Source organism: Acinetobacter sp. SM34, assembly GCF_022012365.1.
In the GTDB taxonomy this organism is placed as follows: Bacteria; Pseudomonadota; Gammaproteobacteria; order Pseudomonadales; family Moraxellaceae; genus Acinetobacter.
The window spans coordinates 1-57,151 of the sequence record NZ_JAKLTP010000004.1; the positions used below are offsets into that span (position 1 = coordinate 1).

Consider the following 57,151-nt stretch of genomic DNA (forward strand, 5'->3'; position numbering starts at 1 on the left):
CTTATTACGTTCGAACTTAGCCTTAGCCATGTTTATATTCCTCGTTTACGTCGAACACAATTCTGAGCAAAACTCAGCATCGACTTATCGCTTTAAAAAACCAAACACCCAATACTTGAAAAGCAGACTAATAAGCCTGCTTTTTAAAATCTTTGCAACAATGTTGCCAAACTGTATTTGGAGCTCTTATCGAGATTTGAACTCGAGACCTCTCCCTTACCAAGGGAGTGCTCTACCACTGAGCTATAAGAGCAAATTTTTGTACTTCAAAATGGAGCGGGAGACGAGGGTCGAACTCGCGACATGTAGCTTGGAAGGCTACCGCTCTACCAACTGAGCTACTCCCGCACGATGTTGGTACAATCCACTATTTGAAGTCTTAAAATTGGTGGTGAGGGAAGGATTCGAACCTTCGAAACTTTCGTAGCGGAGTTACAGTCCGCCCCCTTTGACCGCTCGGGAACCTCACCATTTTTTACACTTACATCAGTGTTTGTTCTTTACTTCGTACTCTAAGATGGTGCCGGCACACGGATTCGAACTGTGGACCTACTGATTACAAGTCAGTTGCTCTACCAACTGAGCTATGCCGGCGTTTCTTAGTGTTTCGTACGTTTCGTATCGGAACGGTGTGCAGTTTAGCAAAACTTAGAATCCGTGCAAGTGTTTTTTTCAAAAAAACCGTCAAAAACTCATAAAATCAACCCGTTTGATGATAATTCAACCGCTTTAATCACTGCGCGAGCTTTTATCTGGGTTTCATTCCATTCAGATTCAGGATTTGAGTCATAAACCAGCCCTGCTCCAGCCTGAACATAGACCTTATTTTCACGAATAACACAGGTTCGAATGGCAATAGACATGTCCATTTCACCATGCCAGCCTAAATAACCGACAGCCCCACCAAAAATTCCGCGTTTGACTGGCTCAACTTCGTCAATAATTTCCATGGCACGAATTTTTGGTGCGCCTGAAAGCGTACCAGCCGGGAAAGTGGCTTTAAATACATCCAGTGCATCGACATCATCACGTACTTCACCCTGCACATTTGAGACAATGTGCATGACATGTGAATAACGTTCGATCACCATTTTATCGGTGACCTGCACTTTCCCGATTTTTGACACACGCCCGACATCGTTACGCCCCAAGTCAATCAGCATCAGATGTTCAGCAATCTCTTTTTCATCTGAAAGCAAATCTTGTTCAAGTGCCAAATCTTCTTCTTTGGTTTTACCGCGCGGACGTGTACCCGCCAAAGGACGCACGGTCGCAATCCCATTTTCCAGACGCGATAAAATTTCAGGTGAAGATCCTACAATATGGAAAGGTTTGTGATTATCCAGCGTTTGCCCTTGCACCAGAAACAAATAAGGCGATGGATTGAGATGACGCAGTGCGCGGTAAACCTGTAAAGGCTCGCCATCGAAGTCCGATACCATACGATGTCCCGGAACAACCTGCATGACATCACCGGCTTTAATGTATTCCTTCACCTTGGCAATGGATTCGATAAACTTGTCGTGCCCGGTTAAAGACTCAAAATGTGGTGCTGTATGTTTTTTTGCCTGCAGGCTAATTGGAGTTGCCAGTGTTTCCTCCAATTTGTCTAACTGTGCTTGAGCCTTGGCATAGGCTTCAGGATCATTAACATCTGCATGTACAATCAGGAACAAGGTATCTTTTAAGTTATCAAACACAATCACGGTTTTAGACAGCATCATCCAGATATCAGGCAAACCTACCGGATCGGCCTCAGGCACATTTTTTAGGCGCGGTTCAATATAACGTACGGAGTCATAACCAAAGTAGCCAACCAGACCACCAGTAAAGCTCGGTAAATCAGGTAAATCTTTTTGTGTCGGCACCTGAAACTGAGCCTGAAAATCACGAATATATTGAAAAGGGTCACTGCAGCTTTGGCTTTCTATTGAGCCATCCGCCTGCTGAATGGTTAAAACACCGCGATTGCATGAAAATACCGTGGACTCACCCAAACCGATAATGGAATAACGTGCCCAGTTTTCTCCACCTTCGACCGATTCAAATAAATAAGCTTGGCTGTGGTCTTTCAGACGCGCAAATACCGACAGGGGTGTTTCGGTATCGGCCAAACGCTGGCGATAAACTGGAATCAGGTTGTAACCGTCAGATTTTAACTGCTCGAATTGAGTTTGAGTTGTCATGAGTATGCTCTATATGTTTTCGATATGGCTGGTTTAGGTTTGTTTTGCTGTAGTCTGACTTAGTTTCGCCATCGAAAAACCATACAATCTCTCATTCCGCTATCCTTAATTTTCAATTATTGCGCAAGTAATTCCGTTAAATCATCAACCACTTGCTGTGGCTGACAATCATGAATATCTTCACCATGATTATAGCCATAGCTAACCACAATACAATCAACTCCTGCACGTCTTGCCGCTTCCACATCATTACTGGAATCACCAATCATGAGCGTTTCGGCTGTAGTGACATCGTATTCATTCACACAAAACAGCAATTGCCGTGGATGTGGCTTACGCTCTTGAAAACGGTCTCCGCCAATCACATCGACAAAATAGTGACTTAAGCCCAGCGTTTCGACAATCGCACGTGCCGGTTGTTCAGGCTTATTGGTAACACAGATCATTTTTTTATTGTTTTTCAGCCCCCACTCCAAAAACTCGATAATGCCTTTAAAGGGCTGGGTGTCTATACAAGGATCTGCATTATAAATGCTTAAAAAGGTATCGAGTAATTGTTGATGCTGGGCTGGATCAACCTGTCCGGTTAAATATTTCAGGGTACTTTGACAAAATACCGAGGTTCCCTTGCCAATCCAGGTGCGAACCTGCTCTTCCGTCACTGCAGGTAACTGCAAGGCATTCAGGCTCATATTCATAGCCCGGTACAAATCTGACGCTGAGTCAACCAAGGTACCATCCAAGTCAAATAAAATCAGTTCACGGCTTTCCAGTTTTGCTACCGACATCTTTTCCCTCTCACGATTTACCTTAACCCACACCCAAATAACTCAAATAACCCACATAATTAAGGCATGCGATTGCATGCCTTAATTGTAAGTCGCGCACAGGCTTATTTAAAGAATAACCAAGCAATGATTGCAAGAATAATCAGTACAATAATGGAGATTAAACCCAGCGATGCATTCTTCTGCTCTTCTTTGGCTTGCTCAACACGTGAAACCGGTGTTTCAATCGCTATTGGTGTTTGCTTCTCGGGAATTGCACTCAAGTCCACACCTTCAGGAATTGGCGCTGGTTTTGGCACTGCAACGCCTTGCGGCATACCATCGCGGCTCACCTGAACATTGGCATCACGTTCATTCAGTTCAGGCATGCCCTGATCATTCATCTGTTCGGCTGCAGTCTTTGCTGCTGGTTCAACTGGTGTTGCTGCCGCAGTTTCAGAAGCTGCAACTGCCTCTGAAGGCTGCTCGCTGGTCGGAACAATTTCCGTTTCAGCCAATGCTGGCTCAATCTCTTTAGCCGGTGCAAGTACAGAGAACTTCAAGCCTGCAAACTGAATGATATCCCCTTCTTTTAACAAGGCTTCATGTTCAATGCGCACATCATTGACGAAGGTGCCATTCGATGAATTCAAATCTTGCAGCCATAAGGCCTGGTCTTTGAGCAAAAAAGCTGCATGTTTGCGTGAAATTTCCCCAGCTCGCAATACGATGTCTGCGCTCTGATGGCGACCGACCAACATATCACGGTCGATGCTAATTTCCTGTCCCGTTAATTCACCGGTAATTGCTTGTATTTTCCAAGTCATGAAATGCACTTCTCTTTGTGATTTTAAATCATCATATCACGGCAAATATTCAATTCTTTACCCACTCTGTTAAGAACCGGAACGAATCTTGGTCGTGGTGACCGTATTTCTGGTTTTTTCTACTACTGATTGCGGCACAGCTATCGCCTGTTTTTGCACAACTGGCTCAATTGCCACTGGAGTAGTAAACGTAGCGGTATTCGGTTGTGCCTGGGTTGCCGAAGGTACAGTTTGATAATTCGGCACTTTCGGCACTGACGGTGTAACCGGAATTCGCTGCTGATAAATATCTTCTACATTTTCAGGTAATTTTGCAAAAGTACCATCTTGATCCATAGCCAATTGCAAGCTATATAACTGGCTATAGCGCTGCTGCGACAAACGGCGCACATCCTGACTATCACCTACAATTGTCGGGTGGATAAACACCAGCAAATTGCGTTTTTCATTGGATTTGGCATCGGCGCGGAATAAACGTCCCAGACCTGGTATTGCCCCCAAACCCGGTACCGACTGACGGCTATGAATCGAGTTATCGGAAATTAAGCCGCCCAATACAATGGTTTGTCCATGCTCTGCCAGAATCGAAGTTTTGATGGCACGTTTACTGGTAATTAAATCTTGAGCTTCACCTTTGGGTTGCACCGCAGAAACTTCCTGCTCCACTTCAAGACGAACCGAACCACCCTCGCCAATATGCGGCACCACCTTTAAAGTGACGCCGACATCCTTACGTTCTACCGTGGTATAAGGGTTGGCAACACCGGCTGCACCCGTGGATACTGAACCTGTCACAAAGGGGACATTTTGCCCCACGACAATATAAGCCTGCTCATTATCCATGGTTACGATGGAAGGCGTAGAAAGCAAGTTGGACTTGGTTTTGCTCTTTAAGGCCTGAATCAATGCACCATAAAGTTTGCGTGAACCGTTATCGCCTTCTTTATAATCCCCAAGCAACAATGAAGTGCCTGTGCCCAATTTGGCCGCAGCACCTGCTGCCCCACCCGCCACATATCCGGCAGCAAGCGAAGCGAGACTGGCCCCCGCATTGCTAAAGTTGATTAAACCAATACCGCTGTTCAGATCACCCAATGCCCATTGCACGCCCAATTGGTCGGCATCATTGCCTTCCAATTCAATGATGGCAGCTTCAATCAGTACCTGCTGACGACGGATATCCAGCTGCTGAATGGCCGATTCAATTTCACGCATCAGTTGCGGATCAGCTTTGACCACCAATGAATTTTGACTGTCATCGGCAATAATACTGACACCATTGGCATTAAAACTGGTAATGCCTTTAGTATTATTATTCGAGCTTCCACCCAAATTAATGCTTGGGGTGGAAATACTGGAAGAACTATTGCTTGAAGAAGTACTGCTTGAATTGTTATTACTTAAATTGCTCATCATATTATTATTGTTTGATGAGGAAGCTGATGAGCTTGATACTGATTGACCAGATACCAATCCCTGTAAAATTTCTGCAAGATTTTTGGCACTGGCATATTTCAAGCGAAAGACTTTTAAGCCGCCCAACCGATCTGCTGCCGGCACATCCAGCATTTCAATCATCTGACGGATGCGCTTGCGGGTTGCGGTATCTCCTTTAAGCACAATCCGGTTGGTCCGGGTATCGGCAATAATACGAATACGCGAGCCTTTTAAATCTCGTGCTGCACCGGTAGAGCTCATGGACTCCAATAAACCGATCATTTCTTCAGCCTGACTGGATTGCAGGGTCACGGCTTCAATATCATTTTGCCCAGTACCATCCAGGTTACGGATAATGGTTTCCAGCTGAGCAATATTACTGGCACGGTCTGACACAATCAGCGCATTGGTTCCAGCCACAGCCGACAAATGCGCAAACTGCGGCATCAATGGACGGATTGCAGGAATCAGGTCATTCGGGTTGGTATTTTCCAGCCAGATCACTCGGGTCACGATCTGATCACCAGTCGCGCGGTGCTTGGCATCATAAGGAATACCGGAACTTTTCACGTTACTGTCAGGCACCAATTTTATGGTATTACCAGAAGGAATGGCCACCACACCATTAACGTTCAACACCCCGAGAAATAAATCGTAAACTTCGGCTTTATTTAAAGGCTTATTTGAAATGACCGTGACATTGCCGCGCACCCGTGGATCAACAGCAAAATTTTTCCCTGTAATATCGGCCACTTCATTAATAAATGCAGTTAAATCAGCATCACGTAAGTTGATTTTCCATGTTTGCGCATGAGTAGAAGTACTCACCATAGCAATAAGAGGTGCCGCTGCGAATAAGGCCCAAACTGGACGATGATGATTAAATAAAGCCATAAAGTTCCGTGCTTCCTAATCCTGTAAGGTGACGATGCATCACTTAAAAATTTTGTTGTATGGTCATCACTTGATCACCACGCTTTATTTCTATTTTGACCTGACCTTCACGTCGAGCCTGTTCCAGCAACTGGGCATCACTTTGCCCCTGCCCAACAGCCTGTCCATTTAAAGACATGATCCGGTCACCAGGCTGTAGTCCCAGCTTACTGCGCAATGCTGCTGGCGTTCTGGTGGTTACTTCATAGCCCCCGCTAGCCGCATTGACCCCCATATCTTTTAAATACTGGTCACGGTCTTCCTGTATTTTCTGTACTGCTTGCCCTAAAGCATTTTGTTCCTGACTGGGCATGCTCGGCGTAGCCTGATTATTTGTCGTAGGCAAGCTGGTTGCTGCAGGCTGAACAATGCTTTGATCCAGACCATTTTCAATGCCTTTAAATTGTAGTTCTCGGGTCGTACCATTGCTTTGACGCAACACTACTCGATCCCAATGCACTTCAGCCAACTGATAAGAGGTGGGTGCAATACTTTCACCAACCCGATAGCGATCAGCCTGATCATTAACTTTAATCACTGCCGACGAAAATTGATTTGGATGACCAACCACTACACCTTGCAAAATCAGGTTAACATTGTCTTCTGCCGCAGCTGTCTTGCCAGCTTCATGAAACAGCGCAAATGAAGTAATGTTTGGCACCTGCGGCTGCTGTGAACCCAGCTCAACCCGCTCCAGCTGCATCACCTGAGGCGGTGCTACCAGCAACCAGAAAATGTTCGCCAACTTCCAGCATAAATACAAAATCAGCAGGATCAATAATAAGGGGGCAATCCGGTCTGCCTGTTTCCAATTTAATTGTTGAATTTTTTCCATCCACTGATTCATTAGAAGCCACCTTTAAACAAAGGTTGGCGCGAACTGATCACATAGGTGTCCAAACCAGCTTTACCATCATAAGAAGCAACATTCAGTAGCAGACGCTGAGTCAATTGCACATCAAGCATCAAGTTTTGATCCAGCTCCAATGCCATCAGCTTTTGATCACGCTGATCCCGAATATCAAAGACCAGCTTATTATTTTCATCCGCTAATCTTCCTTTCAATGAAGGGATATTCATCCGATCCTGGCGTTGGGCATAGGTATAAAGCAGCTCGCCACCGACCCATTGCAACTGACCTTCGGCCTGAGCAAAGCCCTGTTCTTTTTTAAAATTGAAATTTATATCCTGCAATTGAAGGGCATTGGCTGGCCACTGCCATTCCACCAGATGTTTCAGGGTTTCCGGTGCAACCTGACCATTTAAATCATGAATAATTATTTTTTTGCCAAAACCATAACCGACAATACCATCTAGCTGGGTATGTCCACTATGTAACTCTATATTTGCCCCTAAACGCAGCAAAAAAAGGTCTAGGGGGCGTGTTTTCCAACTTAACGACCCGGTTAAATTTCCCTTATGCCAATCTGCTTGCCCCTGCCAGATGTTACCGCTGACATTGTGTAAAACCTGGTTGTTTTTATAAAATTTTGAAATAATCCAAGCCGCTGGAATCTGGAGTAATATGAAAATAAAAAAAACGCTGATGGAAAAAATCCACCACGTGATGTATTTGGGTTTGTTTATCATCCCACCACGACCCACATATCAATTATTCTGCCCTAAACGCCAATATTATATTTCTACTCCCATTATGCACACTTTTTTCTCAACGCCAATTCAAAGATATAAAAAACCAGGTCTAAAGACCTGGTTTTTTATATTGCATCTAATTAGATGAGCATCTCATACCTCTTTAAATCAGATGAGAAAATCTTCCAATTTTGCACCACTTTCAAGTTCTGCAACTAACCAGCGAGGTTGTTTGCCACGACCTGTCCAGGTATCAGCTGCATTCTTTTTGCTGCGGTAACGTGGTTCTACAGATTTGCGTGTACTTTTCTTACGTTTAGTTGCGCCAAACTCTAAAATTTGTTCAATCGTTAAACCTACGTTATCGGCAATATCTAAAATTTGCTGATAAGCATCTTCAACCGCTTGATCTTTTTTAGAAGCAATTAATGCTTCAGCTTCAACTTGTAAACGCTTTAACTCTTCAACAGATAAATTACTAATGTCCGGCATCATATTAACTCCACAATAAGTTTATATTTTTTTATTTAAAACCCGCTCATAATATTTTTATTATTTAAAACATTCAATACAATTTTTTAAATAAACAACAATCTTTAAAACAGATTTCACATTTCTTTCAATTTATAGAGCATCCACTTTAAATATTTTTTAAATTAAATGATTCACACTTAATTCAGTTTCTGTCATTTTATGACGAATAATTTCAGGTATTTCCGTTTTAAGCATAGTCTCCTTATTTACACAGACAATAACTGCCTCTGCGACGGCGATATTTTGTTGTTGTGACTCGCTCCATAATAGATAACTCATTCTAAATGCACTATTACGAATTTCTTCTACGCGAACACCAATTTTAAGCCGGTCCGGATAAAATAACGGACTGATATATTTGCACTGATTGGATGCAACCACTGTATAAACATCATGTTCAAAAATATTCAGGGCATCCATGTAGAATATGCGGGCACTCTCAATATAACGGTAATACATAACATTATTCACATGCCCAAAGGCATCCATATCGCCCCAAGCAACAGACTGATCATAAATGACCGGATAATCGGACAGGGTCAGCATATTTTTACCTTTATATCTTTATTTCAACAAAATTTGCATTATTTTCAAATATTAAATTTAACTGTTTAATCAAATCATCCTGACCTTTTAAAGTAGACTTAATTCTTAAATAATTCATCATTACATTATCTGGGTATAATTCAAGTAATTGATCAGCTTCAGCCGTTCTTGCAGTTGCGCTATATACATGCCATTTTGCAAAGGTAAATACAGGCAAAGAAGGATATTTATTTTCCCAATAGTCAATCCGCTGCTCAACCATTAAATAATCAGGATTTTGCTTTAATAATTGCTGCTGGAACCATAAATAAAAAACGTCCTGATTAAATTGCTCATCCAGTAAATGCAACACCAATGCTTCATGCTGCTGGCTCATTTCCGGCATCCGTGATAACAGCTTTAACCATAACACCTTGATCTCATAATCACGGCTATAAATTTGGTCTTGCAAGTCTAAATAACGCTGTTGCAAATTTTGCAAACTTTCGACATTAGCCTGATCAAAATGAAGCAATAGCTGCTGTAGCCATTCCTGTTTTTTTTCTGTCCCTAAATGTCCATATTTAGTCGAGCGTAAATACATCCAGGGAAACTGAATGGCAAACTTTTCCCATAAACTGGTTAATCTTAAATCATAGGCACTTTTCACATCGTTTAACCAGGGTGAAAGCTCATGCTGATTTAAGAATTCAAGATGGGTTAATGCCTGCTCGGCATCATTTTGTGACAGGTAAATTTCTATGCGCTGGATTTCCGCCAGTTCAAATGCCATGGCATTGCTTTGATTTAAGATTGCCAAGGCTTGTGGATATTGCTGCTGGATCCAATATAGTCGCGAACCGATAATACCTTTTAATAAACCCGATTGAGAAAATACGTTTTGAATAAACTGGTGTTGGTCTTGTGCGGCTTCTAATAACCAGATGACTGCCAACTGTTCATAAGGATGCAGGTTTTTAAAATTAAATACAGTTTCTAGCTTGCGTTGTTCGCGGATTAAATAGCGTTTAATCAGTAACCACAATAGCTGAATAAATAGACTTAGACTGGCCAGAATAATAAAAATCATCCAGATATTGGTCTGAATTTGCCATTCGCGCCAATATAAATAAACATAACCCGCACCATAGCCATAACTTAAAACACTTAAGCCGGCAATAATAATTAAGCTGATAAAAGCATAGGCCAGTAAAATCTGCTTCATTAATTCATTACCCCAATAATGCGCGCGTATTTAAACCAGGCGTAGGCTTAATGCTAAATCCTTTGATCTTCTGGATATTTTGAATCAGCTGTCGCGTTTTCTCATCTGGAATCTGATTCAGTAATTGAATAATTTCTGTCAGTGATTTTTGATATTCCAAATATTGCCCCTGTTTTAAGGCCTGTTGCGCAATGAGCAGTCGGAGCTGTGCTTCTTTTAAAATGAGTGGACGCTGCATTAATGCTTTAGCAGGTTGTTTTGCGGGTTCAATCACCAGCCAGCGTTGCCAGAAATATTTATCCGATGCCTGGCTCGCACTTAATTGTGGCGCTTTTAATTCCTGAGCCAAAGCAGCATCAAGCTGCTGGATTAATTCATCCACTTTGACTTGCTGAGCCATCCGCTCACTGACAAACTGCTGAATAACCTGATGATCTTTGGCAATCACCTGATGCAAACTTTGCTTCAATGGCACAGCGAGAGCATAGTGTTCAATATTTTGATCTAAATCGGTTAATTTATCTAAAGCCGCCGTAAACTGTTGTTGCTTCAACATAAATTCAATCAATTCTAATTGCTGTTTAATCGCAACAATAGGATCAATACTTGCAGCTTGAATGGTTTTTAAATCCTGTGCTGCCTGTGAGCCAACCGCCGCAGATCCATCAGTCAACGTTACTTTGCGCTGTAAAGCGACAAATTGGTCATTTAAATTTGCATTGTTCTGTTCAATTCGATGCAGACTCGCGCTTAATTCCGTTTGTTGTGCAGTAAGATTAAAGATGTCATAACTTAATTTGGCAATCCAGAGCAGACTTAAAATAAATAATAGAATGAGTGTTTTCTTCATGTGTTCCCTTGCACAACAACAAGCTTCTGCAAAATTGAATCTGTTTTTAAATCAGGTAGTCGTGTGATATTAAAACATGTTGCCTGATTTTTTTTATAATTCGAAACAACTTGATACAAGCGCTCACCTAAAACCAGATAATGCCCTTTTGCAATCAGCTGTTTTTGATCTTGCATGAGCTGAATCCAGTTCAACCAACTCGCTTCGCTACTGACCACCATAGCATACTGTGCTTGTTTTTCTAATAAAGATAATACATTAGCTAAATCTTGCTGAGTAAATACCGGACAACGGCGCTGATATAAAACAAAATTTAGAATTCGCATGCCTTGCTGTTTTAACTGATCCATCATAAACATCCGTCCCCCTTCGCCACGCCAAAAAGCCAGACACTGACCTGAATTGAGGGTTTGTAAAACAGGAAGCTGTAACATTCCTTCCGATGTTTCAACTTTGGGGACTTCGGCAGAAATACCATATTGCGCCAAAGCCTGAGCGGTACGATCCCCGACCGCAATCCACTGAACATGTTTAAGCTGATCCAGCGTTATACAGGATTGTTTTAAATAATCCATGCCGATTTGCACGGCAGTGGGACTGACCGCCACAATTACCTGAGCCGCAGGCAATTGCCGGTAAAGTTCAGATAAGTCCGCTGACCAGGGTCGAGGCAGCAATTGCAATAAAGGTAAATCTAACACGTCAATTTGAGCTATGCGTAAGGCATGACTCAAATTTTCTGCACGGTCCTGCGGACGTGTATTGATAAACAGCATATTAATAGAGCGCTTTCAATAAGTCGCCAGCGCCTTGTTCAACTAATTTTTGCGCTAACGTTTCACCCAGTTCTACAGCCTGTTCAGGTGTTCCGCTCAGTTCAGCTTTTAATAAAGTCGCACCATCTACACTACCAACACGACCTTCAATGTGTAATTGACCTTCAATTAAAGTCGCATGCCCTGCAATCGGCACTTGGCAGCCCCCTTCCAGATAGGCATTGAATGCACGTTCTGCACGTACACAGACATCGGTTTCCTGGTGTAACAGCGGTAAAATAAGATCCAGTACCGCCTGATCTGCCGCACGGCATTCCAAACCCAATGCGCCTTGCCCTACTGCTGGCAAACTTACTGCAGCTGGCAAGGTATGGCGAATCCGCTCCGCCAAACCTAAACGTTTCAAACCTGCACTTGCCAGAATAATGGCATCATAGAGGCCTGCATCCAGTTTGGATAAACGCGTACCGACATTGCCACGCAAGTCAATAATCTCTAAATCAGGACGGGCTTTTAAAATTTGACTTTTACGACGCAGGCTAGATGTACCCACTTTGGCACCTTGGGGTAAGGCATCAAAACTTGCATAGTGATTTGAGACAAAAGCATCTAGTGGATCTTCTCGCTCACAGATGACTGCAAGCTCCAGCCCTTCAGGCAAAGCCATTGGCACATCTTTCATTGAATGGACCGCCAGATCTGCCCGGCCATCCAGCAAGGCAGCTTCCAACTCTTTAACAAATAGTCCTTTTCCACCAATTTTGGCCAAAGGCGTATCCAAGATTTTGTCACCCTGGGTGACGAAGGTCACTAACTCAACTTTAAGATCAGCATGCAATGCCTCTAAACGGGCACGAATATGTTCCGCCTGCCATAAAGCAAGCGGGCTTTGTCGAGTTGCAATCTTCAAAATCTTCATAAATTCAAGAAACAGTTAATAAGTGCGATAGTGTAAACTTAACGCGCTGACTAGAAAATGCAAGTAAATTTGCGCTGTTGTTGTCACCTAAAATTATGCCGACCAGATTTACATTTTTTGGATGCGTTCTCTTAAATTGGGCAGATGACGTCGGCTTACCGCCAGGCGCTCTTCCAGTTCACGGCAACGCACTTGATACTGCCCCGAACTGATCACTTCAAGACCATCCAAAAAATGTACTGAAACCAAGGCATTGCGATGAATTCGAACAAACTGGTCGCCAAATTCATTTTCCAGATCTTTTAAAGTTTCATCAATCAGTACACTGCCATTTTTATGCCGTACCGTGACATATTTTTGATCTGCTAAAAAATAATAAATATTTTCTACAGGAACCAGTTCTACCCCACGGTAGGTTTTTGCCACAATTTGGTGGCGTTTTATATTGAGTTCGTCCATATCTTCTTTTTGTTTTAAAGTGCTCATTTGTGCTTGAGTCAGTTTTGTTAAATGATCTAATACCTGTTGCAATTCCTGCTGCATCACCGGTTTTAGTAAATAGCCTTCTGCATGTGACTTAAATGCGTCCAAAGCATGTTCATCATAAGCCGTACAAAAAACAATGGCGGGCATAGGATCGAGCTGGCGCAAATGTTCGGCGCAGCTCAAGCCATCCATTTCAGGCATTTGAATATCTAAAAGTACTACATCTGGCTCATAGAATTGAGTCATTTCAATTGCTTGCCGCCCATAATTTGCAGTGGCAACCACTTGGTGTCCCAGTTGCGTAACTAAACGTGACAATCGCTCTACAGCGAGAGGTTCATCATCGCAAATCAGGATGTCCATTTCTCCTCCTTCACAGTCAACATCATTTTTTTTATAGGTTAACTATGATCTTTTATTTATATCGATATTGCACAACTGTGGTAAATATTCCCTTCCCCGCGTATGTCTGAAAAGTTGCCGAGCGACCATAATAAGCCTCAAGCCGCTGCTTCACATTTTCGACTGCAATACCATGTCCCTGTCGTAAATTTATTTTATCCTGTGTATAAGGGTTAGTAATGACTATATTGACTTGATTTTGCAATATTTCAATCAATATGCTTATCGTACTCTTTGTTAGAAATTTTTCAACTCCATGAAAAATACTATTTTCCACTAAAGGTTGTAAAGTTAATAAAGGAATTTGTATCTGAGAAAACAGAACTTCATCGTCATATTTCCATTCTACGTGTAAGCGATCACCTAAACGAATCTGCTCAATCGCCAGATAACGCTGGCACAATTCAATTTCATCTTTTAATCGGACCAGTTTAAGTTCTTTAAAACTCGCACGAAATAGTTGGGATAAATTCAGTAACATTTGTTCTGCTTTATCCGGATCAATACTAATCAAACTAATCACGGTATTAAGACTATTAAATAAAAAATGTGGATGAATCCGGGCTTGCATGGCCTGAATACGCGCATTCAATTCACTGTTTTGCTGCCGTGCCCACTGTTCGCGCATATACAAATAACGAAAACAAAAGCTTCCTATCAGTACGCCATAACTTAAATGTAAGCCTACCCCATCGAATAAAACCTGTAGCGTTAGATGCTGGAATTGAAAATTTTGCCCAAAGGAAATAAAACCGTTCAGCACCAGCGTGGTCAGTAGCACAATCATCTGTAGTAATACAAAACCCACAATCAAGCTTTGCCCAAAACTGAAGTGCTGAATTTTTTTATGCAAGCGCTCGAACAAGGCAACAAAAGCCAGCAACACCCAATCAATGAACAACATATATTGCAGCAGACGATCGACATTCAAGGCCGACCAGGATTGTGCTTCTGCCAGAGCCAGGATGACCGCCAAAATATTACTGGCAATAAATAATTCAATTAGATGTTGCCAATGCCCTATTTTCGTAAAAAAATAGGCGGAATTATTTTTCCCATCATTGGTATACGTCGAAGTTGGATCGACTTGTTTTTCGGCAAGTGATTCTGAATTTGCTATACTCTCATTCAAATTACTGCTTTTTATTTTATTGAGCCGATATGACCACATCTTCTAATTCCTCAAATCCGTCACAAGCCCAAACTTCGGGTATGTGGGGCGGTCGTTTCTCTGAAGCTACTGACGCATTTGTTGCTGAATTTACAGCATCTGTTCAATTTGACCAACGCTTTTATAAACAAGATATTGCAGGTTCTATTGCGCATGCAACCATGCTTGCCAAAGTTGGGGTTTTAACAGAACAAGAACGCGATGACATCATTAACGGCCTAAACACCATTAAAGCTGAAATCGAAGCAGGTGATTTCGAATGGCGCATTGACCTAGAAGATGTGCACATGAATATCGAGTCGCGTTTGACCAGTCGTATTGGCATCACCGGTAAAAAACTGCATACCGGCCGTAGCCGTAACGACCAGGTGGCGACAGACATCCGTCTATACGTGCGTGATGAAATTGATGCCATTCTTCAATTATTAGAAAAACTGCAAAAAGGTATTTTGGGCTTAGCGGCTAAAAACACCAACACCATTATGCCAGGTTTTACCCATCTTCAAACGGCTCAGCCTGTGACTTTTGGTCACCATTTAATGGCCTGGTTTGAAATGCTGGTACGCGACTCTGAGCGTTTAATTGACTGCCGTAAACGTGTAAACCGTTTACCACTTGGTTCTGCTGCACTTGCGGGTACAACTTACCCAATCGAACGTGCTTACACGGCTGAACTTTTAGGTTTTGAAGCAGTATGTGAAAACTCGCTGGATGCTGTATCTGACCGTGACTTCGGCATTGAATTCAATGCTGCTGCATCTTTAATTATGATGCACCTGTCTCGTATGTCTGAAGAAATGATTCTGTGGACATCTGCACAGTTCAAATTTGTGAACATTCCAGACCGTTTCTGTACCGGCTCTTCAATCATGCCACAAAAGAAAAACCCGGATGTTCCTGAACTGATTCGTGGTAAAACTGGCCGTGTCTATGGGGATTTGATGAGCCTATTAACCTTAATGAAAGGTCAACCATTGGCTTATAACAAAGACAACCAGGAAGACAAAGAGCCTTTGTTTGATGCCATTGATACCGTTCGTGGTTCACTCATGGCCTTTGCTGACATGATTCCTGCATTGGTTCCAAACATTGAAATTATGCGTGAAGCTGCGCTTCGTGGTTTCTCAACTGCAACTGACCTTGCCGATTACCTGGTAAAAAATGGCGTTGCTTTCCGTGATGCACATGAAATTGTCGGTAAAGCGGTAGCGCTTGGTGTTCAAGAAGGCAAAGACCTATCTGAATTAACATTAGAACAACTGCAACAGTTCTCTGACTTGATTCAAGCTGATGTATTTGAAAAAGCATTAACACTTGAAGCATCGGTCAATGCACGTAACCACATTGGTGGTACTGCACCTGCTCAAGTAGAAGCTGCAATTGCACGTGCCTATACACGCTTAGAAAAACTTTACGCTTAAGGAATACTGATATGTCTCGACAAGTTTTTTGCCGTAAGTATCAAACAGAAATGGAAGGTTTAGACTTTGCACCGTTCCCGGGTGCAAAGGGTCAGGAATTGTTTGATACCGTATCTAAACAAGCCTGGCAGGAATGGCTTAAACACCAGACCACCTTGATCAATGAAAAACGTTTGAACGTGTTTGAACCAGATGCGAAAAAATTTCTTGAAGAACAACGTGAAAAATTCTTCAGCAATGATGAGAGCTTAGAAAAGGCTGAAGGTCTAAAGCCTGAGTAATTTTTAAAGCGTTGCTTTGAAAATTACGCAAGGCAAGAGCTTTGCTCGCGTAGGCTTTAATCTAAAAAGAATCCCCTTTATTGGGGATTTCTTTTTTTTGCTGCCTTATTTTTCTGCAAGACAAGCGAAGCGCGTAGTTTCGAATATCATAAAGGGGGCTGAGAAGACTCCTTTTTATTTTGAAGAGCACTGCTCCGCCACGCTGCAAGACGAGAAGCTATGCTGCGCGTAGGCAAGCATCGCAAAGAGACTCTTTTTAATACATAAATCCACCCCAACCTTCCTTTAAAAAAGCAGGGAGCTACTCCGTTAAATCAATGCTGATGATATTCTTCTAAGGTAGCTTGATAGTTAAAAAACATCTTTTCTAGGCTTTTTTATCTTTCCTAAAAAATCCGAATAAGACATTAATTCTCTATTTTATTTTTAATTTTAAAAATTCCACTTATCTCATAAATCTTTTTAACATTTAGAAATAACTGTAATTCAAAACTACATTTTTAAATAAATGTATACATTACAACACAATAAACCACATGATTTAGCCGCTTTCCTCTCCTATACTTGGTCTCAAGTAGATGGTTTCCATCTTATTACAACTATAAATATCCCCGATTTCAATCCTAGGTTTCCCCCAAAATCTAGGATTTTTTTTGTCTGCCTTTGTTGATTGTTTTTCCTAAAAAGTAGCATCGAAATAAAAAAACGCCCATCAAGGACGTTTTTTGAATTTTTTAAAGCTGAACTCAAGGCTGTTTTAAATAAGGCCAGGCAGCTTTTAAATAGATAAACATTGACCATAAGGTCAAAATCACCGCAGTGTAAAGTAATGCATAAGCCAACATTTCAAACGGTTGCCAATTCAGTAAAAACACCGAAATCGCAATCATCTGGAAAGCTGTTTTATATTTACCCACGGTGGATACAGCAACACTGGTACGTGCCCCCAGCTCGGCCATCCACTCACGTAAAGCAGATACCGTAATTTCACGTGAAATAATCACAATCGCTGCAAAAGCCATAGATATGCTCGGTTGCCATTGCACCAGAACAATCAGGGCAGCCGCAACCATGAGCTTATCGGCCACAGGATCTAAAAACCGGCCAAATGCAGATGTTTGGTTGAGTGAGCGCGCCAAATAGCCATCGAACCAGTCAGTTACTGCAGCAATGACAAAAATGGCCGTTAAAATAATGTGACGAGTCATATTTGTATCATGACCTGCATCACCAACTGCAGGTGGCCAATATGCCACCAGCAAGAAAACGGGTATTAAAGCGATACGCGCCAAAGTCAAGATATTCGGAATATTCAGGATGCGACCTGTAGTCATAGACACCGCCAATTTTTCCCCTGTATGTACAATGAAAAACCACACATATTTTGAGGATTGATTCATCGTTAATTAGAGTCACTTTATACGAATTGCCCTAAAGTGTCACTAGGCAAACACGGTAACTGTCTGTCTGGAAATCGCAATCAGCCTATTTTCTGCATCCCAAAGATGGGCATATTCAGTGGAATAACCATCTGCGGCATAATCGGTAAATACTTTATATTTAAACCAATCTTGCACATGACTATTCAAAGGGTGAATATAAGTCACGTGCCAAGTCAGTGAGCTGGCCGGTGCGAATGTTTTAAACATCGGCAGGACACCCGGAGGCCACATATCAAAGGCCACCATCAAGTCGGCAATCGTCATTTCCCGATTGTCATGCAACTCCGGATTAAACCGCATCCAGCCACTAAAATCAGGTTTCTGACTTGCACTGCATGGATACTGCCCATCCACCCAGACCAGATCCATCTGCGCAAAACATTCCGGCGCTAGAGGATGATGTACCGCAATGCTTAATTGTTCGGGTGCTGGAAACTTTGGTGCAACGCGTTCCTGTTGTACCAAAATAGCCGACTGGCGCTGGGTACCAAAACTGGCTATCAAAATGCTTTGCACCACATCATCCTGCCAGAGTCGCACTTCAACCGTGGTCACGGACTTGCCTTGACGCAAGATTTCAGCGCTTAAGCGAACCGGTGCCATTTGCACCGGACCGACAAAGGTCACGCTGGTGCTTAACAGCTGTTTTTCTGCATCTGCAACAGCGAACACGGCTTTTTGCATCATCATCCCGGCCACCAGTCCTCCATAAATGGTGCGCCCCTGTAACCAACCTTCTGGAATATTGACCCATTCATCCTGTTCAATTGCGGTAAATAATTGGCGCAGTGACATCCTTCGTCCTTTGGAGTTTTTTATTGGCTCTATCTTTCACTTATTTTTAAGTGTTGTGAATGATCAATGACTCAAGCGTCAGTGAGCACTTTGGCCAATTTACCTGCATTTATTCATGCAGCACCTTATAAATGGTTCTGGCCATCACGTCTCCAAGACCGGGCACCAGTTTCAAATCATTTTCCGAGGCTTTCAGTACACCCTGAATGCCGCCAAAATGAGTCAACAGATCACGGCGGCGTTTGGGTCCCAATCCGGGAATCACTTCCAGTACCGATGAGCCGCGTTTCTTGTCGCGTTTGGCCCGATGTTTGGTAATGGCAAAACGATGGGCTTCATCACGCACCTGCTGAATTAGATGCAGCGCTTTATGGTCTTCAGGTAACTGGATTTTGCTGCCATCGGTAAAATGTAAGGTTTCCAGACCGGGTTTACGCCCCTCACCTTTGGATACCCCGACCATAAAGGCATCCAGTCCCAGATCCTGCATCACTTGCATCGCCATATGCAATTGTCCTTTACCGCCATCAATCAGCAATAAATCGGGCAACATGGCTTTTTTATAGCGACGGGTCAGTGCTTGGCGCATAGCCGCATAGTCATCCCCGCCGGTAATATCATCAATGGAAAACTGGCGATAATCACGTTTCCGTGCACCGCCCGAATCAAATACCACACAGGAAGCGATAGTCGCTTCACCCATGGTATGTGAGATATCAAAGCATTCAATCCGGTCAATCGGACGACCCACCACCTGTTCCAGCTGATGAAAGCGTTCATTCAGTTCAAAATGATTGGCCAGCTGTCCTTTAATGGCATGCTGCACATTCATATTGGCCAGTTCCAGCCATTCGGCCCGGGTTTCCCGAACATTGTGCTTAATCTGTACTTTCTTGGCGAATTCCTGTTGCAGTGCCTGTTCCAGCTCTTTGCGATCCGGAATTTCAACATTCACAATCAGCTCGGCAGGCACTTCATCGGCCACCTGAAAATAAAAGTTCGCCATGAAGTCAGACAGCATTTGTCCCAGATCATCACCCAGCATATCCGGGAAATAACTTTTACCACCGAGCATTTTGCCATTACGTACATGCATGATTTGCACGCAAGTCACCCCGGCATGATAGGCAATGGCCAGAATATCGGCCTCGCCCTTGAGTTTATAAATCGCCTGTTGCGACTGCACATCGCGCAGCAGCGCCATACGGTCACGATAAAATACCGCTTTTTCAAATTCCAGCGCTTCTGCTGCCGCTTCCATTTTGGCAATCAGTTCTTGATTCAGCTCTTTGGTATCGCCCTGTAAAAAGCGAATCGAGTTATTGACATCTTCCTGATAATCTTCAGGCGAAATCAGCCCCACACAAGGCGCGGTACAGCGTTTAATTTGGTACTGCAAACAGGGACGTTTGCGCTGGGCAAAATAGCTGTTTTCACACTGCCGCACATTAAACAGTTTTTGCAGGACCACCAAAGTATCGCGGGCATTATAGGCACTGGGATAAGGCCCAAAAAACTTACCCACCTGATGCTTGCCTTTGCCACGGCCCGCAGCAATACGCGGATAAGGCTTGTCACTGGAAACAAAAATATAGACATAGGATTTGTCGTCGCACAGCATGATGTTGTACGGCGGACGATGCAGCTTGATCAGGTTCTGTTCAAGTAATAAGGCTTCGGTTTCCGAACGCACCACCAGCGTTTCAATATCATAAATACGCGCCACCAAAGCCTGAGTTTTAGGATGTTCAATGGTTTTCACGAAGTAGCTGGACACACGGTTTTTCAGATTTTTGGCCTTGCCGACATACAGCAATTCGCCATCCTGGCCCAACATACGATACACGCCCGGTAAAGTGGTCATATGGGCCAGAATCTTTTCAATATGTTCTCGTGCGTTTTCGTTCACATTCAGCCTGATTTAAATTGCATAAACTTTGCTACATGATGTGATGGTTTTCATGCCATTTTCAAGCGAATCGCCTGTTTTTATCGCGATCATACAAAGTTCCAGCAATCACCTGATTGCTAAAAGCTATAAGTAAATTGCGCTTATTTTGCTATGCTCAAGCCATCTGAACAATTTGGATCAAACTGAATGACGACTCCCAATCACGCGATGCATATCGTCAAACCCGACACTGCAACGCATAGCACATCTGAAAAAGATAAACTGATTGGCAAGCCGCGTTTTCATTTTGAACCACTTGAAGTCATGCAGCTGTTGAAACAGCGCATTATTGGTCAGGATGCCGCCCTCGATGAAATTGAAAAAATGCTGCACGTGGTCAAAGCCGATTTTTCCAGTCCCGAGCGCCCATTGTCCGTGACCTTAATGCTTGGTCCCACCGGTGTGGGCAAGACCGAAACGGTACGCCTGATTGCCGAAGCAATTTACGGCCGTCCTGATGCCTTTTGCCGCATCGATATGAACACTCTGGCACAAGAACACTATGCGGCAGCCATTACTGGTGCACCTCCGGGCTATGTCGGCTCCAAAGAAGGTCATAGCCTGTTTGATGAAACCGCCATTGCAGGCAGTCATACCCGCCCGGGGATTGTACTGTTTGATGAGCTGGAGAAAGCCTCCACCGAAGTCATTCGCGGTTTAATGAATGTACTCGATACCGGAAAACTGACTTTAACATCCGGCACCAAAACCATCGACTTTCGTAACTGCATGATCTTTATGACCAGTAATATTGGTGCACAAGCTGCGCAGCAATACTTGGATAAACTGAATTTTCTGCCCAAGAAAATGCAGGATCTCTGTCTGAAAAAAGTGCCGACCAAAACCATCATTAAAAAAGTCATGTTTAGAAAATTCGATCCCGAGTTTTTAAACCGGATTGATCGCACTCTGCATTATCAAGCCGTTCAGGATGATGCCCTGCCAAAACTGGTGGACATTGAACTGGAAAAGCTAAATCAACGATTACAGCATCAAAAACGTGCAGTGATTTTAACCGATTCAGCCAAAGCACACTTCTACCAAGGTCATGATATCCGTTTTGGCGCACGCCATTTAGCCCGCAGGATGCGAACTGAACTGGAACCGATTCTGGCCATTTATTTTTTAAATTATCCGGAAAAAGCTCAGCTCACGGTGAATTTTGCTGATGGTCAATTGATGATTCAAGCTGAATAAGCTTCTAAATAGCCTTCTACATACCCTGCTAAACTCTCTATGCAGTCAAACATTCGGCAGCGTATTTGACTGCAAACTGCGTTCACTTTTATTTCAATAAAATGCTCATCAGCGCTGCCATTTGCAATCTTTTGCTTAAAACTTTGCTGCAAGCATGACTTGAATGAGCGCTAAATTTAGCCCAATTGACCTTTTTGACCAAAACAAAGCCATAAAAAACTTGAAATCCGGTACTTATCCCAGATATAAATAGTCACGAAATTATTAAAAAATCCTAATTTAAACAAAAAGTTCATCACATTTTTACCCAGCACAGTAAAAATAAAGCTGCCCACTACAAGGGTTTGTTGAAAAAAAATTGATGACCCTTGCGTCACGGCTTGATACAACTTGTTATGTTCTTTTTGGATATAGTTATCGTAAGATTGGCGAAGCATAAATGTACGCTGAAATTGCGTACACGCTTCACAACATCAACTTAGAAGTCCTCCAAAATAAAGGAGATCAGGCATGATCCACGCTGGCAATGCCATTACCGTCCAAATGCTTTCGGACGGAATTGCAGAATTCCGCTTTGACTTACAAGGTGAGTCGGTCAACAAATTTAACCGTGCAACAATTGAAGATTTTAAAGCTGCAATTGAAGCGGTTAAAGCAAATAGCGAAGTAAAAGGTTTAATCGTTACCTCAGCTAAATCAACATTTATCGTTGGCGCTGACATCACTGAATTCGGTGAAAACTTCGCACAAGGCGAAAAAGCGATTGTGGATTGGGCATTGCCTGTTCACGACATCTTCAACGCATTTGAAGATTTAGAGATTCCTAAAGTTGCTGCAATCAATGGTATGGCATTGGGCGGCGGCTTTGAAATGTGCCTGGTCTGTGACTACCGTGTAATGTCAGAAGCGGCTCAAGTCGGTCTTCCTGAAATCAAACTCGGTATCTTCCCGGGCTTCGGTGGTACGGTTCGTTTAAGCCGTGTAATCGGTATCGACAATGCGGTTGAATGGATGGCAATGGCTAATCCTAAAAAACCTGCTGCTGCACTGAAAGATGGTGCTGTTGATGCTGTGGTTGCTGCGGACAAATTACAAGATGCTGCGATTGACCTGGTTAAACAAGCCATTGCTGGCCGTTTGGACTGGAAAGCAAAACGTCAGGAAAAATTAGACCCTGTTAAGTTGAACATGCTTGAGCAAATGATGGCATTCAACTCAGCAAAAGGTGCTGTTCTTGCAAAAGCAAACCCTGCGCAATACCCTGCGCCTAAACTTCTGCTTGATTCATTACAGGCAGGTGCAAGCCTTCCACGTAACGAAGCATTGAAATTTGAAGCTGAAGGTTTTGCAAAAGCTGCGGTAACACCGCAAGCAGGTGCGTTGATCGGTTTATTCATCAACGACCAAATCGTGAAGAAAACCTCTAAGCGCTATGAAAAAGGTGCGCATCCTGTAAACCAGGCAGCTGTACTTGGTGCAGGTATCATGGGTGGTGGTATTGCTTACCAGGCGGCAAGCAAAGGCACACCAATCATCATGAAAGACATTGGTAATCCGCAACTTGCTTTGGGTATGAAAGAAGCAAACGGCTTACTGACCAAACAAGTTGAACGTAAGAAAATGACCCCTGCAAAAATGGGTGAAACTCTTGCGCGCATCCGCCCGACTTTAAGCTATGACGAGTTTAAAGAAGTGGACATCGTAATTGAAGCAGTAACGGAAAACCCTAAAGTGAAGGGTATCGTACTTGCTGAAACCGAGAAGAACGTTCGCGAAAACACGATCATTGCATCAAATACCTCTACGATTTCAATCACACGTTTAGCTGAAAACCTGCAACGTCCTGAAAACTTCGTGGGTATGCACTTCTTTAACCCAGTGCACATGATGCCATTGGTAGAAGTGATCCGTGGTGAGAAAACCTCTGCTGAAGCGATTGCAACAACTGTAGTTCTTGCTCAGAAAATGGGTAAAACACCAATCGTTGTCAACGACTGCCCGGGCTTCCTGGTAAACCGCGTATTGTTCCCTTACTTTGGTGCATTTGACCTATTGCTTAAAGATGGTGCTGACTTCCAGCAAATCGATAAAGTGATGGAACGCTTCGGCTGGCCTATGGGTCCTGCTTACCTGATGGACGTTGTCGGTATCGACACTGGCGTTCACGGTGCAGAAGTGATGGCTGAAGGCTTCCCTGACCGTATGAAACCGGACTTCAAAGGTTCGATTCAAACCATGTACGAAGCAAAACGTCTGGGTCAAAAGAACGACGTTGGTTTCTACAAGTATGAACTTGACCGTAAAGGCAAAAAAGCCAAAGTGGTTGATCCAACTGCGTATGAGCTTGTTGCATCTGTTGCAACTGCGGAAAAACGTGAATTTGATGCTCAGGAAATCATTGATCGTATGATGCTGGCTTTCTGTAACGAAACTGTTCGTTGCCTGGAAGACAAGATCGTAGCAACTGCTTCTGAAGCAGATATGGCGATGATTATGGGTGTTGGTTTCCCTCCATTCCGTGGCGGCCCTGCACGTTACATCGACCAAACAGGTGTTGCTGAATACGTTGCGCTTTGCGACAAATATGCACACTTAGGTAAGGCTTATGAAGCGCCACAAATGTTGCGTGACATGGCTGCTAACAACAAAAAATTCTACGGTTAAGGAGCAACGTGAATGGCTACTTTAAATCCGCGTGACGTTGTCATCGTTGATGGCGTACGTTCAGCAATGGGTAAAACCAAAAACGGTATGTTCCGCAATGTACGTGCTGACAGCCTTTCTGCTGAACTTGTACGTGCACTTGTTGCTCGTAACCAGTTTGATGTCAACGAAGTTGAAGACCTGATCTGGGGCTGTGTCAACCAGACACTTGAACAAGGCATGAACATTGCCCGTAACATTGGTTTATTGGCTGACTTGCCTAAAACTGTGGCAGGTCAAACCGTTAACCGTCTGTGTGGTTCGTCTATGCAGGCCATCCACACTGCGGCTGCGCAAATTGCAACGAATCAGGGTGATATCTTCATCATTGGTGGTGTTGAGCACATGGGCCACGTAGGCATGATGCACGGCATCGACCTGAACCCTGAAGCATCTAAGCACTATGCCAAAGCGTCTAACATGATGGGCTTAACTGCTGAAATGTTGGGTCGCATGAACGGCATTACTCGTGAAGAACAAGATGCATTCGGTGTTGAATCTCACCGCCGCGCCTGGGCTGCAACGCAAGAAGGTCGTTTCAAAAACGAAATTATTGGTGTTGAAGGTCACGATGCCAACGGTTTCAAAATCCTGTGCGACATCGACGAAGTGATTCGTCCAGATGCCAACCTTGAAGCATTCCAGGCTTTACGTCCAGCATTTGACCCGAAAGGCGGTACGGTAACTGCTGCAACATCTTCAGCGTTGTCTGATGGTGCATCTGCAATGCTACTGATGTCTGCTGAACGTGCGCAAGCGCTTGGTCTTAAGCCACGTGCTGTGATCCGCTCTATGGCGGTTGCAGGCTGTGATGCTGCAATCATGGGTTATGGTCCAGTTCCAGCAACGCAAAAAGCTTTGAAACGCGCTGGCTTGTCAATTTCAGACATCCAGACTTTTGAATTGAACGAAGCGTTCGCTGCACAAGGTTTGTCGGTTCTTAAAGGCTTAGGCATTTATGACCAGCAAGACCGTGTAAACCTGAACGGTGGTGCAATCGCACTGGGTCACCCATTGGGTTGTTCTGGTGCGCGTATTACGACTACATTGCTGAACGTTATGGAACAGCAAGATACACAAATTGGTCTTGCGACTATGTGTATTGGTCTTGGTCAAGGTATCGCAACGATTATTGAACGTGTTTAATGCTTAATTAAATACTGAAATAAAAGAAACCCCGCTTAGTGCGGGGTTTCTTTTTATTAAACAAATATTTGTGATTTAAATTTGAATTCAGTATATTACTTAAGCCCATGTTGTAGAACATGGGGAAGGTAATCTGTTGTCAAGTGTTGCACCACACAATGTAAGAATCAGTTCTAGCATCTCTGGTGAAACGTTACATACTGTCTGTATCCAAGTACTGAAAACAAGGTACAAGGTACTCCACAGAATGTAATCAATGCTTCTCATAGTATAATCCTTTCGCGATCTAAAGACGGTGTAGGAGTTTTTCTTCTAGAGGGTACGTAATTGTGGGTACTTGGGTATGCTCAAGGGACTCTGTTCTTAGAATGGGGCGTGTAATACGAGGATTATCGTCAGCCTTTCCTTGAATTTTCTAATAATGAAGATTGATCAAACATTTTTTAAAGACCGTCAAAAATTTTATTTACATTTCGATTACCCTCTTTCTCCTGAAAAAATTTTCTCGTATGTTACAAATCCATTAAACATTGAAAGACATGCTTTCTATCCATTTATCCATTTTGAACTTATCTCTCAAAAAATTAAAAAAAATGGCTTTAAAATAGTAAAAGGTAAAAAACAAATTATTGTCGAAAAGCAAACTCCCAAAATTAGACCAATCAAATACTCTGCGCATATCGATGGACATATTTATGCTTATTATGCTTACTTAATGACTGAAAACTATGAAAAATTACTACTAGAGAAAGGAGTTGCAGAGTCAGTATTAGCTTTCAGAAAACTTCCAAACTCTCCAAATAATATCCATTTTGCTAAAAATGTTTTTGATGAAATTAAGAATCGTCAAAATTGTTCTGTTCTTTGTATCGATATTAAAAGTTTCTTTGATGAATTAGATCACCAATTAATAAAACTAGCTTGGTTAAAAGTATTAGGTTTAGAAACACTACCTAATGATCACTATAATGTATTTAAATCAATTACCAATTTCTCATATGTAAACAAAAGAGATGTATACCAGCATCTTGGATTATCAATTAATCGAAATCACAAAGATTTGAAACGATTATGTTCAAGTCAAGAATTTAGAGAAAAAATCAGAAAAAATAAAATAATACGAAGAGGAAGCAAAGGTAAAGGAATACCGCAAGGATCATCCATTAGTGCTTTTATTTCAAATATTTACATGCTAGATTTTGATGAAAAAATAAATAGTAAAGTGCAAAAAGTAGGTGGTAAATATTATCGTTATTGTGATGATATTTTAATTATTAGCGATCCAAAAAATTCAAGACCACTACTAAAAGATATCCAGAGCTTAATCAAAAACTTGAAATTAGAAATTCAAGAGAAGAAAACAAAAATTGCCGAGTTTAAAGAAGGCATTAGGGTCTCAACAGATGAATTACAATATTTAGGTTTTACTTACGACGGTAAAAAAATTCTTCTGCGTGATGCTGGTTTAGCTAAATATTCTCATAAAGTTATGAAAGCAATAAAAATGACAAATAAGCACTTAGTCAAAATTAATACTGCAAGAATTCAACGTAACGAACCACTTCTAGAAAGGCATAAAAAACATATTTATAGACGCTTTTCATTTATTGGATCTAGAAATTATATAAGTTATGCATTAAGAGCTGCACGTATTATGAATGAACCAGCAATTAGAAATCAGATCAAACCTCATTGGAACAAAATTCATCACCATATAAATAAATATGATGAATTGAATGAAGACTTTTACCTTATAGCAAAAGATACATCTTGCTTAAAGTAAGTTATTTCTACAACCAGCTAACTATTTAACCATCTGCGCCAACAACGTTGCAAAATGCTGTTTTATACGCTTCCCTTCATCATCTACCCGATGCAGCTCTCCGACATTTTCATTGTATTTAACAATGTTCCAGCCTTCGTACAAAGCACTTAATTCCCCTTGCTTAAAGGCAAAAGGAAAGTCAGGCTGTGCCGGTATGTCTGGTGTATCCATCGCACAGACAATCAGGTTATAGCCACCCGGAGCAGTCGCCTGCTGCATCTGCGCAATAAGAGGTTTCACCGTTTGGGCCTGTAAAAACATCATCACCACCGTACAGCAAATAAAGTCGTAACGGCCGGTAATACTGGGGTCTGCATTTAAGTCACGCTGCTGCACCTGAATATTATCAATCTGCTCAGCCTGAATAATCTGTCTTAAGGTTTGCAAGCTGTTTTCATTGACATCCCAGGCATCCACTTCAAAACCATGCTGACTTAAATACAGCGCATTACGTCCCTGTCCGCAGCCGACATCCAGGGCACGGCCACCTTGCAAATACGGGGTAGCAGCCAGAATTTCCGAGTGCGTGGGTGAAAGCTGATACTTTTTAGTGAAGTAATCCTGTGGCAGACAGTAAAACCGTAGCTGACATTGCACATCATCACTGGCAGAAATAATTTTATGCCACGCCTGCGGTTCAATAAACGGAGGCTGCTGCTCTGGGCTAAACACATGCTCGGACTGTACGCTACCCGATTCATCCAGCATGGCAAAATTCAGCTCCCCCTTGAATACCGTCAGCTTTGCCCATGTCCCAGCTTTGGTATTGTGCTGATTTTTAAACCCTTGCGGGATACTCTGCTGTGTCCAGACAGGAAGTTCTTTATAACAAATAAGCTGTTGCATAAAAGACTGCGCTCCAAAGCATCGGTGGTCGAGCTGAAATTAATCAGTTGATGATCTATGTTTTTAGCATAGCCCGTTCCACAGCAGATTGAAATAAGCCAGCGACATACCATTCAAGCAAACTAAAAACCATATAGAAAAGCAAAAAACTGCCCGATACGGACAGTTTTTTGGGAAACTTTAAAAGCGAGATAAATATTTTTTTAATGCAGCAGTTGTTCGCGCAACCATTCCATATATTTTTCTTGATCCATAAAGTCGGGGGCGCTACCGGTGTCCAGACTGTAATACTGCTGATTAAACTGAATCACAATCTGCTCGGTATGATGCCAGTCTTCAATCATTTTAAAGTATTGATTAAAGAAAAAACGGTTTTTACCCCAATTGTTCAGGCTTTCCAGTTTCGGGTATTTTTTATTTTCAACAAATTCACTGTATACATGCTGAATATCATCAAAAACGTGTAGGGTTTTCATGACTCACCTGCCTAGATTTCATGTCGTGATCTTTGCGACTGTTTTAATCTAGCAACCGAATTTGAACGGCAAATGACAGTCCTATTGCAAAACTGTCATGTTTGAAAAGATAAGATTCCTGTGTTCAACAGCATGAGCGTTTTACCCGGTAAAGCCCAAGAAAAATCCAATTATTACAAACATCAAAAATATCAATTTCTATTTAATCAAACCCGGATAGGACTAAGAACTTACAAAGCAGTGTAACCCATTTGCAACATCATGTTATCACTCTGTAAATTTAGTGGAATATTCATACAATCAAGCACATCTGAACAGATCAATTAAAAAAAGTAACTATCTCGAGCGTTAAAATATCCAGTACAAAAACCCTCTTTATTCTCACTATTGAGTGACCAACATGAATACTATTAAAACTGCTGTAGCGATCGCTTTAGTTGCAGGTACTACATCTGCTATGGCTGCTACTGCTGCTGTAGAAACAACTCCAGCCGCTAAAGTTGCTGCTGCAAAAGCACAAGTAAAAACAGATGCTGCAAAAACTTCGACTGCTGTTAAAACCACAACTGCTGCAACTCAAGCAAAAACTGCTGCTCATACAACAGTAGCTGCCAAAGATGTTGTAGTCGCAAAAGCTGCTAATGCAAAACAAGCGACTGTTGCTAAAACTGTTCAAGCAAAAGACGCTGCTGCGCATAAAACTGTAGCTGCCAAAGATGTTGTAGTCGCAAAAGCTGCTGACGCAAAACAAGCGACTGTTGCTAAAACTGTTCAAGCAAAAGACGCGGTAGTAACTAAAACTGCTCAAGCAAAAAAAACTGCCGTAGCTAAAACCACTCAAGCAAAAGATGTAACTGTAGAAAAAACTGTAGCTGCGAAAGATGCTGTGGTAGAAAAAGCGGTTGAAGTGAAAGATGCGACTGTTGCAACAACTACTGAAGCAAAAGATGCAACTGTAGAAAAAGCGACTGAAGTTAAACAAGCTGTTGCTGAAAAAGCGGATGCGGTTAAAACTGAAGTAAAAGCTGAGAAAAAATCATTCTTCTCTTGGTTTAAAAAATCTGCTGCTTAATCTTGCCTGAACGCATATGAGCGCTAAAAAAGATGCCATCTGCTGGCATCTTTTTTTATTTCAGCAGCTTTTTTTCTTTCTGGTTTAAGCAAGTTTTTTACATAAATACCGTTTAGAAATTCTGAATTAAAAACTAGCGTATATTGCTATTCGGTGAACTTAACTCTTGTTGTGAAAGCCTGATCGCTTCATTTCGCAAGGTATTTTCCAACACACCCAATGAAATTTGCTCTCGAGCGATTTGTACATTCACGGCATTACGGTTTATGCCAAAAGGCTCAAGCAGAATATACAGGCCTTCTCGTGGGTCTGATGATTGCAAACCTCGGGCAATGGCCAGAACATATTGCTGTAGTGGCAATGGCAGGCTGTGGATGTCTGGCATAGGGGGTTCAGGAACCAGATCTATAGTCATCACAATAGTAGGATCTACGACAAAATTCTGGGCATCCATCTGGATCTGCATAATCCGGTGCTGCAAGGCTTTCTCTCGTTGATGATCATGTGGATCATACATGACCTGTACTGTTTCGGCTTCAACTCTTAACTCTGAATCCATTAAGGGGCTTAATTCAGGTGTATCAGCTATATCGGCAAAAGTAGATGAAATGGAAAAACTTCCGGCAATCGCTACGATTGCGCAGGACAAATTTTTTAGCAGGTTCATGGCAGTTCTACTCAACAATGAATTGAAGTAAACAAACAACCGTCGACACCTGTAATTGTATAGCGTATACGCCTTTCAGCCAGTTAGCCCTGACTAGTGGTCTTGCGGGACATTCTAACTTTCGTTAAAAAAGCTGCCCATTTCACCGCTTAAAAAACATCAGACCTGCTTCGATAAAAAAGCTCTACGCTGGATCATGTTTCTATAAATCAGATTTTTATCTTCTCCTGCTTTACTGCCTCGCTGACATAAAAATTCCGTCATAATCTTTATTTTTCTCGTATTCCGACGCGTAAAAGTACAGAAAATGTTACATCTAAGGGTTCAGCTGCAGCTTGCAAAGCCTCTGAAATCGGCTGTAATGGATCATGCGTGTTGTGATCCTGATAATGTTTCAGCGCTGACCAGGTTCTTAAATAACTGAGTAGTTGCTGTCCTGTCCACTGATAATGCAAATGCAGTTCCGGTACAGTTTGTTCCTGAAAAGGAAATGGAATGCTTTGATACAGCTCATCAATATAACGGCGTTCACTGTCCCAATAGCCTTTTAAGGTTTCAGAATACAGCTGCTGAACCAAGGCATTGATTGCAGCATCCTGTACTTCAATGAGGCCATAACCAATGGCAGCGAACACGCCTTGCGGTTTAAGCACCCGTTTCACTTCTTTATAAAATGCATCGAAGTCAAACCAGTGAATGGCTTGAGCCACCGTAACCAGATCAATGGATTGTGCTGGAATACTGGTCTGCTCGGCCGCTTGCACCTGATAGCTGACATTTTCAAAATAAGGCGCTTGTTGTAACTGAGCCTCGCTAATATCTGTAGCCAGCACATGCTCGAAATATGGAGCCAGAAGCTGGGTAAACTGACCTGAGCCCGCGCCGCAATCCCAGGCAAAAGTTCGTTCTGGTACATGACGTAAAATTTCTTTGACAATTTGGATGGAATAGCTCGGACGGGCCTGCTTATAGCGCAAACTATTGCTGGAAAAAAGATCTTTCATTTAACGATGCTCAAATATTTTTATCAGTTTAATCAATAATCTGATCGATTCTAAAACTGGTCTGGGCAATGGGCACCAGCTGATCATTCAATTGATAATATTTAACATCGTATGTACCCACTTTCCAGCCTTTTGCCGGATTAAAACTGACCCAGTTCTGTTCCCGATTGACACTGATGCGCTGCGGCATAAAAAACAGCACTTCACCGGTAGCCTGGTTGCTCCAGCGAACAAAAACCTGCTGGTTATTCGGCGTTTTTCCTAAAGTATCAAAATGGGCAAAAAGCTGCTGTCCGGCATAAATCTGTCTCGGCAGCACGTTATTGGTTATATATTGTTGCTGCGCCGTGACGGTGGCCTGACCGGTCATGGCCTCATTCGGATCATTCTTTGCATCGACAAATTCACCGACCAGACGTTTGGCAAACTCGCGCTTGTTGTGGATAGCAGATAAATCATAATCCGGAAAAGCCTGCTGTAGATATTTATCAATCTGCTCGGGTGTGGCCTGATCGATAACACTATTGAGTTGGGTTTTCTGTTTTTTCAGCTGTTGCTGCAATACCCGATGATTGTCAGGTTGCGCTTGCGTGTTTTGCTGAATGGTCTGGATAAAATTTTCCACAGCCATATCCTGAGTATGCTCAGGAACAGATGGTTCAGATTCAGGCCTGGATGGGGCAACAAAATAGCCCAATCCAAAACACAGCATGCCAATCAGCAGCGGCATCACAAATTTCATGCGGCTTAAATACACGACTTAGTTGCAGCTAATGGTTTCAGTCAGGTTTCCGACCGTTATATTCAAGCTACCTGTAGGAAATAATGCCCCTGCAGCGACTTGCTGCCTGGTCAAATTAGTTCCTGAAAGCAGTCTTAATCCCTCCGAAGTACAAAGTCCGGTTTGGGTATCATTGGTCAGTCTTGCCACACAGCCATTTACCGTCACTTGATGGATATTTGCTCCAGGTTGAGCACATAGCTGAGTAATAACAACTGAAGAAGGTGATTGCAGCTCACAGGCTGAACAGTCCTGATTTGCGCCACCACAGGCATTGGCCGCTTTTTCACTGCGGCAAATAAAAGTTTGCGTACCAAAGGTAAAGGTTTTCTCAAAAGAAGAGTTGAAGTGATCTTCAAATCCACTACCACCACAAGCCGTGACTAATACCGATAAAAAAGTGAATACGGGGAGCGCGATTCTTTTCATTGTGGAGTCTCCAATAGTTATTGCTTTGATTCTATAAGAAAGAAATCCTCAACCTGTGGAAATGTAAAGCGAGAAAAATTATTGCATTTTCGGTGTCGGTACCGCAGGTACAGGAGGATTATTCACAGAACGTTCAAGCGTACCAATATTGATATTGTTCAGGTTGATCTGTAGATGACCACGTTCGAGGGGCTGCATACTGTTGCTACGGTCTATGCCAAAGGGTTGCAACATAATATACAAGCCTTGCGTAGGATCACTCGACTGTAAACCCTGAGCAATATTCAATACATGTTGTTGAAGTAAGGGAGGTAAGGAATTTAGGTCTGGCTGTGATTGTAAGGGCTGAATTTCAAGATTGGCAACCACATGGCTGTCTATCATAAAGTTTTGGGCTTCACGTGAATTACGAATTATTTGATGCTGTAAAGCACGGCGATTCATCTCATCATTCTGATACGGCACAATCCCTGTTTCTTTACGTAATTCTGGCTCAGCCAACACTTGCAGGGTCGGCAAGGTCACAGTGTCATCCGCATGGGCCATCATGCTTTCTGTACCACCGAATATCAACACCAACGCAGAGATTTTTAGAAGATTCATAAGCTTGACTCGTAACATAATTTCAAGGCAATGCAGCTTCACACCATGCAAGGAAAATGTTTCTAACTGCAACTTTATACGTTATAGCCTACATGAAATTCCGTTTTTGCTCACATTAACTCAGATAAACGGTGTTTCAAAACCACCACAATGATTAATGATATTCGATTCTTATTCGTGTTTTATCGCAGCTTGCATGCAGATATAAAACCATACCCAACAGACAGGCAAAAAAAATCCCCAAACAATGTTTGAGGATTTTTTGAATATGGTGGCGAGACCCAGGATCGAACTGGGGACACACGGATTTTCAATCCGTTGCTCTACCTACTGAGCTATCACGCCAATGCCGTGTATTAAGCCGTATCTGTCATCAATAGTCAATATAATTCATCACATTTTTATTTGATCGAATATTTTTTACCCAAAAAAAATCCCTGATGGGATCAGGGATTGAAATCTTAAAATAGATTTTAAATATGGTGGCGAGACCCAGGATCGAACTGGGGACACACGGATTTTCAATCCGTTGCTCTACCTACTGAGCTATCACGCCGATGCCGCGTATTAAACAGTTTAAGTGTTTTTCAGTCAAGCAAGTTTTGGGCTTTTTAAAGCAAACGTTTATTTTTACAGCAATTTGGCGTTTATTTGCTTATTTTTTATTTAAAACTCAAATCATTATTGAGTGGCATCGATATTTTTCCTCATAAAAAAGCAGCCTCAAGGCTGCTTTTTTATTTGCCAGACGGGTTTAAATTTTTTCCAGATGGGCCAGACAACGATGAATTGCTCCACAGCCCGGTTCAAATGTCTTCACGCCTTTTTCTTCTTCCATCCGGCATACTTCACTGACCAGGCGTTCTGCAACCCCGCGTCCACGGTTGGCCGGATGTACCACAATATTTTCCAGTACCCGGCTTTCGCCCTGCCCGGTACACCAAATCGCCCCAATCAATTTTGTATTAAATTCTGCTGTATAAACTAAGGTATACTGAGCCAAGTTTTGCTCTAGTTGTTCAATGGCATCCTGCCCGTCACCAAATTCCGGGCTGGTGTCATACAGTCGCTCAAGCTGGCTGCGCACTTCGTCATTTTCTAGTGAAGTATAAGCATGTACGGTAATAGGCATTGATTAACCCTCCTGAGCAATCTAATATGCGGGGACTTCGTCACCCGCGAAAAAACATTTTACATCATCATTTTTGACGTTTTTGAGGAACGTGTCTATGACGCAACGTATCAGTGAAGTGGTAAGAAACACTAACGAAACCAAAATCCGAGTTCGTGTGAATCTTGATGGTACAGGTCAAGGCACTCTCAACACAGGTGTTCCATTTTTAGATCATATGATTGATCAAATCAAGCGACATGGCTTATTTGACATTGATATTCATTGTGATGGTGACCTGGAAATTGATGATCATCATACCGTAGAAGACTGCGGGATCACACTTGGACAAGCATTTGCCCAAGCCCTAGGTGACAAAAAAGGCTTAAAACGCTATGGTCATTTTTATGCACCACTAGATGAGTCTTTAAGTCGTGTAGTAGTCGATTTATCAGGTCGTCCAGGTCTGTTTATGGATATTCCATTTACACGTTCGATGATTGGTCGTTTTGATGTAGATTTATTCTCTGAATTTTTCCAAGGTTTTGTAAATCACGCCTTAATGACGCTGCACATTGACAACCTGAAAGGCAAAAACAGCCATCACCAAATCGAAAGCGTGTTTAAAGCTTTTGCACGCGCGCTGCGTATGGCATGTGAAATCGATCCACGTGCAGAAAACACTGTTGCTTCAACCAAAGGTACTTTGTAATGACCCGTATTGCCCTTCTTGACTATGGCATGGGAAATTTACACTCTGCAGCCAAAGCCCTGGAACATGTTGGCGCAACTGTAGATGTGACCAATGATCCCAAGCTGATTGCCCAAGCCGATAAAATCGTATTTCCCGGTGTAGGCGCAATGCGTGACTGTATGCAGGGCATGCATGAAGCCGGTATTGATGAAGTGGTACGCCATGCCGTATTTAACAAGCCTGTTCTTGCGATTTGTGTCGGCATGCAGGCCTTGATGCAACGCTCGGAAGAAAATGGCGGTTCAGATGCGCTGGGTATTTTTGCAGGTGAAGTAAAGCGTTTTCCGGATATGGCCGGCTTAAAAGTGCCGCACATGGGCTGGAACCAGGTGCATCAGGCTGACCCAAGTCATCCAATGTGGAAAGACATTGAACAGGATGCACGTTTCTATTTCGTGCATAGCTTCTATGTTGAACCTCAAGATAAAAGCCTTGTAGCTGCCACTTGTGACTATGGTCTAGAGTTCTGCACGGCATTGCATAAAGAAAATCTGTTCGCGACCCAGTTCCATCCGGAAAAGAGCCATACCGCAGGTTTACAGTTACTGAAAAACTTTGTGGAATGGAAAATCTAAACATCCATTTTTAAATATTTTAAAAGCTCAACTCTGGTTGGGCTTTTTTATTTTGAGATCTAAGCTTAAAAATCCCTCTTTAAATTCAGATTAAAATTGATTATTATTTGACTAACAATTAAACATATTTATTTAAAAAATATAGGAAAATAATAATGAGCAATATTAATAATGACTCAGCACTGAATGCTGATGGACGTTTTGGTCGATTATCCTATCTGGGCTGGAATGGACTGCTGTGTATCTCCATTATGCTTATCGCCATCCTCGTCGCTATTGGACTTCCATGACTGCAAACACCAGATCAAAGACTGCCTACTTCAGCAATACTATTTTTAGGTTTTGTATATATGGGTGTGCTGTATTTTACTTTCATCTTCGCCATCCGACGCCTACATGACCGCAATCACAGCGGATGGCTGTCCTTGCTGACGCTGATCCCATTGATCAATTTGGGTTTAACACTGTATTTAGCTTTTGCTAAAGGTGATGAACATGAAAACCAGTTTGGTCTACCGCGTAGCACAAAAACCTGGGAAAAAGTGTTGGCATGGTTCTATGTGCTGATTTTCCCAATCGGTATTTTAGCTGCAATCGCTATCCCTGCTTATCAAGACTATGTACAGCGCGCACATCAAGCGCAAATAGAAATACAGCAGCAAGCAGAGCAAAACCACTAATAACTTCCGCTATACATGACTAAAGCCTGCAATATGCAGGCTTTATTTTTGCCTAAAATTTGAAAAACAATTAAGCTGAATGACAATAAACCACGCTATCAATTGTTATGGAAGAGTCGCTGCTTCAAATCCTGCCCAGCAAAGAACAAATTCAGGCCTTCCCTTTATTTCAGAATCTTCCATCAACACAGATTCAGGTCATTCACAGCCTGGAACAGTGTCATGCTTTGGAAGCAGAATTAAAACACTGTGCTGTTCTGGGTTTCGACAGCGAATCCAAACCGACCTTTGAAAAAGGTGAAGTTTCCACTGGTCCGCATTTAATTCAATTGGCCAGTGCCGATAAAGCCTATTTGTTCCAGATTAATCCACAAATATTAGCGTTTTTAAAACCCATTTTTGAAAATCGCGATCAGATTAAAGTTGGCTTTGGCTTAAAAAATGATGCCCATCTATTCCGTAAAAAAGGCATCGAACTGAATAGTGTCATTGAACTGTCAAAATGCTTTAAAGCTTTGGGTTTCAACAATCCGATGGGACTGAAAAATGCCATGGCACTGTTGTTTCAGGTCAATTTTCCAAAAAGTAAAAAAATAAGTACCTCGAACTGGGCAAGAAAAATCCTGACTCACCATCAAATTGAATATGCGGCTGCCGATGCCTATGCGCCGGTTTTGGTGTTTGAAGAGTTACTGCGCTTGGGCTTAATCCCGAAACATATTCCCAATACTTCATTAAAATTACGCATTCGCCCGAACAAAATAAAAGCTGTAACTGATGCTTAGAGATTTGCCAATACTTTGTTAAGATGGAACACAATGAATTCAATAAGATTTGGCAAGGAGCGAAAGCATGCTGATCATCCCTGCAATTGACCTGAAAGATGGCAAATGTGTCCGTTTAAAACAAGGCCGTATGGAAGACGATACCGTATTCTCTGACGATCCGGTTGCAACTGCACAGCATTGGGTCAATGAAGGCGCACGCCGCTTACATCTGGTGGATTTAAACGGTGCTTTCGCAGGTACACCAATTCACAAACCTGTGGTTGAAGCCATTGCTAAAGCGCAACCAGAGCTACCCATTCAAATTGGCGGTGGTATTCGCTCGCTAGAAACCATTGAACACTACTTGGATGCTGGCGTATCTTTCGTGATTATTGGTACCAAAGCAGTTCAAGATCCTGAATTTGTTGAAGAAGCCTGCAAGAAATTCGCGGGTCACATTATTGTGGGTATCGATGCCATGAATGGCATGGTGGCAACCGATGGCTGGGCAAATGTCACTGACGTAAAAGCGACTGATCTTGCTAAACGTTTTGCTGATGCCGGTGTATCGAGCATTGTCTATACCGACATCGCACGTGACGGTATGATGCAAGGTGTAAACATCGAACAGACCGTTAATCTTGCAACCTATTCAGGTTTGCCCGTGATTGCCTCTGGTGGTGTAACCAATCTTGATGACGTTCGTAAATTAAAAGGCCAGCCGGGCATTTTAGGTGCGATTACTGGTCGTGCAATCTATGAAGGCACGCTCAACCTTCGTGAAGCGCAATCACTTTGGGATGATCAATCCATTTAATATGTCGATTCATCCTTAAGAGGTCTTCGGACCTCTTTTTTATTTCAATAAATTTCTTCGCTGTATAGACATGTCAAACGCCCTTTCCTGGTTTAAAACCAAAACTCTGCAGCTTGCCTTAATTTTAATTACCATAATTTGGGGCGGCTCATTTATCACCGTGCAATACGGTTTAAATTTTGCCAGTCCGATGTTTTTTGTCGGCTGTCGTTTTGCCGCAGCCATGCTGTTCGTGGGTCTTTTTTCCTGGAAAGATTTAAGCGGAATCAATCTGAAAGAAATCGCTGCCGGTGCATTGATTGGCTTGGTGATTGCGATTGGCTATGGCACACAGACTATTGGACTGCAAAGTATAAGCAGCAGTGAATCGGCCTTTTTAACGGCGCTTTATGTACCTCTTGTGCCGATTCTTTTATGGTTACTGTTCCGTAAAACCCCGCAATTCATGACCTGGTGTGGCGCAGCACTGGCCTTTTTAGGTCTGGTCTTTTTAACCGGCAATGGCCTTGGGCAAGTACAACTGAACTTTGGACAAATGATCACCATTCTCGGTTCAATTGCTATTGCCATGGAAATTATTCTGATTGGTTTTTTTGCTGCTAAAGTCAATGTCCGTCGTGTCACCGTGATTCAACTCGGCTTTGCCTCGATCTTTGCTTTTTGCATGATGCCTTTGGCGGGTGAAAGCTGGAATCCTACTTTTTCCTGGCCACTGCTGATTATTTTAGGCTGTTTAGGTTTTGCCAGTGCCGCCATTCAACTGGTGATGAACTGGGCACAACGTGCTGTTGACCCTGCGCAGGCTGCGATTATCTATTCAGGTGAGCCGGTTTGGGCAGCGCTGATTGGCCGGATCGCAGGTGAACGTTTACCCTTGCTGGCCATCCTTGGTGGGGTGTTGGTGGTTTTAGGGGTGATTATCAGTGAGTGGAAACCGAAGTTTTTGAAGAAAAATAAAGAAGTGAATTCTTAAAAGATCTCTTTCTCCTGAATATTTCTCTAAAGAAAATCCTCCTCCTCTAGGAAGGGTTTGTAGTGGTAGGAGAGATCAATTTCAAGACCATGAGAAATTCGAATTTTTCACTGCACATTGTTGCTCTCTCCTCAATCCTCTCCCACAGGGAGAAGAAGAATCCTTCTCGGTTTTTGTTGAAGGAAAGATATTTAAAACGACACCATCTTCCCCGGATTAATCAATGCACCCAGCCCATAGGCGCTTTTTGCTACCGGAATGACCACGGGTGCCAGTGCACGACCAAACAGAATCTCCTGATGATGAATACGGGTCAGCATATTGAAGTCATCCGCTTTGCCACAGAAATCATCAGCAATCGCCTTACCGATACGTACCGTTTGCGCTACACCATGACCGCTCCAGCCCTGTACGGCATAGATCGGAAATTTATTACCAAACTTACGGCTATCTGCCGCGCCATTCATGGTCAGGTCAGTGGTTCCGCTCCAGACAAAATCCAGCTCGACACTTTTTAACTGCGGAAACACATGTTGAATCCGGCCCAATAAATACTGATGGGTTTTTTCGGGATTCCAGCATGAGCCTGTCCCCTCACCACCAAACAGCAAGCGGTTTTGAGATACACCACGGTAATAGTCGATCTGGAATTGTGTGTCATAGACCGGTGCATCAGTTGGTAATAATTCTTTTAAATCAAATTCTAATGGAGCTGTGGTACACACATAGGTATAAAACGGAATCGTGGTCTGATTGTTCTTTTGCAGCAACTTAAAGGAGGCATGATGCACCCCCATCACCACACTTTTACGTGCCTTAATCACTCCACTGGTGGTGGTCACATAAATACCATCTTCCCGTTCTTCTACTGCAGTGACTTCAGTTTGCTCATAGACTTTGCCACCATTTTTACAGAAACCATAAATGAGGCCGCGGGTTAAAGCCAGGGGATGAATATGTCCACCCAGAGCATCCAGCAAACCACCACAATAATTGTCAGAGGCAATGTGTTCTTTCAGCTCATGCTTGCCTACCACTTGAGTATGGGCCTCATCCAAAAACTTGCGTGCATCGGCACCTTGAGTTAAACCGACCAAATGCCCTTCATGTACGGCAGCGGTGATATGTCCACGTTTACGCTGCAAGTCCAGATCGTATTGATCTGCAATCGAATCAATTAAAGCCATGGCTTCGGTTGAGGTAAAGTGCCAGAGTTTTTTGGCATCTGCATAACTGAAATGTTCAATCATTTCTGCCGCTTCCCAACGTGCCAAACCAGGAGTCAATTGCCCGCCATTTCTTCCAGAAGCCGCACTGCCAATCCGGTTTTTCTCGACCAGAACCGTCTCCACCCCCTGCTCAGACAGATGCAAAGCGGTTGATGCCCCGAGCAAGCCGCCACCAATCACCACCACATCACATTCAATATCGGCACTCAAGACATCAAACTGGTGCCATTGTTCCAGTGAACTTTCATAGTAATTCGCAGGATGCCCAAATGCACCATGCTTTGGATTAACCCAGTTCCATTCCTTGCCACTTTGTTGGTTTACGCTGGCTTTAAACTCTACATCATTTAAAAATACTGGCTTTTGTATATTCATGTTCATTCTTCCCATCTTCAATTCATTTCAAAATTTGCGGCAATCTTTTAGTAGGCGTTGCCAATCACAATGGTTTGCTTTTTCAGTTTTTTGTACAGGAAGATCACAATCCCGACAGACAGCCAGCCACAACCAAACAACAGTGCTGAACGCTCTAGGTTGAACCATAAACACATGATCACGCCGACCGAAATAAACGGTAAAATCAGGTTTAAAAAGATGTTTTTCATCCCGTGGCGTTGCTGGTCACGGACATAGAATTTGACGAAAACCGAAAAATTGACTGCGGTAAAGGCAATCAAGGCCCCGAAGCTAATCATGCTCACCACAGTTGCCAGGTCAAGGGCGATGGCAGTCAGGGAAATCAAACCAACCAAGAGTACTGCATAAAGCGGTGTGCCTAATTTGCTGTGAACTTGCCCAAAAGTTTCTCTATGAAAAATACCATCTTTACCCATAATATGAATCAGACGGGATGCACTGGCATGGGTTGCCAGACCTGAAGCGAAGGTATTCATAATTTGTGCACACAGAAATACCGACTGGAACAATGCTCCACCGACATACAGCACAATTTCAGGCAAGGCTTCATCCGGGTTGTTAAAACGGACATTGCTTGGAAAATAGAGTTGAATAAACCAGGATGCTGTCAGGAAAATGATGCCGCCTGCCAGTGTAGTTAGCATCACCGCACGTGGAATGGTTCGTTTCGGATCTCGAGTTTCATGCGACATGGTGGTCACCGCATCAAAGCCCAGGAATGAAAAGCACAGGATGGATGCCCCTGCAATCAAGGGCAGGATGGAGCTGTCACCATTAAATAACGGCGCAAGAGTCAACACATGCTCATAACCTTGCCCCTCACCTACACCGCGAATCACCAGATAGATGAATAGCACCATCAGCAATAAAGGTGCGATCACAAAGACCAGACTGAGATTGGCAAGAAAATTAATGCGGAAACAGTTAATGAGTGTGACCAGGCCTGCAAACAGCGTGACCCACATCCAGTAAGGTACGCTGGGAATAACCGCTTCCAGATAAATCCCGGCCAACAGGGCATTCACTAAAGGCAGCAAGATGTAGTCGAGCAAGGAACACCAGCCCACAAAGAAGCCAGCTTTGGCCCCACAAGATTCCGCGGTGTAGGTATAGGCAGAACCGGGTTTTTCAGTTTGCCGGCTAAAGCGTGCATAGCTAAATGCAGTCAGCAGCATCGCCACCAAAGCAAAAATATAAGCCAAGGGTACCCGGCCATCGGTGATTCCAGACACAATACCAAAAGTATCAAACACCACCATTGGGGTCATATAGGCCACACCAAGGATGACGACTTGCCATAACGACATTTTTTTGAAAGAGACTTGTGTTTTCTCCATAGCTGTCACCTAAACATTATTTATTTGAGTTATTTGTTCATTTGCAACGACTATGCCATATAATAAAAAATAAATATTTAATCCAGGTACGAGTAAATGCCAAAGTACAGTTTAGAAACTCGAAAAGCAGCTATTCAAATGTATAAAAAAACTGATTACAAAGTTGCAGTATGCAAAGAATTCAACATTTCTCGTGTGACGCTGGATGCGTGGATCAAGCTGGAAGAAGAAACTGGAGACTTACTGCCAAAACCGGCAAAAAACCGCGGTGCGCCGAGTCATATTAAAGACTGGAATGAATTTCAAGTATTTGTAAAAAATACAAAATTTAAGAATATTAGCGACCTTGTAACATTATTTGAGCAACGTTTTGGCTATGCAGTTTCGTATGCTGTTTTGGTGCGCGCAATTCATGTTTTAGGACTACGCCGCCGTCGCGGTCGGTTTTATTCTTAAGCCTAAAACCAGTCTAAATTAAAATAAAAAACAGAAATTAAATTTATATAAATAACTGTACATTAATGTACATTTATTTTATTAAAAATGTAAATTATAAATATTAAAAAAGTAAACTTATTAAAATAAAAAAGTAAATTTTAAATATTAAAAAAGTAAAGCAATTTAACTAAAAAAGTATGCTATAAAAATTAAAAAGGTAAACTGATTTTTTACAAAGGAATTAAATTAATGCATCTATTTAAATAGATGATTCATTATAGGGCATAAAAAAGGTGGCTACTGCCACCTTCATTTTTTTAGATCTGTTGTTATTGATACATAGGCTGATTGTCATTCAGACGGATAATACCGCGAATTGCACGATACACAATCCAGACCCAAGAGACTCCCATCACCACAAGACAAAATGCACTTGCGCCTAAGGCCACCCCAGTAAATACATCCATGTTTTCACCCGTGAAAAACAGGAAAATAAAAGGAATAAAGGCAATCAGGTTCCAAAACAGATACCACCAAAAGGTACGAATTTGCCAGCTAAAATGACTTTCAAAAATGGAGCCCCGTACCTCATTGCGCTTTATATAGTTAATGATCAGAGCAACAACGGCCAATAAGCCCCCCGTAAAAATGGCAATAATGTACAGGATATAAAGAATTAAAGTGAGCGTACGATTGGGATCTTGATCTATAGAATAATTCATTGTCATGCCTTATAAAGGGAGGGTTCTCCTTAAAATTTCAGCACATTGAAAGGAGAAATCAGCCATAAAATCAAAAGTATGTTCAAGGCTATAGTACAAAAATAAATCTTTCTAAAGGGTTGTTTTTGTGTTTTATGGCGCAGTTTTTCCTGAGCCAGCCATGCAGTAGGCCAGCCTCCCAGAAAAGATAACAGATGCAGGGTTTGCTCGGGTACGCGGCGATTACCTTGCAAGGCAGCTTCTTTATCTTGAGCGTACATCCAGTAAGTGATGGCATTAATCACGCTAATAAACAACAGCACCATGCCACTTAATAAACCCGCTATGGTAAACACGGCCAGAGCCAAAATATAACCGACACAGGCAATTTGCATCGGTTTTAATTTTTGTGCCGGTTGCTTGGAGAGCTTTGGCTTGCTCACATTTTTTTTGGTTTGTGACGCTTTAAGATAAGTCACCTGCTGGGCACGATAACGTCCATCACCATCTAGCAATACCGTATATTCAAGCGCACAACCGACAATCGGACGGGGCCCTTGACGGGCAAAATCCTTGATATGTAAAAACACGCGATCTTTCGAGGCATCATTGGGCTGAATAAAACCATAGCCTTTTTCATCAAACCATTCGACCAATCGCCCCTGATCACGCATTTTTATATCCTATATCAAGCCGTCACAAATTTTAGTCGTTCTACCAGCATATTACGCATTTCCAAAGGATTTTTCTGAAGAATATCATCTCCTGTACGTCCTTGTTGTGCATTTTTTTGTGCGACTTGTAAACGCATCAACCAAAACCGTGCTGCCGCCATGGCCAGATAAATTTCCAGACAGGATTTTTCATCCTGAGTCAGGGGGCGCACCGTTTCATAGGCTTCTAAAAAGGCTTGGGCTTTAGCTTCATTTAAATGAACTTCAGGATATTCGGTACAGAAGTCATTTAAGGTAATGGCAATATCAAAAAGGAATTCATCTTTGTTGAGTTCGTAAAAATCCAGAATACCTTTTAGTTCACTACCCTCAAACAAGGTATTGTCACGGAACAAATCGGAATGAATAAAGCCTTTCGGACGGTTTAGATATACTGCCGTAAGCGCTTCATATAACCCCAGCACTTCACTGAGCAGAATAGAATCGGCAGGATTTAGAGTCGGTTTTAATTCTTTCGCCACTTGCAGCCAGTAATCATGGTTACGATATGCGGTCCGTTCCAGGGGAAAATCCTGTAAGGCAATATGGATTTTCGCCTGTGCTACAGCAATGGCCTGTGCCTGTTCCAGGGTTGCTGGCATGGGATGTTTACCCAGCATGCGTGGCGCAATCTGCGCAGGTTTCTCTTTTAAAGTATGAATGGCCTTGCCCGCATAATTCAGCGGTACTGGAACAGCCAGACCCTGTTTACCCAAATGCTCAAGTACCGGAACCAACTCCGCTGCCCCTTGTTCATCCATTTCTTCAAATACGGTCAGCACATACTGCTTTGCATTTTCACAGACTAAAAAATAGTTTGTATTCTGAATACCTCCTTGAATCGGAATCAGCTCAATCACCTCTAATCCATAAGGTGCTGCAAAAGCCTGAACTTCCTGTAAAGTCAAAGTGGTATAAACCGACATAGAAAACCTGCGAAAAAACTTACATAATTTTGATAGAATACCTGCTACAACTACCAAGGTGTAGCACCTTCGTGGCGAAGTTTCATAATCGGCTGTTATTTTTGGAAAAAATTATGCTTGCTAAACGTATTATTCCTTGCCTTGACGTAGATAATGGTCGAGTGGTGAAAGGTGTACAGTTCCTTGATATTCGTGATGCAGGCGACCCGGTTGAAGTGGCTCGCCGTTATAACGAACAAGGTGCCGATGAAATTACCTTCCTGGACATTACTGCAACCTCAAGCGGCCGCGATACCACTTACCGTACCGTTGAACGCATGGCAGAAAGCGTATTTGTACCTTTAACTGTAGGTGGCGGGGTACGTAAAGTGGAAGATATCCGCTTGTTGCTGAATGCCGGTGCCGATAAAGTCAGTATCAACTCTGCTGCGGTATTTAACCCGGAATTTGTTCAGGAAGCTTCGCAACGCTTTGGCGCCCAATGTATTGTGGTCGCGATTGATGCCAAGAAAACCGGTGACAACAAATGGGAAATTTTCACCCATGGTGGCCGTAAACCAACTGGCATTGATGCCATTGAATGGGCAGTGAAAATGGCCGATTACGGTGCGGGCGAACTTTTAATTACGTCTATGGATGCCGATGGCACCAAAGCCGGTTATGACCTGGCATTAATGCGTAACATCAATGACCGTGTGACCATTCCAACCATTGCTTCTGGTGGTGTAGGTAACTTGCAGCATTTGGCTGACGGTATTCTCAAGGGTGGTGCCGATGCGGTACTGGCAGCCTCTATTTTCCACTTTGGCCAATACACCATTCCGGAAGCAAAACAATATTTAGCAGCACAAGGGATTGAAATGCGTCTTTAAGTGGTGAAGACTTGCTAATCTCAAAAAGAGTGGTTCCCCACTCTTTTTTTTTATTTATAGATCAGCTCTGAAATCAAGCTTGCACAAAAATTGTAGATAAAAAAAAGGAGTCTTGAAGACTCCCTATAAACCAAGAAAACTACAGCGCGGTTTCTTGAAAAGTAAAAACAATAAAATGACATATACAGTGATTCCTCAAGTTAACTAGGCCAACCTGATTTCGAAAACAAATATATAACAAAAAAGTAACAAAAACATTGACCATTAATGCCGAAAATATTGACAAATTACGACAAAATCTCAGTAGTCATGACTTCTGGCTATTTTATCGCGATATCTTCCTGAACAATAAAAATGACAATCCATTCTGAGAAAAGAATCATTTCTCCTGTTTTTCTACCCATTTTGCCGGAAAATAGCGATCAGTTATGCCGTTCAACAAATTTGAAACTGTGCCGGGAAGCAAAATTCCTAGGGGGTTTTTCTCCTGCAATTCTGGAGATGAAATAACCCGAGTTCCCAGAATGTAATCAAACCAAGGTTTGGTCACGCACCAGTTGGCATCCTGATTGGAATTCATATGATGATCATAATGCCAGGGAATTTTTTTCATGGCCCATTCTGGCTCTAAATGGGCACGGCGGTGAATATAATAATAATTACAGGCGCTATATACCGTAGACAGTGCCATGCCTTTGGATACAGGATAAAATAGTGTACCAAACACGCCAGCAACTACTGCTAAGGAGGCAATTTCATTTTTAGTGCGCCAATTTGCAAGACCTTCGACATAGCCATGGTCATGAAATGCCGTTTTTCTGACTTCACGATGATGTTCCCAATGGGACTTCATGCTGTCGGGCACAGGGCTATAACGAGGCTTTCCACTGCGATGTGTACCATGCAAAATATATTTGTGTGCCACCCATTCAAAACCGTTAGCCACCACCAGCCCAACCAAAAAACCTTTCCACATATCTATTTTCTCCTTATTCCATATTGAATATAGATCATAAAATGTGCAAAATGCTAACTATAAAATAATATTTAATTGACAAATTACGATAATAAAAAGATCAATATGCCACATTCTAAAGACTATACAGGCTCCGTATATGGTGGACTTGGACATTTAATTTATGCCTATAGTCAGGCCAAAGGCTTAGCTATTTCTGAAAAACTTGAACAAGTTCAGAATCTGGAACGTTTTGACTTCTGTCTCTGGCGTGATTTGCTGACAGATATAGATCAACATCTGCAAATTCCGGCATTAGGCCTGGATATTGCCGAACATGTCCAGCCTAAACATTTAGGCATCATTGCCTATATCGCCCTATCCTGCAACACTTTGGGGGAAGCCTTATACCGTTATCATGATTTTCATCGACTGATCTATGATGGTAGTTCCTTAGAGCTCAATATACAGGATGGATATCTTGCGCTTGGCTGGGGATACATCCCCTTTCATTTGACCACGCAAATTACCCAGGAAAATGCCATTGCCCTGATGGTGCAATTTTTAAAACATTTTCTGGAATTTAAAGATATTCATATACATGAAGTGCACTTTATTCATCCTGCACCCAAAAATGTGGCCATCTATGAACAATACTTCAATTGCAAAGTCCTGTTTTCCCAGCCTAAGGCCCAAATTATTGCCCCAATTCATCAGCTGACTAAACCTATACGTCAAGGGGATCAGACCTTGCAGCATTTGCTGATGCAACAAGCCCATGCCCTATTAGATAAGCTTCCCAATTCCACCCAGCTCGATCATCGTCTGCAACAAGCCATTCTCATCGGGCTGCAAAAAAACCAGTATCAAATCGAACCTATTGCCAAACAGTTAAATATGTCAGTACGCCAACTGCAACGCCATTTGCAACAACAAGACACCACCTATCAGCAACGCATGCAAGAAGTACGACATTTATTGGCGGAGCAATATTTAAAAGACCGACATCTCAGCCTGCAAGAAATTGCCTTATTGCTCGGCTATTCCGAGCAAAGTGTCTTCCAGCGTGCGTTTAAGCAGTGGACAAGCATGACACCGCAACAATGGCGACAACAACAATATGCATAAAGCTGGACCCAGATGGTCATGTGAATGTCATGTCTGTTCATCATATTGTGATTAAGAAACAAGTAGTTTCTCAATAAATATAAAATATACTGAATGATTAAAAAAAATAAATAGCAGCATCTGGAGAATAAAATGAATAGATATCTTGCCGAATTGATTGGAACATTCTAGTTAGTCTTTGGTGGTTGCAGCAGTGCCGTACTTGCAGCAACCTTTCCTGACTTGGGCATTGGCTTTGCCGGTGTGTCCTTGACTTTCGGTCTGACCGTGCTGACAGGAGTGTATGCCTTAGATCATATTTCGGGAGGACACTTCAACCCTGCAGTGAGTGTAGGCTTATGGTTCGGTGGTCGTTTTGATGCCAAACACCTGATTCCTTATATTATTTCTCAAGTGATCGGCGCGTCTTTAGCTGGGCTGGTATTGTATCTGATCATACAGGTTCAGGCCGGTTTTTCCGGTACAGCAGGCTTTTCCAGCAATGGTTTTGCCGAGTTATCGCCTGGGCACTATTCCATGACTTCGGCACTGATCATTAAAATTGTATTGACTGCATTTTTCCTGATTGTGATTATGGGTTCTACGGATCAACGTGCACCGGCAGTTTTTGCACCAATGGCTGTTGGTTTGGCTTTAACCCTGATTCATTTAATCAGTATTCCAGTCACCAATACCTCGGTAAACCCGGCACGTAGTACCGGTGTGGCCTTTTTTGCGCAAACTGCGGCTTTAAGCCAACTTTGGCTATTCTGGGTAGCCCCTATTTTTGGCGCAATTCTGGGTGCTCTCATTTATAAAGTGGTTGCCCGTGAAAAAGACTAAAACTTCTGACCATAAAAAAGCTCACATCGGTGAGCTTTTTTTTATGTTCCATGTGGAACATGGGACTGCTTATAAGAATGGATTTTCAATTTCCTGCTCGTCTTGACGATCAATTTTTTCCGGAAGATCGGGTTCACTTTCCAAAGCACTGACCACGGCATTGATATAATTCTGCAACGCTTTGGCGGCCTGCAGTCCAGCCTGATCCTTGGTCAGTTGTAAATTGCCATAAATACTGACACAGTCTTCTTGGTTTTCTAAAGTTAAGTCATGAATGGCGTGCGATTCATTACCATTTACAAAAGGCTTGAACATTGTATTCTCACTGATCGTTGTTGTTATTTAAAAAGTAGGATGATTGCCATCATCCTACCTAAAAAAAGCTTATTTCAACAACTGCAAAATGTACTGTAAAAGTCCTTCAATCAATTGTTTAACAATCGCATCTTGAGTATTTGGAGCGATAGTAGGCGTACTGTTCTTGTTCTCACCCGATGCTGCTTGAGTTGAAGAACTCGGATTAACCGATGAAGATTTAAACTGTTTTTGCAAACCAGTCAGCTGATCTGTACCGACTTCCTCAGCACATTGGCTTTCTGCATCCCAATGTGAATAAGTGATCTGTTTATTGGCTTTCACAGCCGTTGCGGTTAATGGCAAATTATAAGTATTGCGCTTTTGGTCTTCGGTTAACTGCGGGAAAATATTAATTCCAGTGAGATCTTCCAAAGCACATATACTGATCACCTGAACTTTTGGTGTGGTATCCTTCAGGGTATTGTCGGCATAGTACACACCTGCCGCCCCGGTTTTAGGTATGTAGATGGCTTTATAGGTGGCTGTTGGAACAATCACCCCCTTACCAATCATCTTCAGCTTTTTAGCCGAATATACCGGCCCAGTAACAAGATAAACATCCTGCTTTTGCTTGGTCACAATAGCACGAGTCGCCTCTTCTAGCTCTCGCCACACCTGCTGATTATTCTTCGGTGCCTGTGGCACCATGTTGGCCAACGAGAAGCTGTCAAACTGCGCCGCTTTATTCGGCATATCGGCATTCGGTGCCATGTGTCCGCGGTCATAACCTGATGCTTTGTAATCTGACAAGGTTGCCCGATGTTCTGCTTTTACGCCGGTTTCTTCATGAAAGCTGTCTTCACGTGGAATTTTTTGGCTCAAACGCTGCGGAGTCAAGGCTTCAGCCACCCACAAAGGGGTTTTGGATACCCCAGAATACATCACATTAAAACCGTTAAAACAGAGCGGATACGTATTTTTCTTCAGGCTTTCTTTGGCCAAATAAGGCGGAATATCACGATAAAACTGGTCCAGACAGGCCGAGTTTGATGAAGACGGCAATGAGACCAGCCGTTGAATTTTTTCCTGTCCAAAGGCAATTGCAAAACTGCTGGTCGCGACTACGCCCAAAATAATTTTTAAACTATTCTGGTTTAAAATTTGCATTACAGATTGACCGGTTTTACGTTTCTTAATTGCCATTGTGTGACCAACACCCATTTTTCACGAGCTTAACAAGCAGAGAAAATGAAGTATATGTAGCAAAATTTATTTGCTTAACAATTAGCCTAAAACTGTTCAACAAAAGCACAGTTGTTGTAACAGTATGTCTAATTTTCTAAAGCTTTTCTAACAAGTCTTAATAGCTTTACGTATGTTTGATTGAAAAACCGAGCATGCTTATGACAAGGTAAAAATACGCAAAAATTCTAGATAATTATTTCTACGGAGTATTTTATGCATTTTAAGCTTTTAGGTTTGAGTCTAGTTACAGGAATGATGAGTGCAACCGCATTCGCAGAACCCGCCATTCAACCGGGTGATACTTTAGAAAGCCTATCTCAAGTCAAAGTTAACACTACGGTAAATGGTCAAGCCGGTTCCATTCAAGATTTAGTGGCCAGCGGTCAAATCCGTATTGTTGATGCAGGCCAAGTTGCTGCTGAAACCGAATTGCAAAGCAATGCTGCTGCGGATACCACTGCAGACCAAGCCGCTCCACAAACTGCCGAGCTCAATACCACAGCACAAAATGCTGAGGCCACCCAAGCTGCATCTGAAACTGAAGCGCAAACCATCTCCGCTTCAGATGCAACTGCAACTCAAAGCCCAGAGATGAATACCGCGGCACAAGCCGTTGACCCGGCTACAAAACAGGCAAATGCACCTGCTACCGAGCAAACCGCTCAGGCTGCATCTAAAAATGTAGATCCAATGCAACCCGATACCGAATTAGCCGCCCAACAAGCTGAACAAATGGGTAATCAAGAAGCTGTGGCTGTACAGGCACCTGCAACTGATAGCAGTTCCGCTGCGACAGCAGCGCTGATGCCGGATTCTTCTATCAATGTGGCAGCGAATACGGCCAATATGCCTCAGAGTGATGTAAACAGTGAATCTGCGGCTGCAACACCAGTAGATACTGCTGACGCGACTGCTACAAATGAAGCATTTGCAGCAACACCTGAAGCTACACAGCCAAATGACGCAGTACAGGCAGCACCTAAAGCTGATGCTACAGATGAACCAGTCAATGCATCTCCTGAAGTGCCAGTGGCTGACGTAACAGAGAACTAATCACACTCTTTTCAGGCTTTCATCCTCCAAATAAAAAACCAAGGATTTTCCACCTTGGTTTTTTATTGTCTACACGATCTGAAACTTATATTTCGATTTGACTACCTAATTCAACCACACGATTGGGAGGAATCCGATAAAAGTCACTCACCGGACTGGTATTGCGCTGCATCGAAATAAACAGCTTTTCACGCCAAGAGGCCATACCATCACCCACTGTACTAATAATTCGTTCACGCGAAACAAAGAAACTGATTTGCATCAAATTATATTCGAGTTCAATCGATTGGTAGACCGCTTCGAGTGCCTGCGGAATATTCATCTCATCTTTAAAACCGTAAAATAGCTCAACCCGATAAAAATGCCGATTCATCATTTCTACGTGGAACCGATCCTGATCAGCAACGTAAGGAACATCTTGAATTTTAACCGTCAAAATAATATTTTTCTGATGCAAGACTTTATTGTGCTTCATATTATGCAACATGGCATGCGGCACCACTGTGGGAGTACCCGTGAGAAATATAGCTTCCCCTTCTACCCAATTGGCTTGCTCATCGATACTTTGCACGAATATATCTAAAGGTAAGGTATCTTGCTGGAGCTTGGCGAAGGTCAGTTCACGCCCTTCTTTCCATGTCATTAATAGAAGGAAAGCAATTCCACCAATCAACAGTGGAACCCACCCCCCAGAGAATACTTTGAGTGAGGTTGCACTTACCAATACCAAGTCCAATACCAAGAATGGAATAATCAGCAACATCAGTTTCGGTAGGTTCCATTTCCATGTGTAACGAATAAACACAGCAATCAGTAACGTGTCACATAACATGGTCATGGTCACAGCCAGACCATAAGCATGAGATAAGCGTGAACTGGTTTGGAAAATCAAGATCAGCACAATAATAGAGGCCAGCAAAACCCAGTTCAGTAAAGGCACATAAATTTGTCCCTGTTCTGAATCTGAGGTGTGCTTAATGGTCAGTCGTGGTAAATAACCCAATTGAATGGCTTGACGTGCTAAAGAGAACACCCCTGAAATAACAGCTTGAGAGGCAATGACCGCGGCCATCGTTGCCAAGAAAATCATGGGGTATAGGGCCCATTCAGGTACCAACAAATAGAATGGATTTTGAATCGCACTTGGATCGCGAAGTAATAATGCCCCCTGACCTGCATAGTTAATTAACAAACAAGGTAACACCACAAAAAACCATGCCAAGCGAATAGGAACAGGACCAAAATGGCCCATATCAGCATACAGGGCTTCCCCGCCTGTCACGGTCAGCACTACCGCACCCATAATAAAGAAGGTCATTAAGGGATTAGTAACAATAAACTGGAAAGCCCAATGTGGACTAAACATCCCCAAAACCACAGGAGTCTGAATAATGCTGGAGATTCCCAAGAATCCGAGTGCTAAAAACCATAATAAAGTTAATGGACCAAAAAACTTGCCCACAAAGGCTGTTCCATACTTTTGCATGATGAACAATATGGTCACAATCGTCATGGCGATTGGTACAATATAAGGGTCTAAAACATTTGTAGCGATAGAAAGCCCTTCAACTGCAGATAACACTGAAATTGCGGGGGTAATGATACCATCCCCAAAAAACAGGGAAGCACCTATAAAACCAATTGCGATTAACAGTAACTTTTTTTGATCACTAAAATTTGTATTACGCAAATTTAAGGCCAACAGCGCCATAATTCCGCCTTCGCCATTGTTATCTGCACGCATAACAATGGCGACATATTTAATGGTAATGACCAGTGTCATGGTCCAAAAAATAATCGACAAAATACCCAATACATTTTCAGGATTAATCCCCAAGCCATGTACTGTATGGAATGATTCTTTCAATGCATAGAGTGGACTGGTTCCAATATCTCCAAACACAACCCCTAATGCTGCCAGAGTAATCGCAGGCAATGCGGCTTTTTGTGCAGTACTTTGCATATTTCGTCTTCGTTTTGAACACTATTTTTTCGCAATGATATCACTGAGCAAAAACTTTTGCTCTAAATCAATTGTTTCAACTTGGCAGAAGGGCTTTTTTTCGCTATTATCGCGGCGCAATGGTGAGGTGTCCGAGTGGCTGAAGGAGCACGCCTGGAAAGTGTGTATACGTTTGCGCGTATCGAGGGTTCGAATCCCTCTCTCACCGCCAAATTTGATTTCTACGGGACTGTACCGTAGTGCGAAAGGCTTGAATCTAAAGGGTTCAAGCCTTTTTTTACGCCTGTACACTACGGTGCAATCCATTAGTAGACCGACATATTTGTCGGTACTTTTGACGGTATCTGCTCTCAGATGACTATAATGAGTAGTGAGTCGGGGTTTTCCTGAAATTTATACCGTCAAATGAGGCTCACAAAATGGCTAAAGAGATTAACAAGCTTGATGCTAAAACCATTAAAAATTTATCTTACGATCCAAACATCAAAAGCAAACATACAGACGGGGGTGGGTTATATCTTTTAGTTCATGAGAATGGTTCAAAGTATTGGCGTCTTGATTATCGCCGTCCAATCAGCCAAAAACGTAACACATTGGCTTTAGGCACTTTAGATAATGTTAGCCTCAAAGAAGCTTGTCTCAAACGTGATGAAGCAAAGCGAAAACTTGCCACTGGTATTGACCCTGCAGAAGAACGCAATAACCATAGAAATGAGCTAAGAACTAAACTTGAAAATACTTTTGAAAAGTTTTCAGGTGAATGGCTCAAGATTCGTGAGCTTGAAGGAAAATCTGACAGAGAAACAATTCGTAAGCTGAATCGAGATATTCTGCCTTTTATTGGCAAAAAGCCTGTTACTGATTTAACCGTCGAACAGCTTGAACGTGACGTCACAAATAGCCTTGTAGAGCGTGGCGCACTTGAGTCAGCTCGCCGTGTTAAGTCCATCATGGGTATGGTGCTAAAACTTCCTTTCAAGAAGCGCCTAATCACCTATAACCCAGCTTATGACATTACCTTACCAAAACCTATCAAAGGTAATCATAACGCCGTAGTAAGCGAATCAGAGCTTAAAACAATGCTTCAAAAGATTTGGCGGTATCATGCTGAAAGCCCTCGTGCTCGGTTACGGACAGAGCTTGCATTAAAACTTTCAGCTTATATATATCAACGTCCAAATGAGATCCGTGAACTGTTATGGGAGCATGTTGATTTTGAAAATCAGCGTTTATGTTTCCGTGCATCTAAGACTCATCAAGAACATATCGTTCCCCTATCTCGCCAAGCTTTTGACATTTTGAAACAGCTTGAAAATATGCGGATTACTTCAAAATTTGTTTTCCCTAGTGTTAAAACACCTCATCAAAGTATGAGTGAGGATACGATCCGACAAGCATTGAATAGACTTGGCTATAAAGGCAAGCACACGGCGCATGGCTTCCGAGCAACAGCACGTACAATCTTAGGTGAAGAACTCGAATATCGGGTAGACATTATTGAGCACCAATTAGCACATACGGTACGTGATCCAAATGGCACAGCTTACAACCGAACTAAGTTTTTACGCCGTAGACGTGAGCTGATGCAGTTATGGGCGGACTATTTGGATACTTTACGTCAAGGTGGAGATGTATCTATCTTTAAACCTCAGACCGAAGACAATATTATCACCTTCCAACATAAACAAACGGCCTAATCCTCATGCGTAAAAACGGCTATCTACCTTTAGATCGTGCATTGATGAGAATCAATCAAACTTTAAAAGTTCAATATACTGATCAAAACCTTGTAGATTTAATCCATGAAAGAAAGGTAGATGTCGTTTTTCAAGTTGAGGGATATGTTGCAGAAATTACAGCCTCATCTAGCTCCGAACCAATTCAAGATAAAAATGTTCAAAAATTTTACAAATCAAAGCCAACATATATGTTCCCCGATGATAATCATCGAGAAGATATTAAGTCTTTGATAGATGGATCACTGTCTGAAACGATTATCATAAATGCACTTATCAAAATTAAAGATAAAAGAAAGAATATTTTTAAACATCAAGACTATGTATTGTTTAGAGATTGTGATGAACAAGAATTTTATGATTTTTATCATATGAATGTGACAAAAAAAAATAATGAATTGTTCTATAAAGCTCCTTTGTTAGACTCATTCAAATTACTTCCGTTACATATCGGCAAACTGGAACAAAATGGATGCGTCTTAGGTGTTCCCTTAACTAAATGTAAGCTATGGGTAACTGAAGAAAGTCTCAAGAAATTTCTTAAAATAGCTCCTACTATTAATGAGAAAAAGATTGAATCGCTCAGAAATGAAAATGAGAAATTGCTAAAAATTATTGGAGTAATGAACGCCACTATTAAAGCAAAGCAACATCATCCAAAAATTACACAAAATGATTTCATTCAATTTGCAAAAAATAATCTGATTGACGATGTGCAAATTACTGGATCAATGGCTGAAATTTTTGGTACAGCCAATAAAGAACTCGGAAAATATCTATTAACGAAAATTTGATTTAACTTTTTCATAAATTAAATATTAATTATCAATCAATTAAAAAAATAATCGTTTGGTACACAACCGGATTTATTTGGTTTTTCCAATGTAGTTTCTACTTCTTACTACACTCCTCATCACTACGAAGCACTACCGTTACGATGAGGAGCAATTCATGTCACCACAAGATCCAAACATCTATAAACGCTTACTTGAGCGTGAATATTGGCGAATCTGTCAACTCGCCACAACTGCAGAACATAAAGAGCGGATTTATAAAACCAAAGATGGGCTAGAGAGGAAGATTAAAGCTAAGCCCTCTTCTTTCGGCATCTTACCCTTAGGTCGCTCCACCATTTATGACTTAGTTCGCAAAGGTGAGATGCCTCCACCTGTCCGCTTAAGTGAACGTGTTAGCGCATGGCGCACAGCCGACCTAATCAAATGGCTTGAGTCTAAATCACACGTATGAAAGACCTAAATACAACATGGGAAGCATCGTGTGAATTGGAAAAGCATTTACCTATACGAACAACCAAACAATGGTTCGCCTATCTCATGAAAAATCCATCTCAATACAGAAATCAGGACGGCTACAAAATCACAGTACATACACTCAACGGCGAGCGTAGATACACAAAATTCGCCCTCGTGGCGTTCATAACAGCTCATCGAAACGGAGATGAGCTAAAACTTAAAGGAAAGTCTAATGACTAATATGATTAATAAAACAGTTCGCATTCAAGAAGTGGATAAGCTTAAAACGGAACTGATTATACAAACCGTCCAGCACTTACTCATGCTTAAAAGTAATCAATTTGATCTCAGCACGGAGAAAAATATTGAGTACGCCGCAAATTGTATCCTTGATGATCTGCTACAGCAGAAAATCCAAAATGGTGAAATTCAAGTTATCGAACAAGATAACTCAAGTGGAGTAATGCAATGAAAGCATCAATTGTCTCACTTGAACAATTTACCGAGCTATTGAATGACAGCGAAATCATCATGAAAGATGGTTCACGGTCATCGATAATTTACTACCTGATTTTTCAAGGTCGGGAAGCCGTTCTCATTAATACAGCATTTGAAAACTACTTCATTACACAAGGACATTAATAATGGATATTCAAAACAAGATTGAAATCATCATGAAAGATGGATCTACAGCTCTTGCTTCAGATCATATGGACAAATTAATTGCTTCTGAGGTGGCAAACACTATTGCTCAAATTGACGATGCATATGACTTGAGTAAAAGAGCGGATATTCAGGAATTGAGCGAAATGATTGTAGATCACTTAACAAGGAACACTCACCTTATTATTGATCCCAAAATCGTAATGAAAGAATTCCGTAAGCAATTGAAATTTCATTAATCCCCACATAACTACTACACAATAAGGGGATGCAGTCGCATCCCCTTTCTCATTCCTTCTACAACAAACAACTCAGGCGAATTTGCTTAGTGTTTCGCCGTGTCATAAAGGACAGTCATGACAAATCATATTCCATCCAATACATCTTTAGATTCTCTCTACGATGCTATTGCTACCTGTGATGAATACACATCCAATAGTGAAGCAAATCTTTTGT

56 protein-coding genes, 7 tRNA genes and 3 pseudogenes (1 of these 66 cut by a window edge) are annotated in these 57,151 nt (G+C 42.3%); 26 read left to right on the forward strand and 40 right to left on the reverse strand.

Translation table 11 applies throughout. The features are described 5' to 3' along the window. Positions 1–178: 178 nt before the first annotated feature. The 18 genes from LZZ98_RS04435 to LZZ98_RS04520 all read right to left on the reverse strand — a co-directional run bounded on the left by LZZ98_RS04435 (position 179) and on the right by LZZ98_RS04520 (position 14,631). Positions 179–253, reverse strand: a tRNA-Thr gene (locus tag LZZ98_RS04435). Positions 254–272: 19 nt separating this feature from the next. Continuing rightward, positions 273–348: transfer RNA gene (locus LZZ98_RS04440), tRNA-Gly, on the reverse strand. 38 nt (positions 349–386) lie between these two features. Next, positions 387–470, reverse strand: a tRNA-Tyr gene (locus tag LZZ98_RS04445). A gap of 48 nt (positions 471–518) precedes the next feature. Beyond that, positions 519–594: transfer RNA gene (locus tag LZZ98_RS04450), tRNA-Thr, on the reverse strand. Positions 595–692: 98 nt separating this feature from the next. Continuing rightward, entirely contained in the window at positions 693–2,186 is a 1,494-nt protein-coding gene (gene trpE, locus LZZ98_RS04455) for an anthranilate synthase component I (RefSeq protein ID WP_237786821.1), read from the reverse strand. 116 nt (positions 2,187–2,302) lie between these two features. Continuing rightward, on the reverse strand, positions 2,303–2,974 hold the full coding sequence (gph, locus tag LZZ98_RS04460) for a phosphoglycolate phosphatase (RefSeq protein WP_237786822.1): 672 nt from the start codon (positions 2,972–2,974) through the stop codon (positions 2,303–2,305). A gap of 104 nt (positions 2,975–3,078) precedes the next feature. Beyond that, positions 3,079–3,780, reverse strand: coding sequence for an FHA domain-containing protein (locus LZZ98_RS04465; protein WP_237786823.1), 702 nt, complete (start codon positions 3,778–3,780; stop codon positions 3,079–3,081). A gap of 69 nt (positions 3,781–3,849) precedes the next feature. Then, complete coding sequence (gene gspD / locus LZZ98_RS04470) at positions 3,850–6,111, reverse strand: type II secretion system secretin GspD (RefSeq protein WP_237786824.1); 2,262 nt, start codon at positions 6,109–6,111, stop codon at positions 3,850–3,852. A 43-nt stretch (positions 6,112–6,154) separates the two neighbouring features. After that, positions 6,155–6,997, reverse strand: a complete 843-nt coding sequence (locus LZZ98_RS04475) for a type II secretion system protein N (protein ID WP_237786825.1) — start codon at positions 6,995–6,997, stop codon at positions 6,155–6,157. Then, entirely contained in the window at positions 6,997–7,740 is a 744-nt protein-coding gene (gspN, locus tag LZZ98_RS04480) for a type II secretion system protein N (RefSeq protein ID WP_237786826.1), read from the reverse strand. Before gspN ends, LZZ98_RS04475 begins: the two co-directional genes overlap by 1 nt. 171 nt (positions 7,741–7,911) lie before the next feature. Then, positions 7,912–8,238 carry an H-NS histone family protein gene (locus LZZ98_RS04485; RefSeq protein WP_086174605.1) on the reverse strand — a complete coding sequence of 109 codons (327 nt, stop codon included), beginning with the start codon at positions 8,236–8,238 and terminating at the stop codon, positions 7,912–7,914. Positions 8,239–8,394: 156 nt separating this feature from the next. Next, positions 8,395–8,823, reverse strand: coding sequence for an acyl-CoA thioesterase (locus tag LZZ98_RS04490; protein WP_237786827.1), 429 nt, complete (start codon positions 8,821–8,823; stop codon positions 8,395–8,397). A 10-nt stretch (positions 8,824–8,833) separates the two neighbouring features. Further along, the gene (locus LZZ98_RS04495; RefSeq protein WP_237786828.1) at positions 8,834–10,027 is read right to left on the reverse strand and encodes a heme biosynthesis protein HemY; all 1,194 of its coding nucleotides are present in this window, start codon (positions 10,025–10,027) and stop codon (positions 8,834–8,836) included. A 7-nt stretch (positions 10,028–10,034) separates the two neighbouring features. Continuing rightward, positions 10,035–10,877, reverse strand: a complete 843-nt coding sequence (locus LZZ98_RS04500) for a hypothetical protein (protein WP_237786829.1) — start codon at positions 10,875–10,877, stop codon at positions 10,035–10,037. Beyond that, positions 10,874–11,653, reverse strand: a complete 780-nt coding sequence (locus LZZ98_RS04505) for a uroporphyrinogen-III synthase (RefSeq protein ID WP_237786830.1) — start codon at positions 11,651–11,653, stop codon at positions 10,874–10,876. Before LZZ98_RS04505 ends, LZZ98_RS04500 begins: the two co-directional genes overlap by 4 nt. 1 nt (position 11,654) lies before the next feature. Continuing rightward, a complete protein-coding gene (hemC, locus tag LZZ98_RS04510) occupies positions 11,655–12,572 on the reverse strand; it encodes a hydroxymethylbilane synthase (RefSeq protein ID WP_237786831.1) in 918 nt (305 codons plus the stop codon). 108 nt (positions 12,573–12,680) lie between these two features. Then, positions 12,681–13,421 (reverse strand): LytR/AlgR family response regulator transcription factor, encoded by a 741-nt coding sequence (locus tag LZZ98_RS04515; RefSeq protein WP_237786832.1) that lies wholly within the window; start codon positions 13,419–13,421, stop codon positions 12,681–12,683. A 52-nt stretch (positions 13,422–13,473) separates the two neighbouring features. After that, complete coding sequence (locus tag LZZ98_RS04520; RefSeq protein WP_237786833.1) at positions 13,474–14,631, reverse strand: sensor histidine kinase; 1,158 nt, start codon at positions 14,629–14,631, stop codon at positions 13,474–13,476. Here LZZ98_RS04520 and argH point away from each other — a divergent pair. Both argH and LZZ98_RS04530 read left to right on the forward strand, forming a co-directional pair. Continuing rightward, complete coding sequence (gene argH, locus LZZ98_RS04525; RefSeq protein ID WP_237786834.1) at positions 14,622–16,052, forward strand: argininosuccinate lyase; 1,431 nt, start codon at positions 14,622–14,624, stop codon at positions 16,050–16,052. The two genes, LZZ98_RS04520 and argH, sit on opposite strands and share 10 nt — an antisense overlap. Before the next feature lie 11 nt (positions 16,053–16,063). Beyond that, a complete protein-coding gene (locus LZZ98_RS04530; protein ID WP_131290671.1) occupies positions 16,064–16,333 on the forward strand; it encodes an oxidative damage protection protein in 270 nt (89 codons plus the stop codon). Between the two features lie 746 nt (positions 16,334–17,079). Here LZZ98_RS04530 and pgsA read toward each other — a convergent pair. The 3 genes from pgsA to uvrC form a co-directional block, all read right to left on the reverse strand. Next, complete coding sequence (pgsA, locus tag LZZ98_RS04535; protein ID WP_237786835.1) at positions 17,080–17,667, reverse strand: CDP-diacylglycerol--glycerol-3-phosphate 3-phosphatidyltransferase; 588 nt, start codon at positions 17,665–17,667, stop codon at positions 17,080–17,082. 108 nt (positions 17,668–17,775) lie between these two features. Continuing rightward, a complete protein-coding gene (locus LZZ98_RS04540) occupies positions 17,776–18,570 on the reverse strand; it encodes a thioesterase family protein (protein WP_237786836.1) in 795 nt (264 codons plus the stop codon). 109 nt (positions 18,571–18,679) lie between these two features. Then, the gene (gene uvrC / locus LZZ98_RS04545; protein ID WP_237786837.1) at positions 18,680–20,479 is read right to left on the reverse strand and encodes an excinuclease ABC subunit UvrC; all 1,800 of its coding nucleotides are present in this window, start codon (positions 20,477–20,479) and stop codon (positions 18,680–18,682) included. Positions 20,480–20,668: 189 nt separating this feature from the next. On the opposite strand from uvrC, the gene LZZ98_RS04550 reads away from it, so the two are divergent. The 4 genes from LZZ98_RS04550 to drt2 all read left to right on the forward strand — a co-directional run bounded on the left by LZZ98_RS04550 (position 20,669) and on the right by drt2 (position 27,350). Next, positions 20,669–21,718 (forward strand): AAA family ATPase, encoded by a 1,050-nt coding sequence (locus LZZ98_RS04550; RefSeq protein ID WP_237786838.1) that lies wholly within the window; start codon positions 20,669–20,671, stop codon positions 21,716–21,718. Between the two features lie 510 nt (positions 21,719–22,228). Then, positions 22,229–24,382, forward strand: coding sequence for a fatty acid oxidation complex subunit alpha FadB (gene fadB / locus LZZ98_RS04555; protein ID WP_237786839.1), 2,154 nt, complete (start codon positions 22,229–22,231; stop codon positions 24,380–24,382). A 12-nt stretch (positions 24,383–24,394) separates the two neighbouring features. Continuing rightward, positions 24,395–25,567, forward strand: coding sequence for an acetyl-CoA C-acyltransferase FadA (fadA, locus tag LZZ98_RS04560; protein WP_237786840.1), 1,173 nt, complete (start codon positions 24,395–24,397; stop codon positions 25,565–25,567). Positions 25,568–25,988: 421 nt separating this feature from the next. Next, a complete protein-coding gene (drt2, locus tag LZZ98_RS04565; protein ID WP_237786841.1) occupies positions 25,989–27,350 on the forward strand; it encodes an antiviral reverse transcriptase Drt2 in 1,362 nt (453 codons plus the stop codon). 21 nt (positions 27,351–27,371) lie between these two features. On the opposite strand, the gene tehB is transcribed toward drt2, so the two are convergent. Together tehB and LZZ98_RS04575 are read right to left on the reverse strand one after the other, a co-directional pair. Next, positions 27,372–28,238: an SAM-dependent methyltransferase TehB gene (tehB, locus tag LZZ98_RS04570; RefSeq protein WP_237786842.1), complete on the reverse strand. Its 867-nt coding sequence runs from the start codon at positions 28,236–28,238 to the stop codon at positions 27,372–27,374. Between the two features lie 203 nt (positions 28,239–28,441). Next, the gene (locus LZZ98_RS04575; RefSeq protein ID WP_086197715.1) at positions 28,442–28,714 is read right to left on the reverse strand and encodes a hypothetical protein; all 273 of its coding nucleotides are present in this window, start codon (positions 28,712–28,714) and stop codon (positions 28,442–28,444) included. A gap of 400 nt (positions 28,715–29,114) precedes the next feature. Between LZZ98_RS04575 and LZZ98_RS04580 the strand changes: the two genes are divergently transcribed. Further along, positions 29,115–29,786, forward strand: a complete 672-nt coding sequence (locus LZZ98_RS04580) for a hypothetical protein (protein WP_237786843.1) — start codon at positions 29,115–29,117, stop codon at positions 29,784–29,786. A gap of 133 nt (positions 29,787–29,919) precedes the next feature. Here LZZ98_RS04580 and LZZ98_RS04585 read toward each other — a convergent pair whose 3' ends face one another. The 8 genes from LZZ98_RS04585 to LZZ98_RS04620 form a co-directional block, all read right to left on the reverse strand. After that, positions 29,920–30,453 carry a hypothetical protein gene (locus LZZ98_RS04585; RefSeq protein WP_237786844.1) on the reverse strand — a complete coding sequence of 178 codons (534 nt, stop codon included), beginning with the start codon at positions 30,451–30,453 and terminating at the stop codon, positions 29,920–29,922. 269 nt (positions 30,454–30,722) lie between these two features. After that, on the reverse strand, positions 30,723–31,457 hold the full coding sequence (locus LZZ98_RS04590) for a class I SAM-dependent methyltransferase (protein ID WP_237786845.1): 735 nt from the start codon (positions 31,455–31,457) through the stop codon (positions 30,723–30,725). Positions 31,458–31,485: 28 nt separating this feature from the next. Then, positions 31,486–32,199: a hypothetical protein gene (locus LZZ98_RS04595; protein WP_237786846.1), complete on the reverse strand. Its 714-nt coding sequence runs from the start codon at positions 32,197–32,199 to the stop codon at positions 31,486–31,488. Between the two features lie 18 nt (positions 32,200–32,217). Then, a complete protein-coding gene (locus tag LZZ98_RS04600) occupies positions 32,218–32,667 on the reverse strand; it encodes a hypothetical protein (RefSeq protein WP_237786847.1) in 450 nt (149 codons plus the stop codon). A 78-nt stretch (positions 32,668–32,745) separates the two neighbouring features. Beyond that, the gene (locus LZZ98_RS04605; RefSeq protein ID WP_237786848.1) at positions 32,746–33,270 is read right to left on the reverse strand and encodes a hypothetical protein; all 525 of its coding nucleotides are present in this window, start codon (positions 33,268–33,270) and stop codon (positions 32,746–32,748) included. Positions 33,271–33,539: 269 nt separating this feature from the next. Then, positions 33,540–33,615: transfer RNA gene (locus LZZ98_RS04610), tRNA-Phe, on the reverse strand. 135 nt (positions 33,616–33,750) lie between these two features. Beyond that, a tRNA-Phe gene (locus LZZ98_RS04615) sits at positions 33,751–33,826 on the reverse strand. Positions 33,827–34,024: 198 nt separating this feature from the next. Continuing rightward, positions 34,025–34,402, reverse strand: coding sequence for a GNAT family N-acetyltransferase (locus LZZ98_RS04620; protein WP_086174631.1), 378 nt, complete (start codon positions 34,400–34,402; stop codon positions 34,025–34,027). Positions 34,403–34,499: 97 nt separating this feature from the next. Here LZZ98_RS04620 and hisB point away from each other — a divergent pair, with 97 nt between their 5' ends. The 6 genes and pseudogenes from hisB (at position 34,500) to LZZ98_RS04650 (ending at position 38,947) form a co-directional block, all read left to right on the forward strand. Beyond that, on the forward strand, positions 34,500–35,093 hold the full coding sequence (gene hisB, locus LZZ98_RS04625) for an imidazoleglycerol-phosphate dehydratase HisB (protein ID WP_237786849.1): 594 nt from the start codon (positions 34,500–34,502) through the stop codon (positions 35,091–35,093). Next, positions 35,093–35,710, forward strand: a complete 618-nt coding sequence (gene hisH, locus LZZ98_RS04630; protein ID WP_237786850.1) for an imidazole glycerol phosphate synthase subunit HisH — start codon at positions 35,093–35,095, stop codon at positions 35,708–35,710. The genes hisB and hisH overlap by 1 nt, the downstream gene beginning before the upstream one ends. Positions 35,711–35,865: 155 nt before the next feature. Continuing rightward, positions 35,866–36,390 (forward strand): annotated as a pseudogene (locus LZZ98_RS04635) (DUF805 domain-containing protein). 107 nt (positions 36,391–36,497) lie between these two features. Then, a complete protein-coding gene (locus tag LZZ98_RS04640) occupies positions 36,498–37,175 on the forward strand; it encodes a 3'-5' exonuclease (RefSeq protein WP_237786851.1) in 678 nt (225 codons plus the stop codon). A 67-nt stretch (positions 37,176–37,242) separates the two neighbouring features. Beyond that, positions 37,243–37,974: a 1-(5-phosphoribosyl)-5-[(5-phosphoribosylamino)methylideneamino]imidazole-4-carboxamide isomerase gene (gene hisA / locus LZZ98_RS04645; RefSeq protein WP_086174636.1), complete on the forward strand. Its 732-nt coding sequence runs from the start codon at positions 37,243–37,245 to the stop codon at positions 37,972–37,974. A 70-nt stretch (positions 37,975–38,044) separates the two neighbouring features. Continuing rightward, entirely contained in the window at positions 38,045–38,947 is a 903-nt protein-coding gene (locus tag LZZ98_RS04650; protein WP_237786852.1) for a DMT family transporter, read from the forward strand. Between the two features lie 191 nt (positions 38,948–39,138). On the opposite strand, the gene LZZ98_RS04655 is transcribed toward LZZ98_RS04650, so the two are convergent. Together LZZ98_RS04655 and LZZ98_RS04660 are read right to left on the reverse strand one after the other, a co-directional pair. Next, positions 39,139–40,551 (reverse strand): NAD(P)/FAD-dependent oxidoreductase, encoded by a 1,413-nt coding sequence (locus LZZ98_RS04655; protein ID WP_442862687.1) that lies wholly within the window; start codon positions 40,549–40,551, stop codon positions 39,139–39,141. Between the two features lie 47 nt (positions 40,552–40,598). Beyond that, positions 40,599–41,930 (reverse strand): APC family permease, encoded by a 1,332-nt coding sequence (locus tag LZZ98_RS04660; RefSeq protein WP_237786854.1) that lies wholly within the window; start codon positions 41,928–41,930, stop codon positions 40,599–40,601. Positions 41,931–42,026: 96 nt separating this feature from the next. Between LZZ98_RS04660 and LZZ98_RS04665 the strand changes: the two genes are divergently transcribed. Continuing rightward, positions 42,027–42,386, forward strand: coding sequence for a helix-turn-helix domain-containing protein (locus tag LZZ98_RS04665; RefSeq protein WP_237786855.1), 360 nt, complete (start codon positions 42,027–42,029; stop codon positions 42,384–42,386). A 311-nt stretch (positions 42,387–42,697) separates the two neighbouring features. Here LZZ98_RS04665 and LZZ98_RS04670 read toward each other — a convergent pair whose 3' ends face one another. Genes LZZ98_RS04670 through LZZ98_RS04680 form a run of 3 tightly spaced genes read right to left on the reverse strand, consistent with a single transcriptional unit; the run spans position 42,698 to position 44,708 of the window. Beyond that, positions 42,698–43,090 carry a DUF4870 family protein gene (locus LZZ98_RS04670; protein WP_237786856.1) on the reverse strand — a complete coding sequence of 131 codons (393 nt, stop codon included), beginning with the start codon at positions 43,088–43,090 and terminating at the stop codon, positions 42,698–42,700. Positions 43,091–43,119: 29 nt separating this feature from the next. Further along, positions 43,120–43,743, reverse strand: coding sequence for a DUF1294 domain-containing protein (locus LZZ98_RS04675; protein ID WP_237786857.1), 624 nt, complete (start codon positions 43,741–43,743; stop codon positions 43,120–43,122). Between the two features lie 14 nt (positions 43,744–43,757). Further along, positions 43,758–44,708, reverse strand: a complete 951-nt coding sequence (locus tag LZZ98_RS04680) for a homoserine kinase (protein WP_237786858.1) — start codon at positions 44,706–44,708, stop codon at positions 43,758–43,760. Positions 44,709–44,821: 113 nt separating this feature from the next. On the opposite strand from LZZ98_RS04680, the gene hisF reads away from it, so the two are divergent. Next, complete coding sequence (gene hisF, locus LZZ98_RS04685) at positions 44,822–45,580, forward strand: imidazole glycerol phosphate synthase subunit HisF (protein WP_086174644.1); 759 nt, start codon at positions 44,822–44,824, stop codon at positions 45,578–45,580. 379 nt (positions 45,581–45,959) lie between these two features. Here hisF and LZZ98_RS04690 read toward each other — a convergent pair whose 3' ends face one another. After that, positions 45,960–46,556, reverse strand: a complete 597-nt coding sequence (locus tag LZZ98_RS04690; protein ID WP_086174645.1) for a sterol desaturase family protein — start codon at positions 46,554–46,556, stop codon at positions 45,960–45,962. Between the two features lie 105 nt (positions 46,557–46,661). Between LZZ98_RS04690 and LZZ98_RS04695 the strand changes: the two genes are divergently transcribed. Beyond that, positions 46,662–47,663, forward strand: coding sequence for an AraC family transcriptional regulator (locus tag LZZ98_RS04695; protein ID WP_237786859.1), 1,002 nt, complete (start codon positions 46,662–46,664; stop codon positions 47,661–47,663). 132 nt (positions 47,664–47,795) lie between these two features. Continuing rightward, positions 47,796–48,485 (forward strand): annotated as a pseudogene (gene aqpZ, locus LZZ98_RS04700) (aquaporin Z). A gap of 69 nt (positions 48,486–48,554) precedes the next feature. Here aqpZ and LZZ98_RS04705 read toward each other — a convergent pair. After that, positions 48,555–48,800, reverse strand: a complete 246-nt coding sequence (locus LZZ98_RS04705) for a hypothetical protein (protein WP_237786860.1) — start codon at positions 48,798–48,800, stop codon at positions 48,555–48,557. Positions 48,801–48,869: 69 nt separating this feature from the next. Further along, the gene (locus LZZ98_RS04710) at positions 48,870–49,985 is read right to left on the reverse strand and encodes a DNA/RNA non-specific endonuclease (RefSeq protein ID WP_237786861.1); all 1,116 of its coding nucleotides are present in this window, start codon (positions 49,983–49,985) and stop codon (positions 48,870–48,872) included. Positions 49,986–50,240: 255 nt separating this feature from the next. Here LZZ98_RS04710 and LZZ98_RS15600 point away from each other — a divergent pair. After that, positions 50,241–50,427: pseudogene (locus LZZ98_RS15600) on the forward strand (hypothetical protein); the annotation flags it as partial. Between the two features lie 738 nt (positions 50,428–51,165). On the opposite strand, the gene LZZ98_RS04720 reads toward LZZ98_RS15600, so the two are convergent. Continuing rightward, entirely contained in the window at positions 51,166–53,043 is a 1,878-nt protein-coding gene (locus LZZ98_RS04720; protein ID WP_237786863.1) for a potassium transporter Kup, read from the reverse strand. A 121-nt stretch (positions 53,044–53,164) separates the two neighbouring features. Here LZZ98_RS04720 and LZZ98_RS04725 point away from each other — a divergent pair. The 8 genes from LZZ98_RS04725 to LZZ98_RS04760 all read left to right on the forward strand — a co-directional run. Continuing rightward, a tRNA-Ser gene (locus LZZ98_RS04725) sits at positions 53,165–53,254 on the forward strand. Between the two features lie 208 nt (positions 53,255–53,462). Continuing rightward, on the forward strand, positions 53,463–54,740 hold the full coding sequence (locus LZZ98_RS04730; RefSeq protein WP_237786864.1) for a tyrosine-type recombinase/integrase: 1,278 nt from the start codon (positions 53,463–53,465) through the stop codon (positions 54,738–54,740). A gap of 5 nt (positions 54,741–54,745) precedes the next feature. Further along, positions 54,746–55,573 carry a hypothetical protein gene (locus LZZ98_RS04735; protein ID WP_237786865.1) on the forward strand — a complete coding sequence of 276 codons (828 nt, stop codon included), beginning with the start codon at positions 54,746–54,748 and terminating at the stop codon, positions 55,571–55,573. A 157-nt stretch (positions 55,574–55,730) separates the two neighbouring features. Further along, the gene (locus LZZ98_RS04740) at positions 55,731–56,027 is read left to right on the forward strand and encodes a helix-turn-helix transcriptional regulator (protein ID WP_237786866.1); all 297 of its coding nucleotides are present in this window, start codon (positions 55,731–55,733) and stop codon (positions 56,025–56,027) included. Positions 56,028–56,264: 237 nt separating this feature from the next. Next, on the forward strand, positions 56,265–56,504 hold the full coding sequence (locus LZZ98_RS04745; RefSeq protein ID WP_237786867.1) for a hypothetical protein: 240 nt from the start codon (positions 56,265–56,267) through the stop codon (positions 56,502–56,504). After that, positions 56,501–56,674 (forward strand): hypothetical protein, encoded by a 174-nt coding sequence (locus LZZ98_RS04750; protein WP_237786868.1) that lies wholly within the window; start codon positions 56,501–56,503, stop codon positions 56,672–56,674. Before LZZ98_RS04745 ends, LZZ98_RS04750 begins: the two co-directional genes overlap by 4 nt. 2 nt (positions 56,675–56,676) lie before the next feature. After that, complete coding sequence (locus tag LZZ98_RS04755) at positions 56,677–56,934, forward strand: hypothetical protein (RefSeq protein WP_237786869.1); 258 nt, start codon at positions 56,677–56,679, stop codon at positions 56,932–56,934. Positions 56,935–57,051: 117 nt separating this feature from the next. Further along, a protein-coding gene (locus LZZ98_RS04760; protein ID WP_237786870.1) for a hypothetical protein crosses the window boundary here: on the forward strand, positions 57,052–57,151 show its 5' portion. Its footprint extends 1,127 nt past the window's final position; only the first 100 of its 1,227 coding nucleotides appear in the window; the start codon lies at positions 57,052–57,054; the stop codon falls past the right edge of the window.

What these genes read in the sequence shown, in the direction of transcription:
- LZZ98_RS04595 (WP_237786846.1), bottom strand. Translation starts at nt 32,199, where the DNA reads ATGAAATTTGTGATGCCGCTGCTGATTGGCATGCTGTGTTTTGGATTG.
- tehB (WP_237786842.1), bottom strand. Translation starts at nt 28,238, where the DNA reads ATGCAACAGCTTATTTGTTATAAAGAACTTCCTGTCTGGACACAGCAG.
- hisA (WP_086174636.1), top strand. Translation starts at nt 37,243, where the DNA reads ATGCTGATCATCCCTGCAATTGACCTGAAAGATGGCAAATGTGTCCGT.
- LZZ98_RS04735 (WP_237786865.1), top strand. Translation starts at nt 54,746, where the DNA reads ATGCGTAAAAACGGCTATCTACCTTTAGATCGTGCATTGATGAGAATC.
- LZZ98_RS04620 (WP_086174631.1), bottom strand. Translation starts at nt 34,402, where the DNA reads ATGCCTATTACCGTACATGCTTATACTTCACTAGAAAATGACGAAGTG.
- LZZ98_RS04490 (WP_237786827.1), bottom strand. Translation starts at nt 8,823, where the DNA reads ATGCTGACCCTGTCCGATTATCCGGTCATTTATGATCAGTCTGTTGCT.
- LZZ98_RS04720 (WP_237786863.1), bottom strand. Translation starts at nt 53,043, where the DNA reads ATGCAAAGTACTGCACAAAAAGCCGCATTGCCTGCGATTACTCTGGCA.
- LZZ98_RS04500 (WP_237786829.1), bottom strand. Translation starts at nt 10,877, where the DNA reads ATGAAGAAAACACTCATTCTATTATTTATTTTAAGTCTGCTCTGGATT.
- LZZ98_RS04485 (WP_086174605.1), bottom strand. Translation starts at nt 8,238, where the DNA reads ATGATGCCGGACATTAGTAATTTATCTGTTGAAGAGTTAAAGCGTTTA.
- hisH (WP_237786850.1), top strand. Translation starts at nt 35,093, where the DNA reads ATGACCCGTATTGCCCTTCTTGACTATGGCATGGGAAATTTACACTCT.
- LZZ98_RS04465 (WP_237786823.1), bottom strand. Translation starts at nt 3,780, where the DNA reads ATGACTTGGAAAATACAAGCAATTACCGGTGAATTAACGGGACAGGAA.
- LZZ98_RS04680 (WP_237786858.1), bottom strand. Translation starts at nt 44,708, where the DNA reads ATGTCGGTTTATACCACTTTGACTTTACAGGAAGTTCAGGCTTTTGCA.
- LZZ98_RS04670 (WP_237786856.1), bottom strand. Translation starts at nt 43,090, where the DNA reads ATGAATTATTCTATAGATCAAGATCCCAATCGTACGCTCACTTTAATT.
- gspD (WP_237786824.1), bottom strand. Translation starts at nt 6,111, where the DNA reads ATGGCTTTATTTAATCATCATCGTCCAGTTTGGGCCTTATTCGCAGCG.
- LZZ98_RS04710 (WP_237786861.1), bottom strand. Translation starts at nt 49,985, where the DNA reads ATGGCAATTAAGAAACGTAAAACCGGTCAATCTGTAATGCAAATTTTA.
- LZZ98_RS04665 (WP_237786855.1), top strand. Translation starts at nt 42,027, where the DNA reads ATGCCAAAGTACAGTTTAGAAACTCGAAAAGCAGCTATTCAAATGTAT.
- hemC (WP_237786831.1), bottom strand. Translation starts at nt 12,572, where the DNA reads ATGAAGATTTTGAAGATTGCAACTCGACAAAGCCCGCTTGCTTTATGG.
- gspN (WP_237786826.1), bottom strand. Translation starts at nt 7,740, where the DNA reads ATGATAAACAAACCCAAATACATCACGTGGTGGATTTTTTCCATCAGC.
- pgsA (WP_237786835.1), bottom strand. Translation starts at nt 17,667, where the DNA reads ATGACTACAGGTCGCATCCTGAATATTCCGAATATCTTGACTTTGGCG.
- LZZ98_RS04640 (WP_237786851.1), top strand. Translation starts at nt 36,498, where the DNA reads ATGGAAGAGTCGCTGCTTCAAATCCTGCCCAGCAAAGAACAAATTCAG.
- LZZ98_RS04520 (WP_237786833.1), bottom strand. Translation starts at nt 14,631, where the DNA reads ATGTGGTCATATCGGCTCAATAAAATAAAAAGCAGTAATTTGAATGAG.
- gph (WP_237786822.1), bottom strand. Translation starts at nt 2,974, where the DNA reads ATGTCGGTAGCAAAACTGGAAAGCCGTGAACTGATTTTATTTGACTTG.
- LZZ98_RS04730 (WP_237786864.1), top strand. Translation starts at nt 53,463, where the DNA reads ATGGCTAAAGAGATTAACAAGCTTGATGCTAAAACCATTAAAAATTTA.
- LZZ98_RS04575 (WP_086197715.1), bottom strand. Translation starts at nt 28,714, where the DNA reads ATGAAAACCCTACACGTTTTTGATGATATTCAGCATGTATACAGTGAA.
- trpE (WP_237786821.1), bottom strand. Translation starts at nt 2,186, where the DNA reads ATGACAACTCAAACTCAATTCGAGCAGTTAAAATCTGACGGTTACAAC.
- LZZ98_RS04530 (WP_131290671.1), top strand. Translation starts at nt 16,064, where the DNA reads ATGTCTCGACAAGTTTTTTGCCGTAAGTATCAAACAGAAATGGAAGGT.
- LZZ98_RS04605 (WP_237786848.1), bottom strand. Translation starts at nt 33,270, where the DNA reads ATGAATCTTCTAAAAATCTCTGCGTTGGTGTTGATATTCGGTGGTACA.
- LZZ98_RS04695 (WP_237786859.1), top strand. Translation starts at nt 46,662, where the DNA reads ATGCCACATTCTAAAGACTATACAGGCTCCGTATATGGTGGACTTGGA.
- fadA (WP_237786840.1), top strand. Translation starts at nt 24,395, where the DNA reads ATGGCTACTTTAAATCCGCGTGACGTTGTCATCGTTGATGGCGTACGT.
- LZZ98_RS04750 (WP_237786868.1), top strand. Translation starts at nt 56,501, where the DNA reads ATGAAAGCATCAATTGTCTCACTTGAACAATTTACCGAGCTATTGAAT.
- LZZ98_RS04705 (WP_237786860.1), bottom strand. Translation starts at nt 48,800, where the DNA reads ATGTTCAAGCCTTTTGTAAATGGTAATGAATCGCACGCCATTCATGAC.
- LZZ98_RS04740 (WP_237786866.1), top strand. Translation starts at nt 55,731, where the DNA reads ATGTCACCACAAGATCCAAACATCTATAAACGCTTACTTGAGCGTGAA.
- LZZ98_RS04585 (WP_237786844.1), bottom strand. Translation starts at nt 30,453, where the DNA reads ATGAACCTGCTAAAAAATTTGTCCTGCGCAATCGTAGCGATTGCCGGA.
- LZZ98_RS04755 (WP_237786869.1), top strand. Translation starts at nt 56,677, where the DNA reads ATGGATATTCAAAACAAGATTGAAATCATCATGAAAGATGGATCTACA.
- LZZ98_RS04675 (WP_237786857.1), bottom strand. Translation starts at nt 43,743, where the DNA reads ATGCGTGATCAGGGGCGATTGGTCGAATGGTTTGATGAAAAAGGCTAT.
- LZZ98_RS04540 (WP_237786836.1), bottom strand. Translation starts at nt 18,570, where the DNA reads ATGTCACTGCGCCAATTATTTACCGCAATTGAACAGGATGAATGGGTC.
- LZZ98_RS04600 (WP_237786847.1), bottom strand. Translation starts at nt 32,667, where the DNA reads ATGAAAAGAATCGCGCTCCCCGTATTCACTTTTTTATCGGTATTAGTC.
- LZZ98_RS04650 (WP_237786852.1), top strand. Translation starts at nt 38,045, where the DNA reads ATGTCAAACGCCCTTTCCTGGTTTAAAACCAAAACTCTGCAGCTTGCC.
- fadB (WP_237786839.1), top strand. Translation starts at nt 22,229, where the DNA reads ATGATCCACGCTGGCAATGCCATTACCGTCCAAATGCTTTCGGACGGA.
- LZZ98_RS04550 (WP_237786838.1), top strand. Translation starts at nt 20,669, where the DNA reads ATGACGACTCCCAATCACGCGATGCATATCGTCAAACCCGACACTGCA.
- drt2 (WP_237786841.1), top strand. Translation starts at nt 25,989, where the DNA reads ATGAAGATTGATCAAACATTTTTTAAAGACCGTCAAAAATTTTATTTA.
- LZZ98_RS04660 (WP_237786854.1), bottom strand. Translation starts at nt 41,930, where the DNA reads ATGGAGAAAACACAAGTCTCTTTCAAAAAAATGTCGTTATGGCAAGTC.
- LZZ98_RS04655 (WP_442862687.1), bottom strand. Translation starts at nt 40,551, where the DNA reads ATGAATATACAAAAGCCAGTATTTTTAAATGATGTAGAGTTTAAAGCC.
- LZZ98_RS04745 (WP_237786867.1), top strand. Translation starts at nt 56,265, where the DNA reads ATGACTAATATGATTAATAAAACAGTTCGCATTCAAGAAGTGGATAAG.
- LZZ98_RS04580 (WP_237786843.1), top strand. Translation starts at nt 29,115, where the DNA reads ATGAATACTATTAAAACTGCTGTAGCGATCGCTTTAGTTGCAGGTACT.
- hisB (WP_237786849.1), top strand. Translation starts at nt 34,500, where the DNA reads ATGACGCAACGTATCAGTGAAGTGGTAAGAAACACTAACGAAACCAAA.
- LZZ98_RS04495 (WP_237786828.1), bottom strand. Translation starts at nt 10,027, where the DNA reads ATGAAGCAGATTTTACTGGCCTATGCTTTTATCAGCTTAATTATTATT.
- LZZ98_RS04690 (WP_086174645.1), bottom strand. Translation starts at nt 46,556, where the DNA reads ATGTGGAAAGGTTTTTTGGTTGGGCTGGTGGTGGCTAACGGTTTTGAA.
- argH (WP_237786834.1), top strand. Translation starts at nt 14,622, where the DNA reads ATGACCACATCTTCTAATTCCTCAAATCCGTCACAAGCCCAAACTTCG.
- LZZ98_RS04475 (WP_237786825.1), bottom strand. Translation starts at nt 6,997, where the DNA reads ATGAATCAGTGGATGGAAAAAATTCAACAATTAAATTGGAAACAGGCA.
- LZZ98_RS04590 (WP_237786845.1), bottom strand. Translation starts at nt 31,457, where the DNA reads ATGAAAGATCTTTTTTCCAGCAATAGTTTGCGCTATAAGCAGGCCCGT.
- LZZ98_RS04505 (WP_237786830.1), bottom strand. Translation starts at nt 11,653, where the DNA reads ATGCTGTTTATCAATACACGTCCGCAGGACCGTGCAGAAAATTTGAGT.
- LZZ98_RS04515 (WP_237786832.1), bottom strand. Translation starts at nt 13,421, where the DNA reads ATGGACATCCTGATTTGCGATGATGAACCTCTCGCTGTAGAGCGATTG.
- hisF (WP_086174644.1), top strand. Translation starts at nt 44,822, where the DNA reads ATGCTTGCTAAACGTATTATTCCTTGCCTTGACGTAGATAATGGTCGA.